Raw genomic sequence first — 56779 nt, forward strand, 5'->3', positions numbered from 1 at the left:
GGGTCGGTCATCGGCCAGGCACGAGGGGAAGGGCGACTCTACGCGAAGCACGGACCCCGCGAAAACAACAGTGGTGCGGCCGGGAAGCCTGGTGGCCCGGCCGCCGGGCAGGTGCGGGCTACTTCTTCTTCACCTTCGCCAGCTCCGTGCGCATGCGCTCCAGCAACAGGTCCCAGCCGCCCTTCTCCATCAGCGGCTTCACCTGCGTGTCCCGGATGTCCTGGAGCATGGACGAGCCCAGCACCGTCACGTCCACGACCTTCCAGGCGGCGGCTTCCTTCACCAGCCGATACTTGAGCTTCATCTCCTGCGTCTTCAGCGGGTGCTTGATGAAGACGGTGGAGGCCACCGTGGCCTCGGGGCCCTGCACCTGCGAGGGCTCGTAGGTGATGCTGTCCAGGTTCTTGAAGTTCTCCCGCACGCGGGGGAAGGCGATGTTCGCGAAGAGGTCCTGGAACAGCGTGACGAACTCCTTGCGCTGCGCATCGGTGCCCTTGTCCCAGTTATCGCCGAGCAGGAACTTTCCCTGCTCCTGGCTGCCGAAGTGCTTGAGGGCCAGGGCGTCGCGCTCGTAGCGCACGGACTGCACCACGGTCTTCACCGGCTTGGCGATGGGGTCTTCCTTCGCGGCGAGCGCGGGGAGGGCGAAGGCGAAGGTGGCCAGGAAGGCGAGGGTACGGAAGCGGGCGTTCATGTCGGGCTGTTCCTCCAGAGCGGATGCGCGGACGTCTGTTAGCCCAAGGGAACGTCCGGCGCCTCGCGAAATTCATGCTGGGGTGGGAGGCGGACATCCGGTCGTAGTTGCCTGGTCGCTGTTCGCTGGCGGATTCCGAAAAGTTGAATGATGCGGCCCTCTTGCGCGTTTGACTCCTCTAGGACGCCACGTCTAGTGTCCGGCCTTCGCGCACTGTCAGCGCAGCCTCTGAGACGACATGCCTACCGACTTCCTGTTCACGTCTGAATCCGTCACTGAAGGCCACCCGGACAAGATCGCCGACCAGATCTCCGACGGTGTGCTGGATGCCATCATCGCCAAGGACCCTCAGGCGCGCGTCGCCGTGGAGACGCTCGTCAAGACGGGCCTCGCCATCGTCGCGGGTGAGGTGACGACGAACTGTTACGTGGACATCCCGAAGCTCGTCCGCAGCACCATCTGCCGCATCGGGTACACCGACAGCTCCATGGGCTACGACGGCAACACCTGCGGCGTCATGGTGGCCATCGAAGGCCAGAGCCAGGACATCGCCCGGGGTGTCGACAACAAGAAGGACCAGGGCGCCGGCGACCAGGGCATGATGTTCGGCTTCGCCTGCGACGAGACGCCGGAGCTGATGCCGGCTCCCATCCACTACGCGCACGCCATCACCCGCCGCCTGGCGGATGTGCGTCGCAAGCAGCACCCGTGGATCCGCCCGGACGGCAAGAGCCAGGTGACGGTGGAGTACCGCGACGGCCGCCCCGCCCGCATCGACGCGGTGGTGGTGTCCACGCAGCACTCCGATGAGGTCTCCAACAAGAAGATCCAGGAGGCCATCCGCGAGGACGTCATCGCGAAGGCGCTGCCCAAGAAGCTCATCGACAACAAGACGAAGTTCTTCATCAACCCCACCGGTCGCTTCGTGGTGGGTGGCCCCATGGGTGACTCCGGCCTGACGGGCCGGAAGATCATCGTGGACACCTACGGCGGCATGGGCCGTCACGGTGGCGGCGCGTTCAGTGGCAAGGACCCGTCCAAGGTGGACCGCTCGGCCGCGTACATGGGCCGTCACATCGCCAAGACGGTGGTGGCCGCGGGCCTGGCCCGGCGCTGCGAGGTGCAGGTGTCCTACGCCATCGGCGTGGCCGAGCCCGTCAGCGTCATGGTGGAGACCTTCGGCACCGCCACGGTTCCGGAAGAGCGCATCGCCCTGGCCGTCCGCAAGACGTTCGGCCTGCGTCCGCGCGAAATCACCGAGTACCTGAACCTGCTGCGGCCCATCTACCAGAAGACCGCCGCCTACGGTCACTTCGGCCGCACGGAGAAGGAGTTCACCTGGGAGCGCGTCGAGGAGAAGAAGGACGCGCTGCGGGATGCCGCCAAGAGCGCCACGCCGTCAGGTGGCCGCCGCCTGAAGGCCGTCTGAGACAGGGCGCTTCGATTCGGCCCCCACGCTGCCTCACCGGCGCGTGAGGGCCCGCAAGCACACGGGCCGCTTCCCAGGAAGGGAGGCGGCCCGTTGTGTTTCTGCCTGGGCGCTTCGCTGGCGCGCGAGCCCGGCGTGCTCGAGGCTTCGTCGCGGCCAAGCCCTCGCCCCGGTGCAGGCGGGCGAGGGCGACAGCGGACCGCTCAGTAGCGGTAGGTGTCCGGCTTGTACGGGCCGGAGGTCTTCACGCCGATGTAGTCCGCCTGCTCCTGGCTCAGCTCGGTGAGCTGGGCGTTGAGCTTCTTGAGCTGGAGGCGAGCGACCTTCTCGTCCAGGTGCTTGGGCAGCACGTACACCTTGCCGACCTCGTAGTTGGCGCTGTGCGAGTACAGCTCAATCTGAGCGATGGTCTGGTTCGCGAACGAGCTGGACATCACGTAGCTGGGGTGGCCGGTGCCGCAGCCCAGGTTCACCAGCCGGCCCTTGGCCAGCAGGATGATGCGCTTGTTGTCCGGGAAGATGATGTGGTCGACCTGCGGCTTGATCTCCTCCCACTTGTACTTCTCCAGGGAGGCGACCTCGATTTCGTTGTCGAAGTGGCCGATGTTGCAGACGATGGCCTGGTCCTTCATCTTGGCCATGTGGTCATGGGTGATGACGCCCTTGTTGCCGGTGGCGGTGACGAAGATGTCCGCCTTGTCCGCGGCGTAGTCCATGGTGACGACGCGGTAGCCCTCCATGGCCGCCTGGAGCGCGCAGATGGGGTCGATCTCCGTCACCCACACCTGGGCGGACAGCGCGCGCAGCGCCTGCGCGGAGCCCTTGCCCACGTCGCCGTAGCCCGCGACGACGGCAATCTTGCCGGCGACCATCACGTCCGTGGCGCGCTTGATGCCGTCCACCAGCGACTCACGGCAACCGTACAGGTTGTCGAACTTGCTCTTCGTCACGCTGTCGTTGACGTTGATGGCGCGGAACAGGAGCGTGCCCTTGGCGGACATTTCCTGGAGGCGGTGCACGCCCGTGGTGGTCTCCTCGGTGACGCCGAGAATCTTCGCGCTCTTGCGTGTGTACCAGGTCGCGTCCTCGGCCAGCTTCGCCTTGATGGCGGCGTACAGCTCGCGCTCTTCCTCGCTCTGGGGGTTGGCGAGGACGCTGGCGTCCTTCTCCGCGCGCTTGCCCAGGTGCATGAGCAGCGTGGCGTCACCACCGTCGTCCAGAATCATGTTCGGACCCTCGTGGTCGCTGCCCGCGGGGCCGAAGTCGAAGATGCGGTGGGTGAAGTCCCAGTACTCCTTGAGGGACTCGCCCTTGTGCGCGAACACCGGCGTGCCGGCCTGCACCAGCGCGGCGGCGGCGTGGTCCTGCGTGGAGAAGATGTTGCACGACGCCCAGCGGACCTCGGCGCCCAGCGCCTGGAGCGTCTCCACCAGCACGGCCGTCTGGATGGTCATGTGCAGCGAGCCCGTCACGCGCGCGCCCTTGAGCGGCTGCGTCTTGGCGTACTCCTCGCGGATGGCCATGAGCGCGGGCATTTCGCTCTCGGCGATGCGGATTTCCTTGCGGCCCCAGTCGGCGAGCGACAGGTCGGCGATGGCGTAATCCTGCTTCAGGGACTTGGTTGCGGCGGTCATGGCAATGGCTCCTGGTCCAGCGGGCGCGGCGTTCCGGGCTCGGGGAAGTTCGGTGTGGATGCTTGCGACGACTCACCCTCGCAAGAGACGCGTACAGGTGAGCGCCGTTGGGTGATTCCGCTTCGAGCCTGGGGCCGGGTCCGGCCTCGCAGCGCTCCTCGAAGTCAGCGGGGAACCTACGAAAAGGACCCCTTCATTTCAACGAGAGACTGCCGCCCCCGGGGGCAGGCGGACAGCCTGCTCCATCCACTTCCAGACGCCCACCTAGCGAGGGAACGTGGCGAGCGTGAGGGACTCGGGAGGGACGGCCAGCTCCTTGGGCGCCAGCGCCACGCCGGACAGGTAGCGCCAGCCGGTGCCGTCGTGCCGGAAGTCGGAGCGCTCCACGAAGGAGCGGTCCTTTCCCTTCTCGAACACCTTGGCGAAGAAGAGCACCTGCGCCAGGCCGTCCGCGTCCGGTTCCCGGCGGTCCATCACCACCAGCTTCGGGTACTGGTGCGCCTGGGCGAAGGCGCGCAGCTCGCGCAGCACCTCGTCCTGGGGCCGCGCGCGGTCCGGGTGGTGGGGGTGCAGCGTCTTCCACAGCCAGGCCACTTCGCGCAGGGCGAAGGCGCTGTAGCGGCTGCGCATGAGGCGCTCGGCGTCGGGCGGCTCGGCCTCGCCTCGGTGGAAGGGCGCGCAGCACTCGCGGTAGCGCAGGCCGGAGGAGCAGGGACAGAGGGGGGCAGGGGGCATGGTGCGGTCCGAGCCTACCCGTCCCGCGCGGGCCGTGGGTGTTCGTGCGTACAGAGGCGGTGGAACACCCTTGCTGGGCGGGGAGAGCGGGCATACATCCGGGGGCCGCACCCTATGAGCCTCCTCGAAGCCATCGTCCTGGGTCTGGTCCAGGGTCTCACGGAGTTCCTTCCCATCAGCTCCACGGCGCACTTGCGCATCGCGCCGGAGCTGTTCGGCTGGAGGGACCCGGGCGCGGCGTACTCGGCGGTCATCCAGTTGGGCACGGTGGCGGCCGTGCTCATCTACTTCCGCAAGGACATCGTGTCGCTGGTGGCGGCCTTCTTCCGGGGGTTGGCGCGGCGCGAGCCCTTCGGCACGCTGGAGGCGCGGCTGGCGTGGTTCGTCCTGGTGGGCACGCTGCCTGTCGGTATCGCCGGGCTGACGTTGAAGAAGTTCATCGAGAACGAGTTCCGCTCGCTCTACGTCATCTCCGGAAGCCTCATCGTGCTGGCCCTCATCCTCCTCGTGGTGGAGAAGCGGGCCTCGCACCAGCGGACGCTGGCGGACATGCGGTGGAAGGATGGCATCCTCATCGGCATGTGGCAGGCGCTGGCGCTGATTCCGGGTGCGTCTCGCTCTGGCACGACGCTGACGGGCGGCCTGTCGCTGGGGCTCAAGCGCGAGGATGCGGCACGCTACTCGTTCCTGCTGTCCATCCCGGCCACCACGCTGGCGGGCGTCTTCGAGCTCAAGCACCTGCTGGAGGCGGAGACGCGGCCTTCCGCGATGGCGCTCTGGGTGGGGACGCTGGTGGCCTTCGCGTCGGGCATGGCGGCCATCGCGTGGCTGTTGCGCTTCCTGCGCACGCGGACGACGTTGGTGTTCGTGGTGTACCGCGTGGCGCTGGGCGTGCTGCTGCTGGTGCTGCTCCAGACGGGGAAGCTGAGCCCGATGTCGGGAGTGGAGAACGTGGAGGTCCCTGGCGAGCCAGGGGCTCCGCCGGTGGAGAAGCAGATTACCGACTAGCGTGAGAGGACGTGGGCCGTGAGTGTGGAGGCGCTGTTCCAGACACTGGAGTCACGGCTGTCCTCTCGGCCGGCGCGTGAGGTGCACCTGCCGGGGTGGACCCTGCGGGAGGCCTCGGTGCTGGTGCCGGTGTTCGAGCGGGACGGCGTGCCCCACGTGCTCTTCACGCGCAGGCCCGCGACGCTGCGGACGCATGCGGATCAGTACAGCTTCCCGGGGGGAGGCCGCGACCCCGAGGACGCGACGCCCCTGCACACGGCGCTGCGCGAGACGGAAGAGGAACTGGGCATCGACCGGCGCGGCGTGCGGGTGCTGGGGATGCTGGATGAGGTGCCCACGATTTCGCAGTACCGGGTGCGGCCCTTCGTGGGCGTGATTCCCGGGGACGGGAAGTACCGGCCGAGCGCGGAGGAGGTGGCCTTCATCCTGGAGGTGCCACTGTCGGGGCTGTTGGACCCGTCCATCCTCCGCGTGGAGCAGAAGGAAATCATGGGGGCGGAGCGGGACCTGTACTTCTACACGTATGGGACGCACGTCATCTGGGGCGCGACGGCGCGCATCCTGCGCGACTTCCTGAACCACGTGACGCAGGTGCCTGGCGGGGCGGGGTAGGGCGCCGTCGCGTCAGACCAGTCGGGTCCGGAACTGGAGCCAGGGGACGAGCTCCGGGTGCTTCTGCTCCACCTGTGTATTGTGCAGGGCGTGGGCCAGGGTGTTGAGCCCGTGCTTGAGTCTTCGCATGGCGCGGAGCTTCTCGATGGGAACTGCGTGAAGGTCTCCCAGGGCTATCCAGTGGGCTGCTTCCTCTAGCGGCATTATTGTGAGGCGCTGGACCCACTCGACGATGGGTTCGGAGTCGAGGACGAAGTCACCTTCGCGTTCGCCAAGCTCTGCAATCATCCATGCGCGCAGGCTCATCTCGGAGAGGCTGAAGGAGTATTCCTCCTCGTCGGAATGGCGTTGTGCGAGCACCCCGTAAACGAGCAGCGCGATGTGGGCCCAACCCAGGCTCCGTTCTTGCCGGGCGCGGAGCGCGAGAGCGTAGGCAAATCCATGCCAATTGAAGTGCGTGCCGTCGACGGGCTCTCCGATGGAAAGACCGTCAAGCCACTCCCTGATTTTGGGGAGCGGCCACTTCAAGACGGTTTGGACCAACGAGGAGTTTGCTTCCATGGCCTCGCATTATGGGGGAAAGGTGATTCCATATTGAGCGAAGGCTTTTCGGCCAAGCTCAACGACTCGCCTGCTCATGGCTTCCGATGCTCCTTTGAGGTAATGGCCACTCTGAGGGGTGATTCGGATACCAAAATAAGTGGTCCCGTGGACGGCCAGTTCTGCTTCACCCGCTGCCACCACAGGTTTTCCTCCGCTGGCGACGGCATGGGAGATTTCTACTTCGCTCCACCTGTGTGGAACGATTCGGAGCTGTCCCTCTTGAGTGAGTACCCACTTCACTCGTTCCCCTCGGGCATAACGCGCGAACTGAGCTGAATCTACGCTGACTGGCTGGACCCCCAGACTGCTAGCTATTTCAAGCTCTTCAGGGAGTAGGTCGGGTAGTTGGTTGGTGAGTATCTGCTCGGATGAAGTGCTGTCCGTCCGGGGCGATTTCTCACTTCCTGGACCGCGAGCCGTCATGGCGACCGCATGGGGCGCGAGGCCCACGGTCATGACTCCCTCTGCCACGGTGATGGAGCGCACTCCTCCTGCCATCGCCGCGGACAGCCGGAATCCCGCCTGCGCCTCCGCGGCCAATGCCGCGCTGGCGAAGCCGGGCAGCGTCGGTCCCTTGGAGGCCATGCTCGCCGCCCCACCACTCAGCGCCGCCGTCAGCGCAAGGATGAGCACGCGCGCTCCGTTTTCTCCCATGACTCGGCCGAAGCGGTGCCCCGCGTACTCCAACTCCCGGAACGACTCCGCGCGGTCAGCGTCCGCCGACAGTCTCTGCCAGCCCTCCACGAGGCCCATGAATGCGTCCACGCCGAGGTAGGCGAGGACGAAGGTCGTCAGTGCGACGGCGACGACCTTGGTTACGGGCTCCGGCGCGACGATGAGGAACATGTACGCGGCCATCGCCGACGTCAGCATTGCCTTGAGCGCGAGCGGGTTGACGACCTCCTTCACGGCGTCCTGTACGCCGTCCCACACGCCATCCCAGGCGAAGGCGAGCGCCATCTGTCGGCGCGCCTTGGCATCCAGGAAGGAGAAGCCACCCTCCAGGAGCGTGAGGCACTCGCCAGGACTGTCCTGTCGGGAGCACCAGTCGCCATAGTCGCTTCCGGCACTCTGGGGCCCCGAGTCCCACGAAGCGAGCCGAACCCGTGGTCGCTCCGCGGCCCCGTCGTGGAGGGAGAAGCGCATGTCCAGCACGAGCCGGGTCATCACCCGCCGGAACGCGTCTTCGTCCACCTCGACCGGCTTTGCGCTCTTCGGCGGGAGGTAGACGATGGGCTCGCCCTGTCCCGTATCCAGGCGCACGACACGCGGTGTCGCGCAGCCCACGAGAAGCACGCTCAAGAGCAGTGCACCTGCTCCACGCAACGTCATGTCGTCCCCCTGGCGTGTGCTCCGAACCCGTGGGAGCACTCGTCAGGAACTAGCACCTGCCTCTGACGCCCTGAGGAGGTCCGGAGGCACCGGACCCCCTCCGTTGCGACTCACGCCTTCTGCTTCTGCTCCAACTCCGCGCGCAGCTTCTCTTCCTGCGCGCGCAACTCCGGGGTGAACTCGGCGCCGAAGTCCTCGGCCTCGAAGACGGGGCGAATCTCCAGCTCCGACTCCTCGCCGGGCATGGGGGGCGGGCAGCGGCGCGCCCACTCCACGGCCTCTTCCATCGACTTCACCTGCCAGATCCAATAGCCGGCGATGAGCTCCTTCGTCTCCGCGAACGGACCGTCGATGACGCTCTTCTTCCCGTCCGCGAACCGGATGCGTTTGCCCTTGGTGCTCGGGTGGAGACCGTCACCGGCCAGGAGCACGCCCGCCTTCATCAGCTCCTCGTTGTACTTGCCCATCTCGGTCATCAGCTGCTCGCCGGGCATCACACCGGCCTCGGAGTTCTTCGTCGCCTTCACAATGACCATGACGCGCATCGGTTCTTCCTTTCGGTTCGGGAGGCGCTGCGTCCTCGTTCAAAATGGCGACGAATAAGCTCGAAGCGGATCGACACGAGGCGAAAAATCGCGAGGCAGGCTGGCTCGCGCCTCAGGGAGGCCCCAAGAGTCCAAGAAATATCAAGGGGTTGCGTGAGTCGTCGGGCCGACTGAGTGGCTGCGAACCTCGCCCATGGCGCAACGCGAGCGATGCGTGAGGCTCAGCCCACCGCGCCGAGGGCTGCGTCCCGTGGGCCCTTGCATCGCCTCTCCGCCATGACGCTCGTGCCGCCCGCTCCATGTCGGCCCAGGGGCTTGCGGCGGCCGGGCCCAGCGAGCCCTCTACGCGCACCTCCCATGCGGCGTTGTAAAGCGTTGATGCCGACCTCACCGTCCCGAGAGGCGCCGCCATTGCGGGGGCGCGCCTGGAGCCGGACATGGTACGGGGCGCACGGAATGAAGGGGGCAGGCTGTTTGGCGCACTCTCGCGCTTGATGGCGATGCCTCTCCATGCACTGGCCGCGGACGCGCTGCCGTCGTGGAACGAAGGGCCCGTGAAGCAGGCCATCATCGACTTCGTCGCCCGCGCCACCACCAAGGGTGGGGCCGGCTTCGTTCCGCCCGAGGCGCGCATCGCCACCTTCGACAACGATGGCACGCTCTGGCCGGAGCAGCCGCTCGTACAGGGCGCTTTCATGCTGAAGCCGCTCCGTTCCCGCGTGAAGGAGGACCCGTCGCTCGCGAAGCGGCAGCCGTTCAAGGCGATCCTGGAGGGGGACCTCTCCGAACTCTCCACCATGGACAAGTCCAAGCTGATGAAGGTGCTGGGAGTGACCCATGCCGGCATGACCGAAGAGGCGTTCATCCGCAAGGTCCGCGCGTTCTTCCAACACGCTCGCCACCCCAGGTGGAGCGTTCCGTACAACCAACTGGCCTACGCCCCCATGCTGGAGTTGCTCCGGTACCTGCGCGCGAACGGTTTCCAGACCTGGCTCGCCTCGGCGGGGGGCATCGACTTCATGCGTGTCATCTCCGAGGACACCTACGGCATCCCGCCCCAGCAGGTCATCGGCAGCCATCTGAAGAAGACCTTCGACGACGCGCACGCTCCCTCGGTCCTGCGCCGAGAGGCGCGCGTCGCCCACGTCAATGACAAGGCGGGCAAACCGGTGGGCATCGACGAGCACATCGGCCGGCGGCCCGTCTTCGCGGCGGGCAACGTGCGCTCCGGCGGCGACATCCAGATGCTCCAGTACACGCGAAAGCGCCCGCGCCCAGGCTTCGCCTTGCTCATCCACCACGACGACGCGGCGCGCGAGTTCGCCTACGAGGAGAAGGACGGCGCGTCATTGAAGGCCGCGCGAGAGGGCGGCTGGGCCGTGGTCAGCATGCGGCGGGATTGGAGGCGCATCTTCGATGAAACGCGAGCACGGACTGGGAACGGGAGGGGATGAAGAGGCGGCGTCCCGCTTCCTGCTGGACCTGGCCAGGGCACTGCACCTGGCCTATCAACCCTCGCTCCTGGTGGAATCGCGCGTGCGCCGGGCGGCGAGGGCCTGGGGGCTGAGCACGGAGGTCTTCACGGTCCAGAGCCTGGCCATGACGCAGGTGGTGGCCCCTCGACGGTCGCCCGCCGACTTCGCGCGGCTGCCCTTCAACCCGCACTGGAACCTGGGCCGTGCGGCGAGGCTCCTCCAACTGACGGATGACATCGCGGCGGGAGGCGTGGGCCTGCCGGAGGCCCGTGCGAGGTTGGACCGCATCGTGGCCGAGCGCTCTCCCTACCCGAAGTGGCTCGTGCTCCTGGCCTATGGCGTGTACGGCGCCGCCGCCGCGGCGCGCGTGGGGGGCGCGTGGTGGGAGATGTTCGCGGCCCTCCTGGTGGGCGCCATCGCGGGCGTCATCCATTTCGGAACGTTGGTCTCGCAGCGGGTGGACCTGCAGAAGAGCTTCCTGGCGGCGTTCCTGGGAACGCTGGTGGCGTTCGGGCTCCGCTTCGTCCTGCCGCCCTTCGATGTGGTCCAAGCGTTGTTTGGCGGGGCGGTGCTGCTGGTGCCCGCGATGGTGGTCACGCTCGGCTCATTGGAGTTGGCCTCGGAGTCCGTGGAGGCAGGCATGACGCGTCTGGTCTATGGACTGCTGCGCTTCCTGATGATTGGCGTGGGCATCGTGGCGGCCACGACCTTGTGGGGCTTTCTCTTGCCGGTACCGGAGTACAGCGACGTGCACGTGCTGTCGCCTTGGGTCACCTTCTTGCTGCTGGCGGTCGGTGGCGTGGCACTGGCTGTCTGCATGGCGGGGCGGCGGCGCGACCTGGTGGGCATCGTCGGCGGGGTGCTGATCGCCTACGGGACGCAGGCTGGGATGAAGGCGGTGCTGGGAGAGCAGGGGAGCCCGATGGTGGCCGCGTTCGTGCTGGGCGTGGCCGGGTTGCTCTACGGCCGGGGCGGACTGCGGATGCCAATGACGGTCATCATGCCGGGCTTGTTGCAGCTCGCGCCGGGCTTCATGGGGACGCAGGCCATCATCGCGTTGCTCGGCATGGGGCGCCCGGGCGCGGAGGATGCCCGGCCGTTCGACGTGCTGATGGTGGCGCTCCAGTTGGTGTTGGGGTTGGTATTCGCGACCTTGGTGGTGCCGCCGCGCATCCCCGTGGACGGCGACGACACCGCGCCATCGGGTTCCGGGAGCGCGTAGCGCCTCGGGGGCGAACGATGCAGCGCCAATCCGGACGGGCCCCGGAGGTCCGCCCGGCGGACACGGGCGGCGGCGCTGTTCCGCCGCCCGGAGCCGCGCGTGGCTACGCGTGCGACTGCTGGGCGCGGCGGACGAACCGCTCCACCTGTTCGGCCAGCGCCATGACCTGGTCGCCAATGGCCGTCTCCTCCTTGCGCTCGCGCGCCTCCAACAACTTCCGCTTCACGCGCTCCTTGATGGGCCCGATGCTCAAACTGCCCGGGGCCTGGCTGGGCGGGTAGTCGAGCAGGCTCTGGGCGAACTTCTGGACCAGCGCCTGCGCGGGCACGAACGTGAACATCCGCTCCCCGTACCACTTCAAGTACAGGCCGGCCTTGGGGCCGTACTCGAACGGGTCCGAGCGCAGGTTGATGAGGTACGGCCACGCCGGGTCGAAGCGCTTGCCGCTGAACCACATGTCCGGGCCTTCGCCTTCCTGGTAGCTGAAGATGAGCTTCCAGTCGTCGTACCGGACGGCCGCGAGGTTTCCGCTGTCGAGCACGTAGATGAACTCGTGCCGGGGTCCCTTCTCCTTGCCCGCGAGCAGCCCGGTCTGGTCATACCCATCCAGGTAGACCCGGAAGGTCTTGTCACCCGCCTTGTAGCCGCGCTGGCACTGTGCCACGAGGTCCTTGGGGCCGCCCGCCGCGGAGACCAGCGTGGGCATCCAGTCCTCGTGCGCGAAGATGTCGTTGATGACGCGCCCGGGCTCCACCACGCCCGGCCAGCGCACCATGCAGGGGACGCGCACGCCGCCCTCCCAGGTGGAGCCCTTCTCGCCCCGGAACGGGCTGTTGCCCCCGTCTGGCCAGCCCATCTTCTCCACGCCGTTGTCGGTGGAGAAGACCACCAGCGTGTTGTCGGCGATGCCCAACTCGTCCAGCTTGGCCAGCAGCACGCCGACGATGTCGTCCAGCTCCCGCATGGCATCCGCGTAGAGGCCGTAGCCGGTGGCGTTCCGGTACTTCTCCTGGAGATAGGTCCAGACGTGGGTGCGCGTGGTGTTGTGCCAGAGGAAGAACGGCTTGCCGTCCTTCACTGCGCGCTCCATGAAGTCCAGGGTCCCCTGGAGGAACTCCCCGTCCACGGTCTCCATGCGCTTGCGGGTGAGCGCGCCGGTGTCCTCGATGCGCTGCTTGCCCACCACGCCCCAGCGCTTGTCCTCGGTGGGGTCATCGCGGTCCGTGGCCCAGCTCCGGAGGACGCCCCGCGGACCGAAGCGCTCCTTGAAGGTCGGGTCCTTGGGGTAGTCCGGGCACTCCGGTTCGCCCTCCGCGTTGAGGTGGTAGAGGTTGCCGAAGAACTCGTCGAAGCCGTGCACGGTGGGCAGGTAGGGGTTGGAGTCACCCACGTGGTTCTTGCCGAAGTGGCCGCAGGTGTAGCCCAGCGGCTTCAGCATCTCCGCGATGGTGGGGTCGGAGTCCTGGAGTCCATACTTCGCTCCGGGCATGCCAATGGTGGTGAGCCCCGTGCGAAGCGGGTTCATGCCGGTGATGAAGGCCGCGCGGCCCGCGGTGCAGCTCTGCTGGCCATAGCAGTCGGTCATCATCGCGCCTTCCTTCGCGATGCGGTCGATGTTGGGCGTGAAGTACCCCATCATCCCCTGGTTGTAGGCGCTGATGTTCCAGATGCCGATGTCATCGCCCCAGATGACCAGGATGTTGGGCTTACGCGACTGCTTGCCGTTGCCGTTTCCATTGCCCGTGGGTTTCGCCTTGCTTGCCATGTGCTGCCTCCTGGGCAGGAGGTGTGCACGCGCCGCCGCTGGGGCATGGTTCAGGAGGAGGGGGCGGGAGGGGAGGCAACGGGCCGGACTGCGGACCGGGTGAGGACGGGCGCAAGCCTGTTCCCCCTCGATGGCGCTCGAGCCCCCGCTCAATGCACGGGAGGGAGCGCCGGAGGCTCACCGTCGCGGGCGTGCCTCGCGTCGGCGTCCTTCAGGAAGTGGTGCACCGCCGCCTCCACGGTGGCATGCACATTCTCCGGGCCCAGCCGCTCCAGCAGGCCGGTACGCCGCAGCAGCGCGCGCAGCGGCGCCCGAGCCTCGGCGACGCCCAGCACCACGCCCTCTTCCTCGAACTCACGGCGCAGCTTCTCCAGGCCATCGGCAGCGGTGACGTCCATGTCGAACACGGCGGACGCATCAAGCACGAACCACCGCACGGGCGCATCCGCGCTGGAGACCAAGGCCCGGGCCTGCTCCCGCAGATGGCGCGCGTTGGCGAAGAACAGCGGCGCATCGAAGCGGTAGATGACGAGCCCGGGCACCGTCTCGGCGTTCTCGAACCGCTCGATGTCGTGGTAGCCGGGCACGCCCTCGCGCTCGCCAAGCACCGCGTCGTGGGGCCTGGCGGCCCGGCGGATGAGGTCCGCAAGGGCCAGCGCCACCGCGACGAGGATGCCTTGGAGGATGCCCAACACCAGCACCCCCGCCATCGTCACGCACGCGAGCACCGCCTCCACGCGCCGCACGCGCCACAGGTCGATGATGGCTCGGAACTCCAGCAGGTACACCGCGGCCACGAAGACGATGGCGCCCAGCGTCACCATGGGCAAGTCGTGGAGCAGGGGCGTGAGGAACAAGGCGAACACCAGCACCACCCCTGCGGCGAGCACCCCCACGAGCTGGGTCCGCCCCCCCATGGAGACGTTGACGGCCGTGCGCGAGTCGCTCCCCGTCACGGGGAACCCCTGGCTGAACGCAGTGGCGAGGTTGGCTGCGGCCTGCCCGAGGAACTCCTGGTTGCTGTCCAGCCGGTAGCGGAACCTGTCGGCGTAGAATCGGCCCGTCAGCACGGAGCTGGCGTAGTTGACGAGCGCCAGGCTGAAGGCGGCGGGGAGCAGCGACCGCACGTCCTCGAAGCGCAGGGACGGCAGGCCTGGAGCGGGGGGCTCGGCGGCGAGGGGGCCCACGACCTTGATGCCCCCATGCTCCAACTGGAACAGCCCTCCCGCCACCGTGGTGAGGACCACCAGGATGAGCGGACCGGGCACCTTGGGCAGGAGTTGCCGCAGCAGCACGAGCGCGGTGATGACGCCCAGCCCCAGCAGGAGCGTCGGGACGTGGGTCCGTTCGAGGTGGGTGGCCACCTCGAACACCTGACCCGAGAACGTGTCGGACTGGCGCTCCTGCCCGAAGAGCCGCGCGAGCTGGCTGCCGATGATGATGAGCGCCGCGCCATTGATGTAGCCGATGAGGATGGGCTTGGACAGGAAGTCCGCGAGCGCGCCCACCTTGAGCAGCCCTCCGAGCAGGCTCAGCACGCCGACCAGCAGCGCCAGCAGTGCCGCCAGCGATGCGTAGCGCGCGGGGGCCGCCCCCGCCGCCACCGGCGCGAGCGCCGCGGCGGTGAGGATGGCGGCACCCGCTTCGGGTCCGATGATGAGGTGCCGCGAGGGCCCGAACAGCGCATAGGCCAGCATTCCCACCACGCCCGCGTAGAGGCCCGCTGCTGGACGCACGCCCACGAGCTGCGCGTAGGCCAGGCCCTGGGGGATGAGCATCGCACCAATGGTGAGCGCCGAGAGCAGGTCCGCCCGGAACCAGCGGCGCTGATAGCCGCGTGCCTGCCGCAGGCCCGGCAGGCCTCGCCGCGCCGCCCACCATGTCCGCGCCACCAGGTCGCTCACCGCCCATCCCCTCGCGCTGGTGCCTCCGTGACACGCTGCGAACGCTGGGGCTGCTTCGCAACGCAAGGTCCGCGCCCGGGCGGCTCCTGGCATGGCCGCATGCCCCTGGGCGAATTGCGCGTCCGGAACACCGTCCCCATCCCTAGCTCGGAGACACCATCGACGGTGGGGCCGCGTGTGCCGGCCGGTCGCGCAAGCGCCAGCAACGGGCGCACGCGCTCTCCGGGGCGGGGCCCGTCCTGGGAGGAGCATCCTGATGCCAACGTCCGCCACCAGGTCCGCGGCCTCCTGGCTCTCGCGTGCCGTCCCCTTTCTCGAGTCGGTCCGTGGCTACCGCGCCACGTGGCTGAAGCGGGACACGGTGGGGGCGCTCACCGTGACAGCCCTCCTCATCCCAGAAGGGATGGCCTACGCGGAGCTGGCGGGCCTGCCCCCAACGGCCGCCTTCTACGCGGCCCCGGCGGGGCTGGTGCTCTACGCGCTCTTCGGCAGCTCGCGCCAGCTCATCGTGGCCGTGTCCGCGGCGGTGGCGGTGCTGTCCGCCGCGACCGTGGGCGCGCTGGCACAGGCGGGCTCGCCCCGCTTCGTCGTCCTCACGGCGGCCCTGGCTTTGATGGCGGGGCTCATCTCGCTGCTGGCGGGCGTGCTGCGGCTGGGGCGAATCGCTCAGTTCTTCTCCGCCTCCGTCCTCACCGGCTTCGTCTTCGGCCTCGCGCTCATCATCGCCATCAAGCAGGTCCCCAAGCTCTTTGGCGTCAAGGGAGGCGACGGCAACTTCTTCGAGCGGCTGTGGTTCCTCGTCACGCACCTGGGCAGCACGCACCTGGTCACGCTGCTCGTGGGGGCTGGCAGCCTCATCATGTTGCTGGCGTTGGACCGCGTGTCGAAGCGGCTGCCCGCGGCGCTGGTGGTGCTGGCGCTGTCCATCGTGGTGACGGCGCTGCTCGGCCTGGACGCGCGTGGGGTGAGCGTGGTGGGCAAGGTGCAGGCGGGGCTCGTCCCACCCCAGGTGCCGGACGTGGGGCTCGGGGATTTGCTGCGCCTCCTGCCCGGCGCGAGCGGAATCGCATTGGTGGCCTTCGCGGAGGCCATTGGCCCCGCGCGCATGCTCGCCGCGCGTCACGGCTACGAGGTGGATGCCAACCGTGAGCTGGTCGGTCTGGGCGCCGCCAACATGGGCGCCGGACTCTTCCAGGGATTCTCCATTGGTTGCAGCCTGTCCAAGTCCGCGGCCAATGACGCCGCCGGGGCCCGCACCGAGGTCTCAGCGATGCTGGCCGCGGGCTTCACGCTGCTGGTCGCCCTGTTCCTCACGCCTCTCTTCCGCCTGCTGCCCGAGGCCACCCTGGGCGCCATCGTGGTGGTCGCCGTTTCGGGGATGATGGACGTGCGGGAGATGCGGCGTCTGCACCGGATGCGGCGGGCCGACTTCCTCGGGGCGCTCGTGGCGCTCGTCGGCGTGCTCGCCCTGGACGTCCTGCCGGGCCTGCTGGTGGCGGTGGGCGTGTCGCTCTTCCTCACGGTGTACCGCGCCAGCGTGCCGCGACTGAGCGAGCTGGGCCGTGTCCCGGGAACGCTTGCCTTCGGCGACGTGCGGCACGCGCCGCGCCCGTTGACCGTTCCGGGCATGCTCATCCTCCGCCCCAACGAGGGCATCTTCTTCGCCAACGCCACGGCGCTGCGGGACGAAGTCATGACGCGGGTGCGGCATGCCGGGCCCTCCCTGCACGCGGTGTTGTTGGATATGGAGGTGACGGCGGACCTGGACGTCCCTGGCGCGGACATGCTCGCGGCGCTCCACGATGACCTGGCCCGTCGACGGGTGACGTTGATGCTGACGCGGGTGATGGCTCCCACGGGCCGGATGCTGGAGCGCACCGGGGTGACGGCGAAGGTGGGCGCGGAGCATCTCTACGCGCAGGTCCTGGACGCCGTGGTGGAGCATCTGGCCCGCGCCTCGGCGGCGACACCCGAGGCACAGGGGTTGGTGCGCGACGGCTTGCGACGGCTGCGCATGCTGGTGGAGGAGGCCAGCACCACGCTCGATGCGGACGAGGGCGCGGACCGCGAGCGGCTCCAGACGTTGGGCCGGCGCCTGGGCCGGGCCGAGTCCGCGCTGGGAGAAGAGAGGCCTGGGCCGCACTGAGGCGTGTACCCGAGCGCGCGGCGCGTCGCCGGGTGGCCCCTCAGAACCCAATCGCGGGCAGCGGAGGAAGGGGTTTCCCCTCCAGCGCCTGCTCCAGCGACTCCGCGTAACGGCGGATACCCGCGAGCCACGAGGCGTCCTTCTGACCCTGCTCCGTGGCCGCGAGGACGCGGTGCAGGGTCTCCCGAGCCGTCCGGCGCGTCTCTGCCTGTCGCGCGTGCTGGCCCACGGCTCCCGCCAGCCGCAGCAGCCGGAGCACGACAGCGGGTTCGGTGGCGCCGTAGCGAAGCGTCTGGTCCGTGACCAGGTCCAGGTAGTCGCGCAGCGACGGAGCGCGAAGGAAGACGCGAGGGCGCCCGGAGCTGTCTGGCACCACGCGGGGGCCCAGCCGCATCTGGCTCAGCTCGCACATCAAGAAGGTGAGCTGGTCCAACGCCTCCACCACGGTGTAGGGGTCGTTGATGCCCGGCGACAGCGCCTTGACGGCCACGTCCACCAACTGGCGCACGCCCAACGCGACGTCCGCGTCCTCGTCCCGCCAGCGGTCCGTGTGGATGGCTCGGAGCAGGAGGGCCTCGGCCACCTCGCACGAAGCAGGGGAGAGGCGGTCATCCGACGCGAACCAGCCCACCTCGCCGCCTTGAATCACCGGCTCTCCGATGGCCCGCTCCAGGTGGACGACGAGCCGCCGCGCCGTCGCCACCTCCAGCAGGCGCCGCGCATCCACGGAGACGACGAAGCCGTTCTGCTCGGCCCGAAGCGGCCACCGCCCGCCCGTGGGCGCCGGCACCTCGGCCGGCGCCTCCAGGTCCCCTGAGCGCAATCGCTCCAGCCTGCGCGCGACGCGCAGCGTGTCCACGCGCACCCGTTGGACGATGTTCTCCACGCGCATGGACTGGAGCGTATGGAGCACATGGAAGACGAGCGCGCCTTCACAGACGACGAGCAGCAACATGGCCAGACTGAGCGCCGGGCGCGGCGCGCGCTCGGCGCCCGCCACGAGCCCGAACTCGTGGGTGGCCACGAGGCAGAAGACGCTCGTGGCGACGAACACCGGGATGACCACGCGGATACCCGCGCCGTGCACGAAGTGGCGCAGCAGTCGCGGCGAGAACTGCCCAGCGGCGTTCTGCACCACGAGCATGGAGAGGGACAGGACGATGCTCAAGGACGTCAGCGCGATCCCCAGCACGGTGGAGAGCATGTCCCGCGCCTCCGAGGAGGTGGCCTGCCAGGCGACGCCGCGCAGAACCCTTGCCGCGAACACAGGTGGATCCACGAACACCACGCCCAGGCATGCCCCAACCACCGCGCCCACCACGGGCGTGAGCCACAACCGATGCCGCAGCCACCAACGGAGCGGCGGTGCATCTCGCGGAGGACCGGAACTGGGGACTCCACGTCCCAGGGCTGTGCGGGGGAGTGCCTGGATGCCCGCCATGCGCAGTACCTCCGCCACCGCACTGGCCCTGAGCCAGTGCGCTCAGACCGACCGAGCACGGCGGCCGGGCCTGCTTCCCGGCTCCGGCGACGGGGCTGCCCCTCAGAGACTGGGAACGCTCATGCCCGACGGCAAGGCGCACGCGAAGGCCCGGGGAACTGGGGCCCGACAGCCCCTACGCCCACCTAGAACTGCAGGTACACGTACGGCCGCGCCTCCACGGCGGACAGGTGGCGGATGCCCAGGCCGAGCACCACCAGCACCGCGGCGCGCACCGGCACGGGCATGCGGACGAAGAGGTCCGACGACACCGTGTAGAGCTTCATCGGCACGGCATGGAAGAAGACGGCCGCGGCCAGCATGCCCCACACCAGTGGGCTCACGTTGGCGATGCCGGGCACGCCCGCCATCATCCTTTCGTAGAACTCGCCCGCGTGCGCCATGTCCGCTGCCCGGAACACCACGCGCGTCAGCACGACGATGGTGAACGTCGTCAACATGCCCAGCGCCACGCGGGGGATGCCCGGGGACTCGGGCTTGCCCACCGACCACTCCCAGCAGCGCGACACACACAGCGCCACGCCGTGCACCGCGCCCCAGACCGCGAAGCGCCAGTCCGCCCCGTGCCACAGGCCGCCCAGCACCATCACCGTCATCAGGTTGAACAGCACGCGCGGTTTCGACACGCGGTTGCCGCCCAGCGGGCGGTACAGGTAGTCGCGCAGCCACGTGGACAGGCTCAGGTGCCACCGGTTCCAGAACTCGCCGATGTTCTTCGCCAGGTAGGGCCGGTTGAAGTTCTCCGGGAACTTGAAGCCGAACAGCGCCGCCACGCCAATCGCGATGTCCGAGTACCCCGAGAAGTCGTAGTAGAGCTCGAAGGTGTAGGCCACCGCCGCGACGATGCACTCCGCGGAGGCGTACTTCTCCGGCGCGGCGAAGACAGGGTCCACCAGCCCCGCGCCCAGCACGTCCGCGATGACCAGCTTCTTCACCAGGCCCACCGCGATGCGGAAGAGGGCGTGGCCACCGGCCTCGGGCGTGAGGCTCGGCGTCTGGCGGAAGTGCACCATCAGCTCCGACGCCCGGACGATGGGGCCACTCACGACGCGCGGGAAGAAGAGCAGGTACAGCAGGTGCTCGATGAACGAGTGCTCCGCGCTCGCCTTCTGCCGGTACACGTCCACCGTGTAGCTGATGGCCTGGAAGACGAAGAAGGACAGGCCCACCGGCATCAGCAGGTTGAAGGGCTCGGCGCGGACCTCGATGCCCCACGGCGCCAGAAGCGACAGCAGCGACTGCCGCAGCATCTCCAGGTACTTGAAGCCCGCGAGCAGGCTCAGGTTGGAGACGACCGACACCGTGACGAGCGCCTTGCGGACCCCCTGTGACTGCGCGCGGGCCATGCCCTTCACGCACAGGTGGTCCACCGTGACGCCCACCAGGAAGATGAGGATGGGGAAGGGCGTGAAGGCCGCGTAGAAGAAGAGGCTGGCCACCAGCAGCACGCCGATGCGCGGCCAGTAGTGCCGGTGCACCGCCCAATACAGGGCGAACACCGCGATGACGAAGACGAGGTACTGGACGCTGTGCGACAGCACGTCAGTTGTCCTCCACGCGCGAGGTGGGGCCCGCCTTCTTGTGGGCCTCGTACGCCGTGAGCAGCTCCCGGGAGAAGGCCCCCGCCAGCCGCGCGTAGCCTTCCGGTGTCAGGTGGACGCCGTCCGCGTGGCCCAGCGCGGGCTGCGTGCGCTGCCAGCGCAGCATGGAGCGCTCTCCACCCATGGCCGCGCGAGTCGACCAGTACGCGCACCCCGCGTCTTTCGCCACCTGCGGCAGCGTGTTCAGCACCGACGCCAGCGAGGGCGCCTCGCTCCACCGGCCGTTGGCGTCCTGCGTGAGCCGGTCCGTGGGGCCCATCACCAGGCACTCCGCGTTGGTGGCCTTGCGCAGGCGCGTCAGCATCTCCGTGTAGTCCCGGCGCAGCGCCGAGGCGTCCAGGTCTGTCCGACCCGCCTCGTTGGTGCCGTACCAGAACACGAGCAGGTCCGGCCGCCGCGACGCCAACTGCGCGTCCACCGACGCCGCGTCCATGGCCCCCAATGTCGAGGCCGTGGCACCGGGAAGGCCCAGCGCGTCGTACACGACGCCCGGCGTGTCGTATTCCAGGGACGCCCCCAGCACCGTGACGTTGCCGTCCTTCGGCGCCGTCACCTCCACGGTGTGCGAGGACCCCGTGACGGGGAACGAGCGGATGCGCACGGTGGGCTCGGTCAACGGCTCCGGCGGAGGCGCGTCCGGCGGCAGCAGCTCGCCGTCAATCGCGATGTCCGGCGCGCGCACGTCCGGCGCGTCCAGCGCGTACAAATCCAACCGGCCCGAGGACTCCTTCGCCTCCGGGCAGTCCTTGCAGAACTGGATGCGCAGCTTCGCGCCCGGACCGCCCACGGCGCGGATGCCCGTCAGCCCCCACAGGCCCCCGGGGGGGGCGTCCTTGGCGGCGTCCTCGATGGTCCAGTCCCCCTCCAGCGCGCGCGTCACGCCCGCGGGCTCCAGGCGGGGGGAGGCCTTGCCGGCGGCGATGAAGCCCCGGCCCGCGGCGCCGAAGCGCTTCGTCAGCACCTCGCGCACCGCGTCCGTGAAGTAGTGCGACGCGGTGTGCGAACCACCCAACTGCGCGACGCCCACGCGAAGGGCCTCGCCCGCCTCGCGGCGCTTCAGCTTGTCGAACGTGCGCGCCAGCGCGGTGTCCGCGTTCTGCAGGCCGGCCGGGTCCACCACGGCCACCAGCGGCGCCCGGCTCTTCGCGAACGCACGCTGGAGGGACAGGTCGAAGAGGTGGCCCAGCAAATCCGAGCCCCGGGCGCGCGGGTGGACAAGGTCGTCCAGCATCAGCCCTTCCTCGAGCCAGCGCAGCGCGGAGCCCTCGCCGCCCATGGCGGCATAGGCGTCCCAGAACGCGCAGCCGGCCGCGCGGGCCTCCTCGCGGTAGATGGCGCCAATCTCCTGGGTGCCCCGGCGTGACACCACCTCGCCGCTCATGGTGCGCACGCCCGCGTCGATGGGGGCCATCAGCAGGCACGCGGCGTTCGGCACGTTGGTGCGCACGCGAGACATCAACTCCTTTATCTGCGCGCGCACCTCGTCCAACGTGGTGCGGTCTCGCGAGTAGAAGAAGGCCTCGTTGCCGCCCACCATCATCACCACCAGGGACGGCTTGCGCTGGCGCAACTGCGCGCGGAAGGCGGCGGGCTGGGCGCGCAGGTACACCTCCGCCATTCCGCCCAGCAGGCCCACCGTGTCGTAGACGACGCCCGGCGCGCCCGACTCCAGCGTCATGCCGTGCAGCTCCACCTTGCCGGACGTGGTGAGCGTCAGCGACTTCGCGCCCTGCGGCAGGGTCACGCGGGCGAAGGCCGCCTCCGACTTGTTCTTGGAGAAGCCTCGCGTGTGGATGCGCTGGAGCGGCTTGCCGTCCACGGAGAACTGCACGGAGCCACTGGCGGGCTGCGCCAGGAAGAAGAGCTCCGCCACGCGCGAGCCCTCCACGTCATAACGCGTGCTCTGGGAGCCCTTCTCCGAGCTGAAGGCCACGCCGGTCCAGCCCACCCGGTCGCGAGGCCACTTGGAGTCCACCAGCCGCTCGATTTCCCAGCCGTCCGAGCCTCGGCCCGAGCGCGTCCAGCGGCCCGCGCTGGCGGGGCGGGTGATGAAGAGGAAGCCCTTGCCGCCCGCGCCGAAGCGCTCCTGGAGCCGGTCGCGCACCAAATCAGTGATGTGGTCGGAGGCGACCAGCGAGTCGCCCAGGTGCACCACACGCACCGGCGTGCGCCGGGCGTCCTCGCGCAGCTCGGCCAGGGCCCGGGTGTAGGGCGCCAGTCCGTCCTCCAGGCAGCTCCCGTCTGGCCCCGCCTTGCGGCAGTTCAGCTCGATGTCCACGTGCTGGGAGCCCATGCGCTCGCGCAGGGCCTCCAGGTCCTTCGCGCGGGCCAGGGTGGGGGCGCTCAGCTCCTCCAGGCCGATGCCCGGCGTGGTGGGAACGGCGGGCAAAGGCTCCGCCACCAGGGCACCGGCGTCGGCGGGCTCCGCCTCTTCCGTCTCTGCCGGCGGGCGTTTGGCGGCGCCCGCAGCCGCCGTCATCACTTCTCCGGGCGGACGCGTGGCGCGACCGCCCGACAGCGAGGTCGGCAGGACGAGCGCCACCAGCTTCTCGGGCAGGGGACCCCGCTGGAGACTCGGGAGGGGCCGGAGGGCGTCTGGGACCGGGGCAAGCGACAGCCCCAACGCCAGTGCGACGGTGAGGATGAGCGTCAGCCCGGTGGATCTGGCCTTGAGTAAGTCCAACAGCGCGGCATGAGACTGGCTTTTTGGTGGCGGGTCAAAACTCTCACCTCCCTTCGTGGCTTTGCCGTCTGGAGGGCGGGCAGGCGAGTCCCTCTTTCCCGGCGAGGCTGAAACGGTATGGTGCGCCGCCATGGCCGCCGGCTGGGTCCGGGGCCTTCAGGAGTGCAACACCCGCAATGGCCCTCTACCCCGTCATCATGGCCGGAGGTTCCGGCACCCGTTTCTGGCCGCTGTCCCGTCAGGCGCGGCCCAAGCAGTTCCTGCCGCTGGCTTCCAAGCTGCCGCTCATCACCGACACGTCCGCGCGCCTCAAGGGGCTCGCCTCGGTGAAGGACACCTTCATCGTCTGTGGCCCCCTGCACGCGAAGGCCGCGGCGAAGCTGGTGAAGGGGCTGCCCAAGGCGAACCTCCTGGTGGAGCCGGTGGCGCGCAACACCGCGCCCGCCATCGCCCTGGCGGCGGTGCAGGTGGCCGCGCGCGACCCCAAGGGCGTCATGGTGGTGCTGCCTTCCGACCACCACGTGGCGGACGTGCCCGGCTTCAAGCGCACGCTCGCGGACGCGGCGGACCTGGCGGAGGCGGGGCACATCGTCACGCTGGGCATCAAGCCTTCGCGCCCGGAGACGGGCTACGGCTACATCCAGGTCGGCGAGGCGCTGGAGGGCGGTGGCCGCAAGGTGCAGGCCTTCAAGGAGAAGCCCGACCTGGAGACGGCGCGCGGTTACATGTCCTCCGGTGACTACCTGTGGAACGGCGGCATCTTCGTCTTCCGCGTGGACGTCATCCTGGAGGCGTTCGCGAAGCACATGCCGGAGATGAAGAAGGGCCTGGACGCCCTGCGCAAGGCCGCGGGCAAGCGGACCTTCGGCGCGGTGCTGAAGAAGGTGTTCCCGAAGCTGCCCTCCACCTCCATCGACTACGGCGTCATGGAGAAGGCCTCCAACATCGCGGTGCTGCCGGGGGACTTCGGCTGGTCGGATGTCGGCTCGTTCGCGGCGATTCCAGAGGTGCGCCCCGCCGACGCCAACGGCAACGTGGTGTCCGGCAACCTCGCGGTGGTGGTGGACTGCCACAGCTGCGTGGTGCTGGCCGACAAGCGCCCGCTGTCCGTGGTGGGCCTCACCGACATGGTGGTGGTGGACTCCGGCGACGCGGTGCTCGTGGTGCCGAAGGACAAGAGCCAGGACGTGCGCAAGGTGGTGGAGGCGCTCAAGGCTCGCAAGCTGACGAAGTACCTGTAGGCGTCCAGGTGGGGCCGGGTGCGCTGGAGAAACGCCCGGTTCCTACCCTGGAAGAATTACCGGCCGCGAACCCCTGATTCACCGGTGACCTCGGTCAGTTGGGGGCTTGCTCTGTTGATGAGTGGACAAGGGGCCTCTGCACGCCGGTTGCAAGGCCACCACCGCTTGCCCCGCTCCGGGGCGACAGAGGGTGGTGGGGTATGGCCTGCATGCGGTGTGACGTGGACCATCCGGCCGGGGCGTCTTGCCCGGAGGTGCATGACGGCGTCGCCGTGTCAGCGAGCTGCCTGGAGGGACAGCGGCACGGGCCGCTCGTCTTCCGGCGCTGGTTGGGGGCGGGGGCGCTGGGCACGGTGTACCTGGCGGAGTATCTCCCCACGGGGCACCGCTTCGCGGTGAAGGTTTTGCACCCGCACCTGGCGGCGCAGCCGGCCATGCAGCGCCGCTTCTACGCGGAGGCGCATGCTTTGCGCGAGCTGGTCCACCCGCACGTGGCCCGCGTGCTGGACGCGCGCCCGGGGCCCGGCGGTCTGCCGTGCCTGCTGATGGAGTACGCCGACGGTGAGTCCTTCTCCCGTCTTCCCATGCCGCTGGCGCCCGTGGAGGCGGTGGAGCTGCTGGGGCAGACGCTGGAGGCCGTGGAGTCCGCGCACGCGCGCGGGCTCATGCACTGGGATTTGTCCGCGGACAACCTCGTCCTCACGCGGGATGCGCGGGGGGAGCGCCGGGTGAAGGTGCTCGACTTCGGCGCCAGCGCCATCCTCAGCTCCAGCCTGTCTCCCGAGGAGCGGGCGCGCGGCATGGTGGTGGGCTCGCCGGCCTTCATCGCACCCGAGCAGTGGTCCGGTGAGGTCGTGGACGGCCGCGCGGACGTGTATGCGCTAGGCGTGGTGGGCTACCTGCTGCTCACCGGGAGGCTGCCCTTCGGCATCGGCCGCGCGGGGGAGCTGGCGCCTCCGGAGCCGCATGTCCTCAATCCCAGCGTGCCGCCCGCGCTGTCCGCGGTGCTGCTGCGGGCCCTGGCGCCGCGGCCCGCCGAGCGCTTCCCGGATGCCCGCGCGTTCCGCGAGGAACTGGCGCGCTGCATGGACCCGCGTGCCCGCGCGGCGGAGCGCGAGGCGGCGCTGGTCGACGACGTGGAGTTGCTGGTGGACATCGACATCACGTTCGATGAGGACGCAGCGCCCGTGTCCCAGGCGCCCATCCTGCTGCTGCCGGAGATGCGCGCGCCAGAAGGCAACGTCACCATCTTTGGCCAGGCGATTCCGGAGGACGGTGCCACGCCGCTGCACCTGGCGCTGCGGGCGGCGGCCCATGCGGAGCCGGTGCTGGAGGCGCCGGCCCCGCGCGTCGCCGCGCCCGAGGGGTTGGACGTTCGCGTGAGTCTCGCGGAGGGCTGGACGCGGGTGGTGGCCAACGACGTGTCGGTGGATGGCTTCTTCGCCGCGTGGGAGGGCGCGCTGCCGCCGCTGGCCGCGCGCCTGGGCGTGGAGCTGTCCTTCGCGGGGCGCACCGTGACGTGCGAGGGCGACGTCGTCCGCCATGTCACGGGAGACGAGGCCCGGACCTGGGGCGTGGCCGCGGGCGCGTTCATCCACTTCGCTGAGCCCGCACCGGCGCTGTGCCAGTGGGTGGCGTGGATGCTGGAGGAGGGGCGCCGGCCGGAGCCGCGTCCCGATGGGGAGCTGGCGCGGCTGCTCGCCCGGGCCGCGGAGGCCGCGAAGGACCCTTATGTCCTGCTGGGCGCGCGGCCCGACGCCGACTTCGAGGAGATTCGCCGCCGGGCCAGCGCCGCCCTGCGCCGGCTGGAGGGCTTCCGCGTCCGTCCGCTGCCGTCCGGGCAGCGCCGCGCGCTGGAGGCGCTGCGGGGGCGGGTGGAGTCCGCCCGCCGCACCCTGGGCGAGCCGCTCAGCCGCGCCGGCTTCGACGCCGTTCGGGGCAACCTGCCGGGGCTGGCCCGCTGCGTGGAAGCAGGGCTGCCGGACGAGGAGGTGGAGCCCCTGCGCCACGCCTTCCTGTCGGCCCGGCCGGGCTCGGAGGCCCAGGCCCGGGCGCTCTTCACCCAGGGACACGCGCTGGAGGTGCAGCGGGCCCTGCGCGCCGCCCTCTCTCGCTATGCGAGCGCGCTGGCGTTGGATCCACTCAACGTGTCGTGGCTGCGGCACTACCAGGAGCTGCGCCAGCGGGCACAGGGGCTGACGCCTTCCATGCCCCTCGTGCTTCACGAGGGGACCATGGCCCCTGCGGCCCTGCTTCCGTAGCGCGGGGGCTTTTTCCGGCCCCTTGGCCCTCCAACGGGCCAGGGACGCACTCGGGTCGGGTGCCCCCCTGGCCCGCGCTCGTGTAGAGTCCGCCGCCCTCTGCCATGCCCTCCGTCGTCACGGGGGCGGGGACACCTTCATGAACGCGCACATCTTCCGCGAATACGATATCCGAGGCTTGGTCGATAAGGACCTCACCACCGAGGTGGTGGAGCTGCTGGGCAAGGGCCTGGGCACCATCATCCGTCGCCAGGGCGGGCGCTCCATCGCGGTGGGCCGCGACTGCCGCGAGTCCTCCACCCGCTTCCGGGACGCGCTCTGCGCGGGCCTCACCTCCACGGGCCTCAATGTGTTCGACGTGGGCGTGGTCCCCACGCCGCTGACGTACTTCGCCGCCAACACCCTGCCGGTGGACGGCCTGGCGATGATTACCGGCAGCCACAACCCGCCCGAGTACAACGGCTTCAAGATTGGCGCGGGGAAGACGACCTTCCACAGCCACGAGATTCAAGCCCTGCGCAAGCTCATCGAAGCGCGGGACTTCGAGGTGTCTCCCAAGCCGGGCACCGTGACGCCGTACGACATCATCACGCCCTACAACCACTTCGTCCGCCAGACGGTGAAGGTGGGCCGCAAGGGGATGCGCATCGTCATCGACGCCGGCAACGGCACGGGCGGCGCCATCGCGGTGCCGCTGTTCGAGAGCATGGGCTTCGACGTGGTGCCCCTGTTCTGTGAGATGGACGCGACGTTCCCCAACCACCACCCGGACCCGACGGTGGTGGAGAACCTGGAGGACCTCATCGCGGCGGTGAAGCGCGAGAAGGCCGAGGTGGGCATCGCCTACGACGGCGACAGCGACCGCATCGGCGTCATCGACGACCAGGGCAACATCCTCTGGGGCGACCAGTTGATGGTGCTCTTCAGCCGCTACGTGCTGAAGGAGAGCCCGGGCGCGGCCATCGTCGGCGAGGTGAAGTGCAGCTACACGCTGTACGACGACATCGCGAAGCGCGGCGGCAAGCCCATCATGTGGAAGGCCGGGCACTCGCTCATCAAGTCGAAGATGAAGGAGACGCAGGCGGAGCTGGCAGGAGAGATGAGCGGCCACATCTTCTTCAAGAACCGCTACTTCGGCTTCGACGATGCCATCTACTCCACCGCGCGCCTGCTGGAGATTCTCACGCACGAGAAGGCGACCATGTCGGAGCTCCTGTCCGACGTGCCGAAGACGTACGCCAGCCCGGAGCTGCGCTTCGACACGAAGGAAGAGAAGAAGTTCGAGATGGTGAAGCGCGCCACGGAGACGCTGCGCGACGCGGGCCACGACATCATCGACGTGGACGGCGTGCGCGTGACGTTCCCCGACGGCTGGGGCCTCATCCGTGCCTCCAACACGCAGCCCATCCTGGTGCTGCGCTTCGAGGCCAACACGCCCGAGCGCCTCAAGGAAATCCAGGCCCTCATCGAGGGCACCGTGGAGAAGGTCAAGGTCGAGGTCGGGGGCTGATATGACGACGCCGCGCATCCTCGCCATCAGTGGCAGCCTCCGGACGGGGAGCTTCAACCGTCAGCTCCTGGCCATTGCCGTTGCCCACGCCCGCTCGCTGGGCGCGGAGGTGGACGTGGTGGACCTCAAGACGCTGGAGCTCCCCCTCTACGACGGCGACGTGGAGGCCAAGGCCCTGCCCGCTCCCGTGGAGGAGCTGCGCGAGCGGCTGGGCAAGGCCCAGGGCCTGCTCATCGCCAGCCCGGAGTACAACTCTTCCATTCCGGGCGGCCTGAAGAACGCCATCGACTGGGTGTCCCGCCCGCCCGGCAGGCTCTTCCAGGAGAAGTGGGTGGCGATGATGGGCGCCACGCCCGGCGTCTTCGGCACCGCGCGCATGCAGCCGCACCTGCGGCAGGTGATGGCCTCCGTGGGGGCGCACGTGCTGCCCACGCAGGTGCACATGGCCCGCGTGTCGGATGCCTTCACTCCGGACGGGAAACTCAAGGACGAGGCGCGCCAGAAGGAAGTGGAAGGGCTGGCGGCCGCGTTGGTTTCCAAGCTGAAGCCCTGAGAGGACGCGCTCATGCCAACGCTCGGAATCGACCTGGGGGGGACCTTCGCCCGCGCCGCCGTGGTGGACGAGGTTGGCAAACTGATCGCCTCCTCGAAGGTGGCTTTGGTGGAGCGCAGTCCCTCGGGGGTCGTGGAGACCATTGCCCAGGCGGCCTCGGACGCGGTGATGGCCGCCGGTGTGCCGCTGGGCGCGTGCGGTGTGGCGGCCGCCGGGCAGATTCACAAGGACTCGGGCGTGCTGTCGGTGGCTCCCAATCTGGGCTGGCGCAACGTGCCGCTGGGCGCGCTGCTCACGGACCGGCTGGGCCAGCCGGTGCGCGTGGTGAATGACCTGGCCGCGGCGGCCTGGGGCGAACTCCACGCCGGCGCGGGTCGGGGCTCCCAGGACATGCTGGTGGTGTTCGTGGGCTCGGGTGTGGGGAGCGCCATCATCGCGGGCGGACGGCTCGTAGATGGCGGTGGCGGTGTGGCGGGCGAGTTGGGCCACATCAAGGTGGTTCCCGGCGGGCGCCGCTGCGGCTGTGGTGAGCTGGGGTGTCTGGAGGCCTACGCCGGTGGCCACAACCTCATCGCGCAGACGCGGGAGTTGCTCGCCAGCGGTGGTGCGCCGGAGGTGGCGCGGCTGACGGGCGGAGACCCGGCGCGCATCACCCCGGTGACGTTGGAGCAGGCGGCGGAGGCGGGCGACGTGGCGGCCGGTGAAGTCTACGCGCGGGCGGCGCAGTTCCTGGCCCTGGCCGTGGCCAACCAGGTGACGATGCTCAACCCGGCGCGGCTGGTGCTGGGTGGCGGCGTGCTGAGACACTGCCCGGGCCTGCGGCGCCGTGTGGAGGAGGGCGTGCGCGCCTGGTCCTCCACCACGTCGCGCGAGGGCCTGCTCATCGCGGACGCGGAGTTGGGAGACGACAGCGGTCTGATTGGCGCGGCGTTGCTGGTGAAGTAGTCCGCGCCCCTTTCCGGAGGAGGAGGCATTCCATGGCCGAGCACAAGGGCATCGTCACGTTCAAGGGGCAGCCGGTGACGCTGGTGGGGGACGAGGTGAAGGTGGGCGACGCCGCTCCGGACTTCACCGTCTTCAAGGGGCTCAACGACGCCGTGCGGCTGTCGGACGTGAAGGGCAGCGTGGTGGTGGTGAGCGTGGCGCCCAGCGTGGACACGCGGGTGTGCGCGGCGCAGCTTCGCGCGTTCAACAAGGAAGCCACGGCGCTGGGGCCGGACGTGAAGGTGTGGTTCGTCACGCTGGACCTGCCCTTCGCGCTGGGGCGCTTCATCGGCGCCGAGGGCATCCAGAACGTCACCACGCTGTCGGACTACAAGGACCGCGAGTTCGGTGAGAAGTACGGCGTGTACATGAAGGAGCTGGGGCTGCTCGCGCGCAGCACCTTCGTGGTGGACCGTGAGGGCAAGGTCGTGTTCCGGGAGATCGTCCCGGAGATGACGCACGAGCCGGACTACGACGGCGCGATGAAGGCGGTCCGCGCGGCGCTGTGATGGAGGTTCAGTCGCGCTCCGGCGGTTTCCATCGCCGCAGCGCGGTCTGCTTCTCGTAGGGCTGGGGCGACGGGTAGGTGATGAACTCGATGATGGTGCCCCAGGGGGCCCGGGCGTAGCAGAAGGCATTGCCCGGGCCTTTCTCCAGGGCTGGCAGTTCGTGGGGGCTCGAGAAGACCTCGCCCCCCGCCGCCTGGAAGCGCGCGAGCGCTGTGTCCATGTCGTCCACGTAGACCGCCAGGTGCTGGATGCCCAGGTCGTTGGGGCGGGCCGGTGGGCGCTGCTCGGGGGCCGCGTATTCGAACAACTCGAGGCTGGGGCCGTTGCCGAGCCGGAGTAGCCGCATCGCGCGGATGCTGGAGCCGGGGAGGAAGCGCAGGCGCCGTTGCAGGTCCTCGCCTTCCTGGGGCGGCTGGCCTTTCGCCAGGCTGTCGTAGAGGACTTCGGCGCCAAGGGCTTCGATGAAGAAGGCCGTTGCCGCTTCGAGGTCCGGCACCGTCACGCCGACATGGTCGATGCCGCGTACTCCTGCTCCTGGAGAGGTCGAAGGCATGGCGCGCACGCTCCTGAATGGGATGGAACGCGAGACTGCTGGGCTGCTCCACGGTGCGGCCATGTGAAGTGCCGAGTCAATGTGCGGTGTCCCTTGGGGCGGGCCGGTGTTCATTCATGGGCGGGCCATGCCTCGGCACGAGAAACCCCGTCCAGGTGCATTGCGGCACCGGGACGGGGCGGGGTGTGGGTGAAGCAGGCTGCGGAGCGACTACAGCGTGGGCGTGCCGACGCGGTTGCTGCAGTACGCGCTGGAGCCGCAGGTGGTGCCGACGGTGGTGTACCAGGCCGTCTTGCGCGTGCCGTACTGGCGGTTGTCCGCGTGGACGTGCGCGCCCGTGGAGTTACCCGTGGAGCCCACGAGCCCCAGCGCGCAGCGGTCGCACGTCTTGGAGCCCGACGACACGTTGGAGTTCAGGTGGAGCTGGCGGAAGTCCCAGCCGCTGCCGCCCGTGACGACGTAGTAGTTACCCGCGCCGCCGTTGCAGCTCGTGCCGCCGCTGCAGTTGTTCGCACAGCCGCCGTAGTAGGCGTAGTAGCGGCTGACGTTGATCATCCCGCGGTGGTTCCACACGCTGCAGGTGCCGTTGCTCATGTCGAGCGCGTTGTGGCTGCTGCCCGAGCACGAGTAGTACGTCGTGGAACCCACGCGCGCGGCGGTGTCACAGATGGGACCCACGGCCGTCGCGGCCGTGACAGAGGTGGCCCAGCCCGCGGCGGCGAGCACCAGGCCCGCCATGGTCAGCTTCATCGTCTTCATCAAGAGACTCCCTCGTTGGTGTAGCGCTGCGTACTGCGGTGAAGCAGGGGTCACCTCCGGCGGCGCTGCTTCTCGCGCAGCACCAGCTCCCACTCCTGGAGGTTGAGCTTCAGGACGGACACCCAGGCGTCGATTTCCGCGTCCATGGCGCGGTCCACGCCGCGCAAGGACTCCAGCACGGGCACCGCGTGGGCCTGCCCCAGCCGGGCAATCCCCTGGAGCGCCGCCTTGCGCACCGCCGGGTCCTTGTCTTCGCGGAACAGGTCCACCAGCGAGCCCCGCGCGCCCGCGGACGCACCGCCGGGCACGCCGCCCAGCGCCGTGGCCGCCGCCGCGCGCAGCTCCGGGTTCTCCGCGCGGAGCTGGCGCGTCACCTGCTCCACCGCCTCGTGGCCCACGGCCTCCATGGAGACCTCGCGCAGCAGCTTCGCCGCCACCGCCGGGTCCTCCGACGCCGTCGCCACCGACACCGCCGCCTCCGACACCCGGCGGTCATGGCCGCTGTAGACGTCCGCGCTCTCGGAGACGATGTTGTCCGCCACCGCCGCGCGCACCTCGGGGGACGCGTCGCGCACCAACTGCTCGTACGTCACCACGCCGCCGTTCTTCTCCATGAACTCGACGGAGGGCACGCCGCGCAGGCCCCGCACCGCCGCCGCGCGCAGCGCCGGGTCCGCATCCCCGGTGGCCCGGGCGAGCAGCGGCTGGATGAGGCCGGGGTTCTCCGCGTTGCTCGCCTTGGTGGCCAGCGCCGCGCCCAGGGCCTCCAGCACCTCCGGGTCTCTTTCTCCGTGCAATGCCGCCAGCAGTGACTCCGCGGGCATGGCGAGCGCGGCTTCCTTCAACCGCATCTTCACGTAGCGCTTCAGCGCGGGGGAGCCGTTCTTCATCGCCACGCGCACGTCGTCCAGCATGCCCTGCACCGTGCATTGCGCGGGGCGGAGCGTCGCCTCGGCGCGCGCCGTCACGGGAGTCAGGGACGAAAGGGCCACCAGGAGCGCCGCGCGCCCCATTCGCTTCATCGACAGGGGGGACATCAGTGCGGCGCTCCTTCTTCGACCAGGCAGTTGTGGTGCTCGCGCTTGCCCAGCCAGATGCGGGCGAAGTCCACGGTGCCCGACGCGTAGAGGGCTTGGAACTCCAGGTAGTCCTGCGTGAAGCGCGGGTCCTTCGCGGCGAACTGCTCCAGCATCGGCAGCGCCTTGTCGCCACCCGCGCGCACGGCGAAGCGGAAGATGGCCCAGCGCACGCAGAGGTCATGTTCGGCCAGGAAGGCGGCGCGGAGGATCTCCATCGCCTTCTCCGGCTCGCTGGTGACGCCCAGCCGGAAGGCCGCCATCTCCCGCACGTCCCGCTCGCGGTCGCTGGAGAGGATGCGCTTGAGCGAGTCGAAGGACTCCGCGCCGATGACGGGGTTCGAATACGACGGCATCTCCAGCGCGAGCAGCCGCACGGCCATGTCGTCGGACGTGCCGCCGATGTCCAGGAGCTCCTTCCAGTAGGGCTCGAAGGTGCCGGTGCGCTCGTAGTCCTCCTTCATCACCCGGCCCAGCGTGCGCGTGGCCACCCATGCGGTGGAGTCCAGCGTCTCGTCCAGCGCCAGCTTCTTGAGTCGCTGGATGTCTCCCGGCGCCAGCTTCCGTTGCGTCTCCAGCGCGTCCAGCGCGGCGGAGCGCGTCTGCAAAGGCGCACCTGGGTCCTCGCCCAGCTTCATCAGGCTCTGCGCCACCTGCGGCGCATGCACCGCGGGCGCGGCCTTCAGTGCGTCCATGTAGATGCCCAGTTCCGGTCCGCTGGCGCCCTTGGCCCACTCCAACACCTGGAGCGCGCGGGCCGCGTCGTTGCCCACCAGCTCCGTCAGCCGCTCCTGGAGGTATGCCGCCAGGTACCGGTCTCCGTTTCCGATGGCCGTCGTCAGCGCCTTCCGGAACGAGTCCATGGACACCGTTGCGTCGAAGGCATGCAGGCCGTCCCAGCACCCAGGCATGGGGATCTGCTCCACCGCGGGCTCGGGCTCCGAGGGCGTGGCGCCTGGGGTGCCGACACCGGGCGTGCCGCGAGGGCCGGAGGCCGCCGAGGCGGTGGGCTCGGTCAATACGGGCTCACCGGGAAGAGAGGGGCCAGTCCGTGGCCACAGCAACGCCACGGCCGCCGCGACCAGCAAGACGCCTGCGGCCACGGTCCAACGAAGGTTTCTGGAAGTCATCAGGGGAGGGGGCGAATCAGTGAATCCTGCGAATTCTTGGATACTTTGAATTTGAGGGCCTTGGCAATGGGGCCCCCCAGAACTCAGCCTGCGCGTCGCGTCATCGCTTCAAGGGAGACAGAAATGTCCACTGCACGCACGGTTCGAATGGGTGTCATTGGCGCGGGCTTCGCGCGCACCACGCAAATCCCCGCGCTGCGCGCATTGCCGGGCGTGGAGGTGGTGAGCCTGGCCAGTGCGCGGCGCGAGAAGGTGGAGGAGGCGGGCCGGCAGTTGGGCGTGTCACATGTGACGACGGATTGGCGTGAGGTGGTGTCACGGCCGGATGTGACGTGCGTGTGCATCTCCACGCCGCCCGCGCTGCACCGGGACATCACCCTGGCCGCGCTGGAGGCGGGCAAGGCGGTGCTGTGTGAGAAGCCCACCGCGTTGGATGCGAGGGAAGCGGAGGCCATGTGGCACGCGGCCCGTGAGCGGCGTGTCCTGGCGCTGCTGGACCATGAGCTGCGCTTCCTCCCTGCGCGGCAGCGGATGCGAGCGCTGCTGCGTTCCGGTGAGCTGGGCGCGGTGCGCGGCGCGCGTGTCTTCTATCGCAACGACAACCGCGCCTCGCCGGAGCGGCCGTGGGACTGGTGGTCGGACGCGTCGCAAGGAGGCGGCCTCCTGGGCGCCATCGGCTCGCACGCGGTGGACACGCTGCGCTTCATGCTGGGCGCCGAGCCCGACGAGGTGCTGGGCGAGCTGGCCACGCACACGCCCGAGCGGCCCGATGCGCTCACGGGACAGTCGCGCCCGGTGACGAGCGACGACGAGGCGCGGCTGCTGCTCCGCTTCGGTGCGACGACAGCCGCAATCGAGATGTCGATGGTGTCCTCCGGCAAGCCCGTGCACGGCGTCGAGGTGTCCTGCGCGCGCGGGGGCCTGCGCGTGGAGGGCCGCGAGCTGTGGCGCTCCACGGTGGGGGCACGTGCCTGGGAGCGGGTAGCGCTTCCCGAGGAACCGCCGCTTCCACCCGGCCTGCCAGACAACGAGTGGGCGCGCGGCTTCCTGCTGTTGGCCGGTGCGCTGACGCAGGCCCTGCGCGAAGGCCGCGCCTCGGTGGAGGACGCGGCCACGCTGGAGGACGGCTGGCGCAACCAACGGGTGTTGGATGCGGCTCGGCGCTCACATGCGGAGCGCCAGTGGATTCGCCTGTCCTCCGGGCCGTAAGTGCTTCCCTCCCATCCCGGAGGACACGGCGGGCTTCAGGGCGACCGTCTCAGGAGGAGAGTGAAGCCTCCTTTGTTTCACAATCACTTGCGCCTCCCGGACCCATTGCTCGTTGCAGAGTGATTGCAGTGGCAGTGCCAATGAAAGGCGTCCTCGAGGTGCGGAAGTTCGTGGGGGGATTCAACCTGGGCCCGACTTCACGGGCGCCTTTCTTTCCCTCTCGGTCCGGAGCAATGGCCCTGGAGGGCCGTGTGATGTCCACCCGCCCACTGCCCAGGTGGAGATGCGCGCGACCGTTGCCAGATTGCATCGGAAGGAGCCACCGGATGAAAGACCAGCCCGCCGCACCCGAACGACCGGATGCACCAGCGCCCGCCGGGCCGCCTGCTGGCACGAAGCCCCCGTGGCACGCGCTGCCACCGGACCAGGTGCTGACGTCGCTCGGGAGTACGGCCGAAGGGCTGACGGACGAGGAAGCGCGCGAGCGGCTGTCGCGTCATGGGCCCAACGTGCTGGAGCGCGCCCAGGGGGATGGCCCGCTGAAGCTGCTGTGGCGGCAGGTGAACAGCCCCTTCATCTGGGTGCTCATCGCCTCCGCGGTGCTGGCTGTCATCATGGGGAAGGTGACGGACGGGCTGGTGGTGGCCGCGGTGGTGGTGCTCAACACCCTCATCGGCTTCGTGCAGGAGTACCGCGCGGGGAAGGCCATTGAGTCGCTCAGCCGCATGGTGCCGGAGAACGCCACGGTGATTCGCGCGGGCCGCAAGCTGCGGGTCCCCGCGGCGCAGGGCGTGCCGGGCGACGTCATGGAGCTGGCGCCGGGTGACAAGGTGCCCGCGGACATGCGGCTGCTCTCCGCGCGCAACCTCACGGTGGAGGAGGCCGCGCTCACGGGCGAGTCCGTGCCCGCGCAAAAGGCCGTGGCGCCCGTGCCGGAGGAGGCGGAGTTGGGGGACCGGGCCAGCCTGCTCTTCGGTGGCACCCTGGTGACGTCCGGCTCTGCCACCGCGGTGGTGGTGGCCACCGGGCAGGCCACCGAGCTGGGCCGCATCTCCACGCTGCTCCGCGAGGCCACCGACCTCCAGACACCGCTCACCAAGGCGCTGGCCGTCATCGGCAAGTACATCACCCTGGGCATCCTGGTGATCTCCGCCGCGCTGCTGGGGGTGGGGTTGGTTCGTGGCTACGCGGTGAGCGAGGCCGTCGTGGTGGCGATTACGCTGGCTGTCGCCGCCATTCCAGAAGGACTGCCCGCCATCGTCACCATCGCCCTGGCCATTGGAGTGCAACGCATGGCCGCCCGGCGCGCCGTCATCCGCAAGCTGCCCGCGGTGGAGACGTTGGGCAGCACCACCGTCATCTGTACGGACAAGACGGGCACGCTCACCCGCAATGAGATGACGGTGCAGGCCTTGTGGACGACCCACGGGCGCTACGCGCTCAGCGGCGTGGGCTACTCCCCCAAGGGGGCGCTGACGCGGGGAGGCCCGCCGTTGGAGGCGCCGCCGCCAGACGTGTGTGAGCTGCTGCTGGCGGGCGCGCTGTGCAACGACGCCGCGCTCCAGCCCCGCGATGGACAGTGGGACATGACGGGCGACCCCACCGAGGCCGCGCTGTTGGTGGCGGCGGAGAAGGTGGGCATGCACGTGGACGACGCCCGGCAGGCGCACCCTCGCGTGGACGCCATCCCCTTCGAGTCGGAGAACCAGTTCATGGCCACCCTGCACGATGACGGGAAGGGCGGCCGCCGCATCCTGCTCAAGGGGGCGCCGGAAGTCGTCCTGCGCCGCTGCGCCCTGGAGGACGGCTGCTCGTCCAGCTCGGTGCTGGCGGAGGTGGACGGCCTGGCGCGGCAGGGCATGCGCGTGCTCGCGGTGGCATACCGGGAGGTGACGGTGTCACACGTCGCGTTGCGCATGGAGGACGTCGAGGGCGGCCTGCGGCTGCTCGGCCTGGAGGGGATGATTGACCCGCCTCGCGAGGAGGCCATGGCCGCGGTGCGCGCCTGCCACGAGGCGGGAATCACGGTGAAGATGATTACCGGTGACCACCCCTCCACGGCGGCGGCCATCGGCGCGCAGTTGGGCCTGCTGAAGCCGGGGGAGGAGGGCGTCACAGGCGCGCGGCTGGCCACCACGGATGATGCGGCGCTGGAGGAGGTGGCCCTGCGCTCCAACGTCTTCGCGCGGGTGGCGCCCGAGCACAAGCTGCGGCTGGTGCGCGCGCTCCAGCGCCGGCAGCACGTGGTGGCCATGACGGGGGACGGCGTCAACGACGCGCCCGCGCTCAAGCAGGCCAACATCGGCGTGGCCATGGGCATCACCGGCACGGCGGTGGCGAAGGACGCGGCGGACATCGTGCTGACGGATGACAACTTCGCCTCCATCGTCGCGGCGGTGGAGGAGGGGCGGCGCGTCTACGACAACCTCATCAAGTCGCTGGCCTTCGTCCTGCCCACCAACCTGGGGCTGGCGCTCATCCTGCTGTTCGGCGTGTCCCTCTTCCCCATCCAGGAGGTGGGCGGACGGCTGGTGCCGCTGATGGCCATGCTGCCCACTCAGTTGCTCTGGATAAACCTGGTGGCCACGGTGTCACTGGCGCTGCCGTTGGCCTTCGAGGCCCGGGAGCCGGACGTCATGCGCAGGGCACCCAGGGACCCCGAAGCGCCGGTGCTCAACCGCTTCGTGGTGATGCGCACCGGACTGGTGGCGTTGCTGATGACCGCGGGCGCCATCGGCCTCTTCCTGTGGGAGTACCGCCGGGACATTCCTCGCACGGGAAACGCGCACGCGCTGGCCGAGGCCCAGACGATGGCGGTGAACACCGTCATCAGCTTCCAGATGTTCTACCTGTTCATGTGCCGCAGCCTCATGGGCTCGGTGCGCAAGGTGGGCCTCTTCAGCAACCGCTCGGTGTTCGTGGGCATGGGCCTGCTGGTGCTGCTCCAGGTGGCCTTCATGTACCTGCCCTTCATGCAGCGCGTGTTCGGCACCGCGCCCCTGGGCTTGGAGGACGTGGGCCTGTCCATCCTGGTGGGCGCGGTCGTGCTGCCGGTGGTGGGGCTGGAGAAGTGGCTGCGGCAGCGCAAGGACGACACGGACGCTTCATCAGGACGCGGCGCCGCGCGGCTGCGCGAGCGTGTGCCCACGTGAGGCGGCTCAGGGACGCGCGGCGGCGTCCGGCAGCGTCCAGTCCCGCTCCATGAAGGCGATGCGGCACTGGTCCAGCCGGGGGCCGCAGGCGCGGTCCAGGTCACTGCGGGTGTCGCAGCCCGGGCGCTCCTCGCAGGTGTCCGGCAGGAAGGCCCAGACGAACTGGAGCACGTTGCCGCCGCGGCCCTCGGGCAGCGCGGCGAGGAAGTCCTCGCGGTACTCCTCGAAGAGCGACGTCAGGTAGACGGTGTCCCGCTCCAGCCGCACGTTGCGCCGGTCGCCCACGAAGCGGCGTCCGGCCTCGTTGAGCTGCGAGTCCAGGAACTCCGGCTGGAAGTGCGAGCCGTCCAGCCGGGGGCCCCCGCGCGCGGCCTGGAAGAGCGCCAGGTGGATGCGCGGGTCGGCGAACTCGCGGCGCAGCACGCGGTTGTGCAGTGCCCACAGCGTCAGCCGCTCTCCGCCCAACGCCCAGGAGCGGCCCCAGAAGAAGCGTCCCAGCAGGGGCTGCTGCACGGTTTCGAGGTACGGGTAGCCGTCCACCACCTGCTGGAGCACGAGCGCGTTGTAGGCGTTGAGCCAGTAGGCCAGCGCGTCCTCCGGCGTGGGAAAGACGTCCGGGCGGTTGTGGGGGGAGAACGACGCCAGCGAGTCGACGAAGCCGTCCAGCGTCTTGCGCTCGCGCCCCACCGAGGCGAAGTCCACGTCACCGTCCGGGCGCACGTGCCGCAGCACCTTCTCGTAGTCGTGGTAGCTGAACGGGGTGGCGGGGGAGGGCACGCGCGCGGGCAAGAGGCCCTGGACATGAAGCGCGCCTCCCGCGCCCAGCAACGCGGCCACGGCGAGCAGCACGGCGAAGACGTGGGGACGACGGCGAGGAGCGGAAGAGGTGGCCACGGGGGCGGGAGCATAACCCAGGGGGACGGGGGCTGCCCGGCCCTCCAGTTCACCCCGCGTAACTCGGAGTCCATTCCAAGCAGGGATAGTCGTCGACTTATACTGGGCCCTCATGGAGCCTACCCCCAAGGTCATCCGTCACTTCCACCCGGTGCTCTCCGCCCGCGCGCTGGGCACCCGGCCGGTCCGCGTGGAGGTGGCGGGCCGCGCCTACGCGCTCTTCCGGGACGGCACAGGGCAGCCCGCGGCGCTCGCGGATGCCTGCCCCCATCGCTTCGCGCCGCTGTCCAAGGGGACGGTGCGCGCGGACGGCCGGCTCCAGTGTCCGTACCACGGCTGGCGCTTCGACGCGGAGGGGCGCGGCAGCAACCCCAGCCAGCCGGAGCTGCGCCACTGTGACGCGCGCAGCTTCCAGGTGGTGGAGCGCTACGGCTACCTGTGGCTGGCCGAGCGGGACACGCCGCTTTCGGCCATGCCCGACATGGGCGATGAGGGCTACGTCTTCGGCGGCGCGTTCTCCACGCACTTCGCGGCGCCGCTGCACGTGTCGCTCGACAACTTCAGCGAGGACGAGCACACGCCCTACGTCCACACCCGGCTGGGCTGGGACGACCCGAACGCGGGCCGGGTGGAGTTCGAGGCGCGCAACCTGGAGGACCGCACGGAGGTGCACTACCGTGCCCCGCAGCGGCCCGCGCCCATCATGACGGTGCTGGGCGTGCGCGACGGTGACTTCTTCCAGAACGACTGGGTGACGCGCTTCGACCCGGTGCGCAGCCAGTACACCATCCGCTGGGTGGCGCCGGACGGCTCGCCGCGTCCCTTCATCACCCGGGCGAACATCTTCTTCGTGCCGGAGACGGCGCGCACCACGCGCCTGCACGTCTTCTCATTCCTGCGCACCGAACAGCGGCTGCTGCGTCCGCTGCTCCCCGTGGCGGCGCGGGCGGCCATGGCGCTCACCTGGTGGGAGGTGCGCGACGACGCGCGCTTCATCACCACCGTGGCGGACACGCCCTACAGTCACAAGGGCATGCGGCTGGACCGTTTCGACGCGCCGCTGGTGCACCAGCGGCGGCTCATGGAGCGCATCTACTACGGCGCCGGTCCGAAGATGACGGGGGCCGTGGTGCCGCTCTCCCGCGAGGCCCCGGGCGGCTGAAGGCCCCCAGGGCGCGCTCGCGCTCAGTGCAATGAGGGAGAGGGCTCTTCGTGCGCCGGAGTGGCCACGCCGGTGCGCGCCTCGTAGGCGTTGCAGCCGCTTTCTCCGGACACTTCCAATTCGAACTCGGCCAGCTCCGGCTGCATGCAGCGGTGCGTCTCGCCGGCGCTCTGGGGGGTCTGGTTGGCGAAGTATCGGCAGCCCTTGCAGTTGCCCCACTGTCCTTCCGCCATGACGTCCTCCTCGGGAAAGGGTGTGATGCCTCTCTTCACGAGGGTGGGGTTGGCGAAGGCCGCTCACAACCGGCGCTCGCCGCCCACCTTCCACGGCGGGCAACCCGGCGCCTGGGAATGGCGGGCGCCGGGAAGCCGCGCGGAATTACGGCTGCCGGGGGGCGTCCGCCGGCCCTTCCTGGGTGGGCTGCGTCGGCTGCGTCTGCTCCGGCAGCGGCTGGAGGAACGGCGCCTCCGAGGTCTCCACCTTCAGGTCCGTCGTCAGGGGACGGGCGCCGAACGCGCCCACCGCGCGCAGCAGGCGCAGGCCGGCGAGCGAGGCCTGCAGCCGCTCACCCACCAGACCAATCTCCGCCTGCGTCAGCGCGGTGTTCGCGTCCGCGACCTCCAGGTACGTGGCCACGCCTTCCTTGAAGGAGACCTCGGTGAGGCGATGGGACTCGCGCGCCAGCTCCACGGCCTGTGAGGCCTTGAGGCGGTTGGCCAGGGCGCTCTCCAGGTCGAGCTGCGCGGTATTCACTTCCTGGCGCGCGGTGAGCTCCGCCTTGCGCTGCAGCGCCCGGTTCTCCGCGATGACGGCCGAGGCCTCCTGCAGGTTGGCCTCACGCAGGCCGCCGTCCCACAACGTCCAGCTGGCGCCCAGGGTGATGAGCCAGATGCGGTTGGAGCCCACGAGGCCCGCCGCGTTGCTGATGTTGTAGGTGCCGGAGACCTGCACGTTGGGCAGGTAGCTGAGCCACACGCCGCGCTTGTTGATTTGCGCCAGCTCCACGGACTCACGCGCCGCGGCGACGTCCGCGCGCTGCTCGAGCGAGCGCTCGACGAGCACGCCGGTGTCCGTCTTCTCGGGCACCTGGGGCTCCGGTGGCGGCGCCACGTCGAAGTTCGGGTTGTCCAGCGCCAGCAGGGTGGCCAGCACCAGCTTGGCGGACGCCTCCGCGTTGCGCGCGCGGATCAGGTCCTGCTCCGCACGGGCCAGGTCCTGCTCGGCGCGCAGCAGCGCCACGCGCGTCACCGTACCCGCCTCGAAGCGGACCTGCGTGTCCTTGGCGCGCGCGCTGTTGAGCTCCACCAGCCGCTCCTGCACCGCCACGGCCTGTGCCTGCGCCACGGTGCCGTAGTACGCCTGCGCCACGCCGAAGAAGATTTCGCGCCGCGCCTGCTCCACGTTGAGCTCCGCCACGCGCTCCGCCTTGTAGGCGGCCTGGATGCCGGCCCACAGCTGCGGGGCGATGAGGGCCTGCCGCACCTGGCCCTGGGCCTGCATCTGCACCCGCGGCTGGATGACGATTTCCACGGGCGCGAGCGGACCCGCGGGAATCACCGCTTCGATGGAGTTGCGGGTGATGGCGCCGTTGACGGTGACGTTGGGGAGGTAGCCGGCCCAAGCCTTGCGCGACGCGGTATCCGCCTGAGCGAGGCGGGCCTGTGCGGCCTTGAGGTCCAGGTTCTCCTTGCGGGCGCGGTTGAGCGCGTCCTCCAGGGTCAGCGTAGGCGGCGGTGCCGCGGCCAGGGTGGCCGCCAGGGACAGCGCCAGGAATGAACTCATGACCGCCTCTACCTCCTCAAGGGCCCGCGCCGGCGCGGGCCACTGCGTCCAGGATGGACTTGCTACGGGTTCGAGCCTCGGGTCGGCAGCCATAGTCCATGACGTCCGAATTTGGAAGCTCCGGAATGTAGTAGCCCTCAATAGTTGATGAGGTCAATTGTTTAGGTGGCTCAGGTGACATAACATGAGAGGCATGAACGGGAGCGGCGAGCAGCTGGAGCGGAAGACGAAGCCGGGGAGTGGGCCCGGACAGGCCGGACCCGCGGGTGACTTGCCACGCCAGGCGTGGACACTCCTCTTCGAGCTGATGCACACACACATGCGCAACTTCCCCGCACTGGCGGCGGAGTTCGACCTGTCGCCGGTGCAGGCGCACGTGTTGCGGCAGTTGGGGGAAGGGCCGCTGGCCATGAGCACGCTGGCCGCCTACCTGTCGTGCGACGCGTCCAACGTCACGGGCCTGGTGGACCGGATGGAGGCGCGCGGACTGGTGGTGCGCCGCAGCTCCGAGCAGGACCGGCGGGTGAAGATGCTGGTCCTGACGGAGGACGGCGCTGCGCTGCGCGAGCGGCTGCTGGAGCGCATCTTCGAGCCGCCGGACGCCATCTGCGGCCTGCCGGAAGAGGACCTGTGCGCGCTGCGCGACATCATGCGCCGCGCGCTGGGCGCGCAGTAGGCGCCTCGCGTCAGTCCAGCAGGAAGGTGTACGAGTACTTCATCTCCGTGGAGACGGGCTCGCCGCCCTTGATGGCGGGCTTGAAGCGGAAGCGGCGGATGGCATCCCTCGCCGCCTCGTTGAGGCCGTAGCCGGGCCCCTTGAGAATCTTCACCGCCACCACCTTGCCCTCGTGGTCGATGGTGATGGAGAGCGTGACGGTGCCCTCCACGCCCGCGCGGCGCGCTTCCTCCGGGTAGGGAATCTTCACCTCGGAGGCCACCGTGGGCTCGGAGTCCACCTGGTAGATGGGCGCGTACTTCGGCGCGCTGTACGCCTTCACCTCCTGGGGCGCCTTCGCCGTGGGGCCCGTCCTGCCATACGCGGTGTTGCCCACGGGCGCGGCGAACGAGCCCGCGCTGGTGGTGGAGGACATCGTCATGCCCACCACGAGCGGCGGCGGCTTGGCCTGCGGCTCCGGCGGCGGCGGGGTGTCGTTGGGCGGCGGCGGCGCGTCCACGGGCGGCGGCGGCAGCGGCTTGGGGGCCTCGGCCACCTTCACCGGCGGCGGCTTCACCACTTCCACCATCACCATCTCCACGGGGCGCCTGGCCGCGGGGAGGGTGCGCGAGGCGCCTTCCCCGAGCGCCCAGAAGCCGCCGACGTGAATCCCCAGCGACACGAGCAGGAAGACGCCCACCACGGCCAGGGAGCGGTCGCGTCGGGGCGTCGGAGCGTTGTCGAGGACCGCCTGACTCATGAAGTGACGCCTTGCCTCAGGGGGCTGCGGGCGCGGCCGCGGGGGCTACGTCCTTCTCGATGTTGAGCGCGAACTTGGCGATGCCCTGGCCCTTCACCACGTCGATGAGTCGCATGACGCGGCCATAGGGCAGCGACTGGTCGGCGCTGATGATGGCGCGCGTCTCCTTGTCCTTGGCCACCGCTTCCTGAACGCGCTTCTCCAGGTCCTTCTCGGTCATCTCGGTGCCGTCAAAGAAGAGCTTGCCCTCCTTGTCCAGCACCACGTTGACCAGGCCCTGCACCGTCTCACCGCCGTTGGCGGCGCGGGGCAGGTCCACCTCCACCGTTTCGCGGACGATGAAGTTGGCCGTCACCATGAAGATGATGAGCAGCACCAGCACCACGTCCACCAGCGGGGTGACGTTGATGCCTGTGATTTCGTCGTCGTTGTCCTGCGCGCCGCCCGCCATGGCCTAGCGGGCCTCCGCGGCGCGACCCGCAGTGGCCGTGTTGGACGCGGGGCGCTCGGCGCGCATGCTGCCCACCAGGGCGTAGCCCAGGGCATTGGCGCGGCTGGTGAGCGTCTTGAGTTGGCGGTTGAAGACGTTGAAGGCCACCACCGCCGGAATCGCCACCGCCAGGCCCACCGCCGTGGCGACCAGCGCTTCAGAGATGCCGGCCATGACGGTCTGCTGCATGGCCCCGCCGCCGCCCTGGGCGTTCATCTTCCCCAGGTCATTGAAGGCCTTGATGATGCCCAGCACCGTGCCGAACAGACCGATGAACGGCGCGTTGTTGCCCAGCGTGCCCAGGTACGACAGGAAACGCTCGTACTGGGGACGCTCACGCGACAGGGTGGAGGCAATCACCTGCTCCACCGTGTCCGCGCCCTGGTCGGCGGAGGCCAGGGCCTCGCGGATGATGGCGGCCTCCATGCCCGTCTTGCCTTCAATGGCCTTGCGGGCCACGTCGTACTCGCCGCGGGCCAGCCGCACCGCCAGGGCCTCCGAGTCCGGCAGCCGGTGGCGGGCGAAGTACACCGTGCGCTCCAGCATGATGGCGATGGAGAGCACCGAGAGGATGACGAGCACCCAGAGCACCCATTCGGCGGAGGTGAGCGTCACGCCGAGCAGCTTGCTGCTGAGCCAGCCCAGCTCGGTGTGATTCGTCTGGGCCAGGGAGAGGAAGGGCGTCATGGAGGGAAGCCTGGGTAAAGGTGGGTCACGGGGCACTCGCAACCCGGTTGCCAACCTGCGGGCCCATGTCTTATTCCCTTGGCGCGGAAAGTCAAATGGAACGGATGGGTTGGGTGCCGCCCTCCCGGAAGCGGACGCTCAGGCGCCCGCCCGGGTGGGGCGGGCTCAGGGGCGCTGGGCGGGGACGTCGGTCAGGGCTGGATTTCGCTCGATGGCGGGGCCCAGCACCGCGTCAATCCGGCGCAGCAGCTCCGGCTCCAGCTTCACGCCCGCGGCCTTCACGTTGTCGTGCACCTGCTCCGGCCGGGAGGCGCCGACGATGGCGGAGGAGACGCTGGGATTCTGGAGCACCCAGGCCACGGCGAGCTGGGCCATGGAGAGTCCGACATCCTTCGCCAATGGGACGAGCTGCTGCACGCGGGTGAGCACGTCATCCGTCATGAAGCGGGTGATGCCGTAGCGCACGGCGTTGGCCTCCGTGGCGCGGCTGCCCGCCGGGGGGGCCTGGCCGGGCAGGTACTTGCCGGTGAGGACGCCCTGGGCGATGGGGGACCAGACAATCTGCCCCAGGCCTGCTTCGTCGGAGGCCGGGATGACCTGCGGCTCGATGACGCGGTAGAGCATGGAGTACTGCGGCTGGTTGGAGATGAAGGGCACGCGCAGCTCGCGGGCCAGCGCGGCGCCCTGGCGAATCTGGTCGGCCGTCCATTCGGAGACGCCGATGTACAGCGCCTTGCCCTGGCGGACGATGTCGGCGAACGCGAGCATCGTCTCCTCCAGCGGCGTCTCCACGTCGAAGCGGTGGGCCTGATACAGGTCCACGTAGTCCGTCTGCAGCCGGCGCAGCGAGCCGTCGATGCTCTCCAGGATGTGCTTGCGCGACAGGCCGCGGTCATTCTTTCCGGGGCCGGTGGGCCAGTACACCTTGGTGAAGAGCTCATAGCCGGCGCGCCGCTCGCCCTTCAGGGCACGGCCGAGCACTTCCTCGGCGCGGGTTGCCGCGTACACGTCCGCGGTGTCGAAGGTGGTGATGCCCACGTCCAGCGCCGCGCGCACGCAGGCGAGCGCGGCCTCCTCCTCCACCTGGGAGCCGTGGGTGATCCAGTTGCCGTAGGAAATCTCACTGACGACGAGGCCGCTGCGGCCGAGCTTGCGGAAGTGCATGGTGCGCGCGAGCCTAACCGTGGGCAGCCAGTCGCGCACGGCCGCGGACGGGCCACCAGCCGCCAGCCCACGCCACCCAGGCGACGTAGACGAGCTGGAAGGGGATGCGCAGCCAGAAGTACCAGTCCGGGAAGGGCAGCACATGGGTGGCGGTGTTGGCCTGGGCCTCGTGGATGTTGGCGGGGAGGATGGCCAGCAGCAGCGCGATGAGCCCCAGGGCCGCGAGTCGGCGCGTGCGTGGCAGCAGCAGCCCCAGCCCGCCCGCGACCTCCGCGGCCCCGGAGAGGTAGACCCAGAAGGCGGGTGCCGGGAGTCGCGGCGGAATCATGGCCGCGTAGCGCGCGGGCATGAGGAAGTGCATGAGGCCCGCGCCCACGAAGAAGAGCCCCGCGGCGACCGCGGCGCGCGCCGTGGGGGTGGACAGCGCGGGGATGCGCCGCAGCGGCGGCAGGTGCAGCAGCAGGAAGAAGGACAGCAGGAGGATGGCGAAGGACATGGGGTGTGCTCCTGAAGAGATGCACGGGAGGGAGTGGCCTGCCGTGCCGTTGACTTCAGGATGGGGCCCCGGTGCTGGCGTTCGCTTGAACGAACTGGCTGCGACCCGAGAGGCGGCGCGCGTCGCGCCGCCCCCGGCCTTGCCGCTACCGCTTGTCGCGCTGGTTGACGGCTTCCACCACCTTGACGGTGGCCCGGACCACGGCCTTGACGATGGGCCACCACACCTTGTTCCGGGCCGAGACGCCATCCAACTCCGCGGCCTTGTCGGCGGCGGTGAGCACCTTCCGCAGGAACTCCTTCAGGTCCTTGGGGTAGTTCGCGGCGATGAACTCGTCGACGCTGGTGCTGGCCGGGCTGCCCTCGGACTGGAGGGGGATTCGGGCGTACTCGAGCAGCAGCGCGTGCGCAAGCTGCTGCGCCACAGGTGCGCGGTGCTCAGCGGGTCGCACCGTTGCGGCCCTGCGCCTGGACGCGCGGTCCACGGCGCTGAAGCGAGGACGGCGTGGTGCCGAACATCCGCCGGAAGGTGCGCGTCAGGTGCGCCGCATCCGAGAAGCCGGCCGCGTGGGCGGCTTCACTCAAGGTGTGGCCCGCGGCGATGGCGCCCGCGGCCCGCTGGAGCCGGAGCCACAGGAGGTAGGGCCGCAGTGGCACACCGACGGATTCGGTGAACGTGTGCATCAGCCTTCCGGGCGAGAGGCCCGCAACCTGGGCCAGGGCTTCGAGCGATGTGTCTTCCGGCGCGGCCTCCGCGCGCAGGTGGCACAGCAGCTTGCGCACGCGCGGGTGGAGGTGACGGGGGGCTTCGGGCGTCCCGGAGAGGGTGGCCAGCGTGGACTCCATCCATCCGCCGACCGCTTCGTGTGTCAGTGCTCCCGCAGTGGGCAGCCCGCCGAGGAGGGCATCGCGCTGCGTCGTCTCGAACAGGCGTATCGGACCGTCGAGCGCGGCCTGGAGTCGCGCGCCGTCGTCGCTCTCGGGTTCGACGAAGAGGATGATGACCTCGCTGTCTCGTGCGTCGAGCGCGTGGAGAATGTCCGGGCCCACGAGCACGCCGGCTGCCTGCTCGGCGGTCTTCATGCCTTGCGCGCGGACGGACAGGGTGCCCTGCCGGCACAGCACCAGGTGCATGGCGTGGTGGGCGTGCTTCGTCGTCGCGTCGCCGGGGCCCCACATCGCCAGAGCGGTGGGCCACACCACCAGGGGCATGTCCGGCCACGGCGCCTGGGGCGCCAGTTCTGGAGGGCGGGCGAGGAGCATCTGGAAGAGGGGTTGTAGCAGCAGTCCGGTGGGCTTGATGGCACTGGGGGACGGTGCGTGGGCCGTCTTTGCCGCGCGGGGCGGCACCTGGGGCAGTCTCGCGTGAAGGCGGGGCCATGGGCACTTCCTCCGCGGGGATGCTGCGTCGGTGTCCGCGAGGCTCGGGCGGTCCGTGCCAGGCGGCGGAAGGGGGCGTCAATGCACGACGGGATGCGACCGCTCACACCCGGACCGCGACGGCCGGGCGTCGCGTCGCTTGTGGGGAGTGGGCCGAGTAGTCGACACTCGCCGCTTCATGGCTGCCAGTGAAGAACGCCGCTTCCAGGCCCTGGTGCTCGCGCCCATCCGGCGTGTGCAGCGGCGCCTCAACGCGGTGGCATGGGCGGAGGCCGGCATCGTTCCGATGTGGGCCACCGCCACGGCCTGCGTGCTGGCCCGGTTCCTCCTGCGCGGCGCCTTCGTGTGGGCCCTGCCACCGCTTCTGGCGCTGGGGCTGGGCGCGTGGTTCTTGCGTGCGCGTTCCCGGCGGGTGTCGTTGGAGCAGGCGGCGGTGCTCGCGGACCGGTCGGCGAACGCGGGCGGGCTGCTCCTCACCCGGCTGGAGCGCCCGGTGGGGGAGTGGGAGCTGGCCGTCAATCAGTTCGCGGGTGGGGTGAAGCCTCCTGACGTGAAGTGGCGGCGCCCGGCCGCGGCGCTCGCGGGCGCGGTGCTCTTCGCGGTGGCGGGCTTCCTGTTGCCCCTGTCCGCGCCACAAGGCCGCGCCGTGAATGCCGCCGCCGCGGCGAAGGTGGCCGCGGTCCAGGCGCAGGCGGAGGCGCTCGCCAAGGAAGAGGTGCTGGAGGAGGCCGTCGAGGAGGAGCTGCGGCGGCTGGCCGAGGAAGTCTCCGAGGGCCGCTTCGACGCCGGAGATTGGGAGGCCGCCGACGCGCTGGAGAAGCGGTTGGCCGAGCAGGCCGCGGAGGCCGCCGCGCAATTGGCCCAGGCCGCGGAGGCCGCGCGGGCGTTGGAGGATGCGCTAGGCGCCGCGGGAGGCGCCGAGGCCGCCACGCGTGAGCGCGAGGCCTTGGAGCAGGCGCTGATGGCGCTGGGAGGCGGCAAAGAAGGTGGCTCGTCCGACAGCGCGGACGGAACGGGGGAGGACGGGGTGCCGCACGATTCCGAGAACGGCGAAGCGGCACAGGCGGATGCCACGCGCGCGTCCGGACAAGGAACGCAGGGCGCCGAGGGACAGCAGGGCACGGAAGGCTCGCGGAGTGAGCGCTCCGGTGAGGCGCAGAGCGCTGCCCGCGCGCGGGCCTCCGGTTCACCGGACCAGATTGCCAGCCTGCGCGAGGCGCTGGAGCGCAGGCGTCAGTCGCTGGAGAACCGCTTCGATTCGAACAGCCGCAACGGTTCCAATTCGCAGGCCCGTCGCCAGGGTTCTGGCGGCCAGAACTCGGGGCAGGGGCGCCAAGGGCAGGGGCAGTCGGGGCGCGGCGGCGAGGGTGAGGTGCAATCCGGCGCGGGCGAGGGGCAATCCAACTCGGGCCAGCAGGGGCATGCGAGCCGGGGCGTGCGGAAGGGCGCGGGTGTGTCACGTGGTGGCGGAAGCCAACCGCTCGTCTTTGGTGACGAGGCGGAGATGAACCCGGAGCGGCTTGCTTTCGAGCCGTTGCCTCCCGGGCAGGGGGGCGACGAGGGCGAGGAACTCTGGGGCCTCCGGGCCGCGGACCCTCGGCGGCGCGCGGGACCGGCCGGGCCTGGCGGCGCGCAGGGCACCCAGGCGCGGGGGGAGGCGACGGCGGGGCCCGGTGCGGCGCCGCTGCTTCCCCGCAACCGGGACATGGTGAGGCGGTACTTTGGTGGCGAGTCGTCTGGAAGGGGGCAATGACGTGGCAGCGGAGCTTCTCAGTCCCGCCGAGGCACAGGGAGCGGCGGAGGTGGCGGCCCGGCTCAAGGACGGGCTGAACACCGTCATGCTGGACCAGGAATCCGTCGTCGAGCAGGTGGTGGTGGCGGTGCTCGCACGCGGGCACGTCCTGCTGGAGGGCCTGCCTGGCCTGGGCAAGACGGAGCTGTGCAAGGCGCTGGCGCGGCTGCTGTCGCTGCCCTTCCGCCGCATCCAATTCACTCCCGACCTGCTACCCGGCGACATCACGGGTACCTACGTGCTGGAAGGCGATGGCCGCCGCGACTTCGTCTTCCGCGAGGGCCCGCTCTTCGCCAGCCTGGTGCTGGCGGACGAAATCAACCGCTCCAGTCCGAAGACGCAGTCCGCGCTGCTGGAGGCCATGCAGGAGCGCAGCGTCACCGTGCTGGGGCAGACGCGGCCGTTGCCGGACCCCTTCTTCGTGCTCGCCACGCAGAACCCCATCGAGCTGGAGGGCACCTATCCGCTGCCCGAGGCGCAGCTCGACCGGTTCCTCTTCCGCATCCAGGTGCCCCCGGTGGGCGCGAAGACGCTGCGCGCGCTGCTCACCACGCGCGTGCGTGGCGCGCCGCCGGAGCTGTCGCCGGTGCTGGACGCGGAGGGCCTGGGCCGCCTCTTCGCCGCCGCGGACCGCGTGCACCTGCCGGGCCCCGTGGCGGACTTCATCGGCCGGTTGGTGGAGGCCTCAGACCCACGCCAACCGTCGGCGCCCGATGCCGTGCGCCGCTTCGTCCGTTATGGCGCCAGTCCTCGTGCGGCGCTCGCGCTCGCCGCCGCCGGGCGCGCGCTGGCGTTGCTGCAAGGCAGGCCCAACGTGGGCTTCGATGACGTGGTGGCCGCCGCGCCTTCCGCCCTCAATCACCGGTTGGTGCTCGCCTACGAGGCCTCGCTGGAGAAGGTCAGCGCGGCGGACGTGGTGCGCGCGCTGCTCCAGGCCGTCCCCGAGGTGCCGCGTGCGTAGCGCGGTACTGACCGCGAGTGTCCTGCTCTGCGCCCTGGGAGGCTCACGGGCCTTCGCCACATCGCTCGCGGACGAGGCCGCGCCGACGGGCTACGGGTATCGCGATGCTTCTGGAACCATTGAGACGCGGATCCACGGCGACCTGCGCGTCTCCATCCGGACCAGCGCGCTGAAGCCGGAGCGCGGCTACACCCCCATCGATGTCGTGCTCCAGAACACGGGGCTCGTGCCCCTCCAGGTCCGTCTGACCTTCCAGGGACATTCGAACTCGGCGCCGCGAACCTCCGAGCGCTCCGTGGAGGTGCCGCCGCAACGGCGGCTCGTCACCTGGCTGCCGGTGCCAGCGACCGTTCAGGCGGGGAGCATCCAGGTGGAGTCGCCCGGCCTGACTTCGCTGCCGCTTCCTGCCCACACCCCCGTCTATGTGGAGCGTTCCTCGGGCGGGACGGTGCTGGTGCTGGGGACGCTCAAGGACTTCGACGACACGTCGGGGGTGCCTCGGGTGGAGGCGACCGGCAGCCCGCTGTTCGCCGTGCGCACCGTTGACCCGCGCGATGCGCCCCGGGAGCTGTCCTCCTACGTGGGCTACTCCGTGGTGATGGTGCCGGGAGACCTGGCTTCCGTGCCCGCGGATGTCTGGGCCGTGCTGGAGTCCTACGTCCTCTCGGGAGGACGGCTCGTCCTGCCGCAGGTGTCGAGCAGCCTGACGGAGCATCTGCCGCTGTTCACCGCGGAAGGCTCCAGGGATGCCGTGCCGTATGGCTTTGGGCGGGTGCGGCTGTGTGGCGCCGCGCTCGAATGCGGACAGGCCTTGAACGCGATGCTGGGGGAGTCCATCCCAGGGCCCGTGAATCCCGCGGGGGCCGCGCCTCGGTGGGAGCGAAGCAACCTGCTCGCCGGGGGCATCACGCCGCTGCTGGACCATGCCAACACGCCCGTGGGGCGGTTCCTGCTGCTCATCTTCGCCTTCGTGCTGGCGGTGGGGCCGGGCGGGCTGATGCTGGCGCGGCGCCGAGGGCCGGTGGCGGTGCTCGTGGCGGTGCCCCTGGTGTCGGTCCTCACCTGTGTGGCGCTCGTGACCTGGTCGGTGCTCGTGGATGGTTTCGCCGTGCACTCCGCGCGCTACAGCCTCACGTGGCTGGACGCGGAGCGCTCGCGCGCGGTGACGCTCGGCGTCTCCGCCTGGTACGCCAACGTGTCTTCGGGGCCGGTGCGCTTCCCGGCGACGAGCGCGCTGCTGGCACCGGACAACGCCGACGAGATGCTGGCGGACCTGGACTGGACGAATGGCCTGACGGTGACGCATGGCTTCCTGCCGCCACGGACCTACCGTGAGTGGGGCGAGGTGGCCGTGCTGCCTTCTCGCGCGCGGCTCGTCGTCCGGCGGGAGGGCGGCACCGTGCGCGTCCAGAACGCGCTGGGGGCGCGGCTGGTGCAGGGCTACGTCCGGGTGGGGAGCCAGAGCTACGCGTTGCCCGCGCTGGAGGATGGCGCGGAAGGGACGCTGGGCGAACCGCTGCCCGCGGGCGCGACGCCGGTGAGCCAGTTGGTGTCCAGCGTGGGGGGGCCGTCGCTCGCCGAGGGACGTCTGTCAGGGGGCGAGGTGAACTTCCGCGCTCCGCTTCCGGAGGGTGGCTTCATCGCGCGCCTGGAGGGCTTGGGGCCGGCGCCCTCGTCCGCCGTTGACGTGGAGCTGGAGGCCGGCATGCACCTGGTGCGAGGCCAGTCGGAAGGGGGGCGGCCATGAGCCTGCTGGAGGTGAAGGGACTGCGGCGCGACTACGGGGCGCTGCGCGCGGTGGATGACGTGTCGTTCTCCTTGGAGGCCGGCAGCATCCTGGGCTTCATCGGGCCCAACGGCGCGGGCAAGAGCACTACGCTGCGCATCCTGGCCACGCTGGATGTGCCCACGTCGGGCGAGGTGCTACTGGACGGACACTCGTTGGTGGATTCGCCGGACCGGGCGCGTCCGCTCATCGGCTACATGCCGGACCGGTACGGCACCTATGACGACGTCACCGTCTTCGAGTTCCTGGACTTCTTCGCGCGCGCCTATGGACTGAAGGGCGCGGCGCGCCGGCAGCGGGTGGAGTCGGTGATGGCGTTCACCGGACTCACGCCCCTGGCGGACCGGCTCACCACCGCGTTGTCCAAGGGCATGCGGCAGCGCGTGGCGCTGGGGCGCACGTTGCTGCACGACCCGTCGCTGCTGCTGCTGGACGAGCCCGCGGACGGGTTGGACCCGCGCGCCCGTATCGAGCTGCGCGAGCTGTTGCGCGCCCTGGCGGACCAGGGCAAGGCGGTCATCATCTCCAGCCACATCCTCACGGAGCTGGCGGAGATCTGCGACACCTGCGCCATCATCGAGCAGGGGCGTCTACTGGCCACCGGCAAGGTGGCGGACCTGCTCCAGCAGCAGGAGGTGGGCGCGGCGGTGACGCCCGAGCTGACGGTGCGGCTGGCCGTGGGCGACGCGGGCAACGCCGTCTGGGAGCGCGCGGAGCGGGTGCTCCTCGAGCAGCCGCGCGTGAAGCGGGTGGCGCGGGAGGGCGAGGCGCTGCGCGTGCGCCTGGAGCTGGATGCGGGCGCGGGCCCTGCGCAGGTGGACGCGGCGGCGGCGGTGCTGCTGGCGGCGCTGGTGGCCGCGGGGCTTCCCGTGTGCGCCTTCAGCGCGCGGGAGCGGAACCTCGAGGATGCCTTCATGACGGTGACGAAGGGGAGGGTGGCGTGAGCGCGCCCATGGATACGGCGATGAGCCCTCCGGCCCCGGAGCCGATGGCTTCGGGCGGCGGCCAGGTCGCGGGCGCGGAGCCCTGGTCGCAGCGGTGGGGGGACCGGCTCAACCCGCTGGTGGTGAAGGAGCTCCGCCAGGGACTGCGCACGCGCGTCTTCTGGGTGTGCTTCGGGTTGATGCTGCTGGCGTGCCTGGCGGTGGCGCTGGTGGCCTACGTGGACACGCGCGAGGGCGCCTACGCGCGGCGCGGCCAGGGTTACTTCTTCTCCTTCTTCGTCTGCCTGGGCGTCGCGCACTTCTTCGTCATCCCGTACAGCGCCTACCGCTCGCTGGCGCGTGAGCGCGAGGACGAGACGTGGGTGTTGCTGGTGCTCACTGGCCTGGGGCCGCGCCGCATCCTCCGGGGCAAGGTGGCGTCGTTCCTCGTGCAGGCGGCCCTGTATGCCTCCGCGGCGGGGCCCTTCCTCCTCTTCAGCTACTTCCTCAATGGCATCACGCTGCCCACGATTCTGGTGGTGCTGGCGCTGGGCGGCGCGTGGCTCGTCTTCCTCACGGTGGCCAGCGTGTGCGCGGCGACGCTGGCCGACGGCCGCATGGGGCGTGCCTTCGTCCACTTCGGACTGCTGGGCGCACTGGGCCTGGCGCTGGTGCAGGGACTGGGCGCGGCCTATGCGATATCGGAGATGGGAGACCGGTTCCTGAATGATGTGGAGTTCCTCTATCTGGTGGGCACCGCGCTGATGCTGATGCTCATGGACGGCTGGCTGCTCTTCGAGGCTGCCGCGTCCCGGCTGTCCCTGCCCACGGAGGACTACACGCGGGGACCGCGTCGCGCGGTGGGAGTGCAGGTGCTGGTGGGCATGCTCGCCGGCTGTGCCATCTGGTGGCTGACGGGGCGTAAGCACAGTGTTCCGGAGATGTTCTCGCTCCTGGGCGGCGTCCACCTGCTGGGCGTGGGCATGTTCGTGGTCGCGGACGTGGATGGTCAGGCGCGCCCGCTGCGCGCGACCACCCGGCCCTGGTCCGTGTTGCGGCCCGGCGCGCTGCGGGGCTTCCGCTGGATGGTGTTCCTGCTGGGGGCCTGGAGCGCGCTGTTCTGGGGCTTGCAGGTGGGGTCCTCGGACCTGCCGCTGAAGGGCCTCTCCCTGCGGATGGCCACCCTGGCATTGCCGGCGTATGGCGTGCTCTTCCTGTCGCTGGCGGTGTGGTTGGGGCGGAAGGTGCGCCCGGACCGGCTGGCCACGCCCGTGGCGGTGCGCTTGATGTTCGTGGCTTCCGTGGCGCTGGCCTCGGCGCTGCCTCCGTTGGTGGCGGTGTTGATGGGATTCGATGGGGATGACCCCATCCTCAACCTCTTCAACCCCGTGGTGGGCATCGCGAACTTCGCCACGTATGACTACGGGGCGTCCGGGCCGAAGATGTCCTGGGACTTGCTGGGCGCGGTCGTGGGCCTGGCGCTGGTGGCCGCCTACGGGACGGACCGGATGCTCGTGGCGCGTGAGCGGCGGGCCCACACGTCGTGAGCGAGCGGATGGACGCAGCCGCCGTCGCGCGGCTTGTTCCGGGGCTGGCCCTGGCGCTGCCCCGGGGGCCCCACCGGGGGCTCGTGGGGGAGGTCCGTGCCACGTCCGCGGGCAGCGCGCTGGAGCTGCATGACTTCCGTGCGTACCAGCCCGGGGATGACCTGCGGCAGGTGGACTGGAACGCGGTGGCACGCACGGGGGAGCTCGTGCTGCGTATCCGCCAGGACGAGGTGTCGCCGCGCGTGGAGGTCGTGCTGGATGGCTCGCGCTCCATGGCGCTGTCCTCGCGCAAGGCCGCTTGCGCGCGGGAAGTGGCGCTGCTGACGGCGGAGGTGGCGGCGCGGCAGGGACTGACACCGACGTTGCTGGTGGCCGGTGCCCGGCCGGAGCGTGCTCAGGGACAGGCGTGCCGGGCGGCCTTGGAAGCGGCGGACTTCGACGCGCGGGACGGGCTGCCGGAGTCGCTGGGGCGCCTGCCGCCGCTGCGGCCGTGTGGGCTGCGCGTGGTGGTGAGTGACTTCCTCTTCGAAGCGGACCTGCCGGCGATGTGCGCGCGGCTGGCGCGTGGCGCGTCGGGCCTCTTCCTGGCGCAGGTGCTGGACGCCGAGGACCTGGACCCCGCGGGTGGAGATGGCGCCCGGCTGGTGGATTCAGAGAGCGGCGCGGCGCTGGAGGAATTGCTGACGGATGAGGTGCTGGCCGTGTACACGCGCCGCTTCGCGGAGCATCAGCGCGGCTTGAGGGGCGCGGCCTTGCGTGCTCGCGGGGCGCTGCTCACCGCTCGGGCTCAGGACGGGCTGGGCGCGTTGGTGGCGGGGCCGCTGCGGCCTCTGTTCCTCGCGGCGGGTGCGTCGTGAGGGGGCGCTGGGTAGCGGGCAGGGAGCGCATCGCGGGAGGTGACGCGTGAGCTTCGGCTTCCCGTGGGGGCTGCTGGCGCTGGGCGCGCTCGTGCCGCTGGTGGCGGCGTATTTCCTGCGGCGCCGGCAGAAGCCGGTGGTGGTGAGCGCGCTCTTCCTGTGGCGCAGGCCCAGTCCCCGCGCCGAGGCGGGGCCTCGCTGGGAGCGCTTCACGCGGGAGGCGTCGCTGCTGCTGGAGGTGCTGGCGGTGGTGGCCGCCGCGCTCTTCCTGGCGGACGTCCGGTGGGGGGATGCGGCGCGGGTTCGGCACCTGGTGCTGGTGGTGGATGGGAGCCTGTCCATGTCCGCGCGTGGGCCGGACGGTGTGACGGTGTTGGAGCAGGTGCGGCGCGAGGCGGCGGCGCGGGTGGAGTCGGAGGAGGCGACGCAGGTGACGCTGCTGGCCAGTGGCGGCACGCCGCGCATGCTCGCGGGGCCAGAGGCGGAGCCTTCTCGGGCGTTGGCCGCGCTGGAGTCCTTCCAGGCGCAGGGCGCGGACCATGACCCGATGCCCACGCTCATCTGGGCGCAGGAATTGGCGGGGGCGGGACGGCGCGTGGCCTTCTTCACGGATGTTCCTCCAGTGAACGCGGCCCTGGTGCCCGCGTCCGTGCGGTGGACGGCGCTGGGGGCCGCGCGAGGCAACGTGGCGCTGGTCTCCGCACAGCGGCGCGATGAGGGGCCCACGGCCACGGTGACGCTGAGGGTGGCGCGTTTCGGGGAGGCGCCGGAGGAGGTGGATGTTCGGGTCCGCGCGTTGCCAGGGGCCGGTGCGAAGGCCGGCACGGAGCGGGTGGAACGCGTGCAGCTGCCGGAGGAGGGCACCGCGACGGTCCGGCTGACGTTCCAGGAAGCGGGCGATGTGGAGGTGTCGCTTCCTGACGACGCGTTGCCCGAGGACGGCCAGGTGCGGCTGCCGCCCGCGCCCATGCGGCCCATCGCGGTGGCGTTGGCGCAGGGACTGGGCGCTCCCGAGCAGACCGCGCTGGAGCGGTTCCTCGCGGTATCGCCGGAGGTGGCGCGCGGAGTGGAGGGCTCGGCGATGGACGTGGTGTTGGTGCTGGGCCCGCCGGGGACGGATGCGCGGGTGACGGTGGGGGCGGGCGGCTCGCCGCGCACGTTCGTGGGGCCGTTCTTCTCCGAGAAGGGGCACCCGCTGCTGGATGACGTGCAGTTGGCGGGCGTGCGGTGGACGGCGGGGGACAATCCGCCTGGAAAGCCACTGGTGAGCGCCGGGGACGCGGTGCTGGTGTCCGAGGAGGCGGACGGCCGGGTTCACGTCAACGTGGACCTGTCGCGTTCGAACGTGCAGCGCGTGTCCGCGTGGCCGGTGCTGCTGAGCAATCTGGTGCGCGAGGCCCGCCGCACGCGGGAGGGTTTTCCTCGGCGGCAGTTGATGCTGGGCGAGCCGCTGCCAGTGGTGACTCTCGCGGGTGCGCGTTACGCGCTCGTGGGGCCGGGTGGCAGCCGGCCGGTGTTTGGCGCGGGCGAGGTGACGCTGTCACCTCCCACCGGGCCTGGGGCCTATTCGCTGGAGCGTGACGGCGACGTGGTGGACACGGCGCAGGTGCTGGCACTG

The 56779-nt window shown here is 70.1% G+C and carries 48 protein-coding genes and 1 riboswitch (1 of these 49 cut by a window edge); of the genes, 23 read left to right on the plus strand and 25 right to left on the minus strand.

Annotation, left to right across the window (positions count from 1 at the left end; all coding sequences use genetic code 11):
- Nucleotides 1-118 precede the first annotated feature (118 nt).
- The gene (locus FMQ63_RS00005; RefSeq protein WP_011556449.1) at nt 119-694 is read right to left on the minus strand and encodes an ABC transporter substrate-binding protein; all 576 of its coding nucleotides are present in this window, start codon (nt 692-694) and stop codon (nt 119-121) included.
- A gap of 238 nt (nt 695-932) precedes the next feature.
- Between FMQ63_RS00005 and metK the strand changes: the two genes are divergently transcribed.
- Nucleotides 933-2123, plus strand: a complete 1191-nt coding sequence (gene metK / locus FMQ63_RS00010) for a methionine adenosyltransferase (protein WP_011556448.1) — start codon at nt 933-935, stop codon at nt 2121-2123.
- Between the two features lie 203 nt (nt 2124-2326).
- Here metK and ahcY read toward each other — a convergent pair whose 3' ends face one another.
- Together ahcY and FMQ63_RS00020 are read right to left on the minus strand one after the other, a co-directional pair.
- Nucleotides 2327-3757, minus strand: coding sequence for an adenosylhomocysteinase (gene ahcY, locus FMQ63_RS00015; protein ID WP_011556447.1), 1431 nt, complete (start codon nt 3755-3757; stop codon nt 2327-2329).
- A gap of 92 nt (nt 3758-3849) precedes the next feature.
- Nucleotides 3850-3923: riboswitch (S-adenosyl-L-homocysteine riboswitch) on the minus strand.
- A 98-nt stretch (nt 3924-4021) separates the two neighbouring features.
- A complete protein-coding gene (locus FMQ63_RS00020; RefSeq protein ID WP_011556446.1) occupies nt 4022-4492 on the minus strand; it encodes a YchJ family protein in 471 nt (156 codons plus the stop codon).
- A gap of 114 nt (nt 4493-4606) precedes the next feature.
- Between FMQ63_RS00020 and FMQ63_RS00025 the strand changes: the two genes are divergently transcribed.
- Together FMQ63_RS00025 and FMQ63_RS00030 are read left to right on the plus strand one after the other, a co-directional pair.
- Entirely contained in the window at nt 4607-5500 is an 894-nt protein-coding gene (locus FMQ63_RS00025; RefSeq protein ID WP_011556445.1) for an undecaprenyl-diphosphate phosphatase, read from the plus strand.
- Between the two features lie 18 nt (nt 5501-5518).
- Nucleotides 5519-6112 carry a CoA pyrophosphatase gene (locus FMQ63_RS00030; RefSeq protein ID WP_011556444.1) on the plus strand — a complete coding sequence of 198 codons (594 nt, stop codon included), beginning with the start codon at nt 5519-5521 and terminating at the stop codon, nt 6110-6112.
- A 12-nt stretch (nt 6113-6124) separates the two neighbouring features.
- Here the strand turns inward: FMQ63_RS00030 and FMQ63_RS00035 are convergent, their stop codons facing one another.
- The 3 genes from FMQ63_RS00035 to FMQ63_RS00045 form a co-directional block, all read right to left on the minus strand.
- Nucleotides 6125-6673, minus strand: a complete 549-nt coding sequence (locus FMQ63_RS00035; protein WP_011556443.1) for a hypothetical protein — start codon at nt 6671-6673, stop codon at nt 6125-6127.
- A gap of 9 nt (nt 6674-6682) precedes the next feature.
- A complete protein-coding gene (locus FMQ63_RS00040) occupies nt 6683-7909 on the minus strand; it encodes a hypothetical protein (RefSeq protein WP_228556342.1) in 1227 nt (408 codons plus the stop codon).
- A gap of 248 nt (nt 7910-8157) precedes the next feature.
- A complete protein-coding gene (locus FMQ63_RS00045; protein ID WP_011556441.1) occupies nt 8158-8592 on the minus strand; it encodes a YciI family protein in 435 nt (144 codons plus the stop codon).
- 494 nt (nt 8593-9086) lie between these two features.
- Between FMQ63_RS00045 and FMQ63_RS00050 the strand changes: the two genes are divergently transcribed.
- Nucleotides 9087-10046, plus strand: coding sequence for an HAD family phosphatase (locus FMQ63_RS00050; RefSeq protein WP_225909558.1), 960 nt, complete (start codon nt 9087-9089; stop codon nt 10044-10046).
- A complete protein-coding gene (locus FMQ63_RS00055) occupies nt 10009-11289 on the plus strand; it encodes a threonine/serine exporter ThrE family protein (protein ID WP_011556439.1) in 1281 nt (426 codons plus the stop codon). Before FMQ63_RS00050 ends, FMQ63_RS00055 begins: the two co-directional genes overlap by 38 nt.
- 103 nt (nt 11290-11392) lie before the next feature.
- Here the strand turns inward: FMQ63_RS00055 and FMQ63_RS00060 are convergent, their stop codons facing one another.
- Entirely contained in the window at nt 11393-13054 is a 1662-nt protein-coding gene (locus FMQ63_RS00060; RefSeq protein ID WP_011556438.1) for an arylsulfatase, read from the minus strand.
- A 149-nt stretch (nt 13055-13203) separates the two neighbouring features.
- Nucleotides 13204-14958: a SulP family inorganic anion transporter gene (locus FMQ63_RS00065; RefSeq protein ID WP_020477997.1), complete on the minus strand. Its 1755-nt coding sequence runs from the start codon at nt 14956-14958 to the stop codon at nt 13204-13206.
- A 256-nt stretch (nt 14959-15214) separates the two neighbouring features.
- Between FMQ63_RS00065 and FMQ63_RS00070 the strand changes: the two genes are divergently transcribed.
- Nucleotides 15215-17104 carry a SulP family inorganic anion transporter gene (locus FMQ63_RS00070; RefSeq protein ID WP_011556436.1) on the plus strand — a complete coding sequence of 630 codons (1890 nt, stop codon included), beginning with the start codon at nt 15215-15217 and terminating at the stop codon, nt 17102-17104.
- Nucleotides 17105-17144: 40 nt separating this feature from the next.
- On the opposite strand, the gene FMQ63_RS00075 is transcribed toward FMQ63_RS00070, so the two are convergent.
- The 3 genes from FMQ63_RS00075 to FMQ63_RS00085 form a co-directional block, all read right to left on the minus strand.
- Nucleotides 17145-18545 carry a DUF2254 domain-containing protein gene (locus FMQ63_RS00075; RefSeq protein ID WP_216609308.1) on the minus strand — a complete coding sequence of 467 codons (1401 nt, stop codon included), beginning with the start codon at nt 18543-18545 and terminating at the stop codon, nt 17145-17147.
- A 185-nt stretch (nt 18546-18730) separates the two neighbouring features.
- Entirely contained in the window at nt 18731-20146 is a 1416-nt protein-coding gene (locus tag FMQ63_RS00080) for an MBOAT family protein (RefSeq protein WP_011556434.1), read from the minus strand.
- Nucleotide 20147: 1 nt separating this feature from the next.
- Nucleotides 20148-23021, minus strand: a complete 2874-nt coding sequence (locus FMQ63_RS00085; protein ID WP_011556433.1) for a GDSL-type esterase/lipase family protein — start codon at nt 23019-23021, stop codon at nt 20148-20150.
- Between the two features lie 44 nt (nt 23022-23065).
- On the opposite strand from FMQ63_RS00085, the gene FMQ63_RS00090 reads away from it, so the two are divergent.
- The 6 genes from FMQ63_RS00090 (at nt 23066) to tpx (ending at nt 29947) form a co-directional block, all read left to right on the plus strand.
- On the plus strand, nt 23066-24130 hold the full coding sequence (locus tag FMQ63_RS00090) for a mannose-1-phosphate guanylyltransferase (protein WP_011556432.1): 1065 nt from the start codon (nt 23066-23068) through the stop codon (nt 24128-24130).
- 200 nt (nt 24131-24330) lie between these two features.
- On the plus strand, nt 24331-26391 hold the full coding sequence (locus FMQ63_RS00095; RefSeq protein ID WP_011556431.1) for a serine/threonine-protein kinase: 2061 nt from the start codon (nt 24331-24333) through the stop codon (nt 26389-26391).
- A 139-nt stretch (nt 26392-26530) separates the two neighbouring features.
- Complete coding sequence (locus tag FMQ63_RS00100) at nt 26531-27901, plus strand: phosphomannomutase/phosphoglucomutase (RefSeq protein WP_011556430.1); 1371 nt, start codon at nt 26531-26533, stop codon at nt 27899-27901.
- Between the two features lies 1 nt (nt 27902).
- A complete protein-coding gene (locus FMQ63_RS00105) occupies nt 27903-28454 on the plus strand; it encodes an NADPH-dependent FMN reductase (protein ID WP_011556429.1) in 552 nt (183 codons plus the stop codon).
- Nucleotides 28455-28466: 12 nt separating this feature from the next.
- On the plus strand, nt 28467-29399 hold the full coding sequence (locus FMQ63_RS00110; RefSeq protein WP_011556428.1) for an ROK family protein: 933 nt from the start codon (nt 28467-28469) through the stop codon (nt 29397-29399).
- A gap of 32 nt (nt 29400-29431) precedes the next feature.
- Nucleotides 29432-29947: a thiol peroxidase gene (gene tpx, locus FMQ63_RS00115; RefSeq protein ID WP_011556427.1), complete on the plus strand. Its 516-nt coding sequence runs from the start codon at nt 29432-29434 to the stop codon at nt 29945-29947.
- 7 nt (nt 29948-29954) lie between these two features.
- Here tpx and FMQ63_RS00120 read toward each other — a convergent pair whose 3' ends face one another.
- The 4 genes from FMQ63_RS00120 to FMQ63_RS00135 form a co-directional block, all read right to left on the minus strand.
- Complete coding sequence (locus tag FMQ63_RS00120; RefSeq protein ID WP_026113854.1) at nt 29955-30500, minus strand: VOC family protein; 546 nt, start codon at nt 30498-30500, stop codon at nt 29955-29957.
- Nucleotides 30501-30710: 210 nt separating this feature from the next.
- A complete protein-coding gene (locus tag FMQ63_RS00125) occupies nt 30711-31259 on the minus strand; it encodes a peptidase M23 (RefSeq protein ID WP_026113853.1) in 549 nt (182 codons plus the stop codon).
- A 50-nt stretch (nt 31260-31309) separates the two neighbouring features.
- Complete coding sequence (locus FMQ63_RS00130; RefSeq protein WP_011556424.1) at nt 31310-32296, minus strand: HEAT repeat domain-containing protein; 987 nt, start codon at nt 32294-32296, stop codon at nt 31310-31312.
- Entirely contained in the window at nt 32296-33465 is a 1170-nt protein-coding gene (locus FMQ63_RS00135; protein ID WP_011556423.1) for a HEAT repeat domain-containing protein, read from the minus strand. The genes FMQ63_RS00130 and FMQ63_RS00135 overlap by 1 nt, the downstream gene beginning before the upstream one ends.
- 123 nt (nt 33466-33588) lie before the next feature.
- Between FMQ63_RS00135 and FMQ63_RS00140 the strand changes: the two genes are divergently transcribed.
- Both FMQ63_RS00140 and FMQ63_RS00145 read left to right on the plus strand, forming a co-directional pair.
- A complete protein-coding gene (locus FMQ63_RS00140; RefSeq protein ID WP_011556422.1) occupies nt 33589-34674 on the plus strand; it encodes a Gfo/Idh/MocA family protein in 1086 nt (361 codons plus the stop codon).
- Between the two features lie 326 nt (nt 34675-35000).
- On the plus strand, nt 35001-37826 hold the full coding sequence (locus FMQ63_RS00145) for an HAD-IC family P-type ATPase (RefSeq protein WP_011556421.1): 2826 nt from the start codon (nt 35001-35003) through the stop codon (nt 37824-37826).
- Nucleotides 37827-37832: 6 nt separating this feature from the next.
- On the opposite strand, the gene FMQ63_RS00150 is transcribed toward FMQ63_RS00145, so the two are convergent.
- Complete coding sequence (locus FMQ63_RS00150) at nt 37833-38855, minus strand: DUF547 domain-containing protein (RefSeq protein WP_011556420.1); 1023 nt, start codon at nt 38853-38855, stop codon at nt 37833-37835.
- Here FMQ63_RS00150 and FMQ63_RS00155 point away from each other — a divergent pair.
- The gene (locus tag FMQ63_RS00155) at nt 38833-39882 is read left to right on the plus strand and encodes a Rieske 2Fe-2S domain-containing protein (protein ID WP_011556419.1); all 1050 of its coding nucleotides are present in this window, start codon (nt 38833-38835) and stop codon (nt 39880-39882) included. The two genes, FMQ63_RS00150 and FMQ63_RS00155, sit on opposite strands and share 23 nt — an antisense overlap.
- A 23-nt stretch (nt 39883-39905) precedes the next feature.
- On the opposite strand, the gene FMQ63_RS00160 is transcribed toward FMQ63_RS00155, so the two are convergent.
- Both FMQ63_RS00160 and FMQ63_RS00165 read right to left on the minus strand, forming a co-directional pair.
- Nucleotides 39906-40115 (minus strand): hypothetical protein, encoded by a 210-nt coding sequence (locus FMQ63_RS00160; protein WP_216609309.1) that lies wholly within the window; start codon nt 40113-40115, stop codon nt 39906-39908.
- A 145-nt stretch (nt 40116-40260) separates the two neighbouring features.
- The gene (locus tag FMQ63_RS00165; protein WP_011556417.1) at nt 40261-41664 is read right to left on the minus strand and encodes a TolC family protein; all 1404 of its coding nucleotides are present in this window, start codon (nt 41662-41664) and stop codon (nt 40261-40263) included.
- Nucleotides 41665-41848: 184 nt separating this feature from the next.
- On the opposite strand from FMQ63_RS00165, the gene FMQ63_RS00170 reads away from it, so the two are divergent.
- Nucleotides 41849-42340 (plus strand): MarR family winged helix-turn-helix transcriptional regulator, encoded by a 492-nt coding sequence (locus FMQ63_RS00170; RefSeq protein WP_011556416.1) that lies wholly within the window; start codon nt 41849-41851, stop codon nt 42338-42340.
- A gap of 10 nt (nt 42341-42350) precedes the next feature.
- Here FMQ63_RS00170 and FMQ63_RS00175 read toward each other — a convergent pair whose 3' ends face one another.
- From FMQ63_RS00175 to FMQ63_RS00205, 7 genes are all read right to left on the minus strand, one after another.
- Nucleotides 42351-43079 carry an energy transducer TonB gene (locus tag FMQ63_RS00175; RefSeq protein ID WP_141276527.1) on the minus strand — a complete coding sequence of 243 codons (729 nt, stop codon included), beginning with the start codon at nt 43077-43079 and terminating at the stop codon, nt 42351-42353.
- 16 nt (nt 43080-43095) lie between these two features.
- Complete coding sequence (locus FMQ63_RS00180) at nt 43096-43530, minus strand: biopolymer transporter ExbD (protein WP_011556414.1); 435 nt, start codon at nt 43528-43530, stop codon at nt 43096-43098.
- A 3-nt stretch (nt 43531-43533) separates the two neighbouring features.
- Nucleotides 43534-44256 (minus strand): MotA/TolQ/ExbB proton channel family protein, encoded by a 723-nt coding sequence (locus tag FMQ63_RS00185; RefSeq protein ID WP_011556413.1) that lies wholly within the window; start codon nt 44254-44256, stop codon nt 43534-43536.
- A 165-nt stretch (nt 44257-44421) separates the two neighbouring features.
- Nucleotides 44422-45420, minus strand: coding sequence for an aldo/keto reductase family protein (locus FMQ63_RS00190; protein WP_011556412.1), 999 nt, complete (start codon nt 45418-45420; stop codon nt 44422-44424).
- A 13-nt stretch (nt 45421-45433) separates the two neighbouring features.
- Nucleotides 45434-45916, minus strand: coding sequence for a DoxX family membrane protein (locus tag FMQ63_RS00195; protein ID WP_011556411.1), 483 nt, complete (start codon nt 45914-45916; stop codon nt 45434-45436).
- A gap of 145 nt (nt 45917-46061) precedes the next feature.
- Nucleotides 46062-46340 (minus strand): hypothetical protein, encoded by a 279-nt coding sequence (locus tag FMQ63_RS00200; protein ID WP_020477999.1) that lies wholly within the window; start codon nt 46338-46340, stop codon nt 46062-46064.
- A gap of 13 nt (nt 46341-46353) precedes the next feature.
- The gene (locus tag FMQ63_RS00205; protein WP_216608566.1) at nt 46354-47178 is read right to left on the minus strand and encodes an AraC family transcriptional regulator; all 825 of its coding nucleotides are present in this window, start codon (nt 47176-47178) and stop codon (nt 46354-46356) included.
- A gap of 295 nt (nt 47179-47473) precedes the next feature.
- Here FMQ63_RS00205 and FMQ63_RS00210 point away from each other — a divergent pair, with 295 nt between their 5' ends.
- The 7 genes in view from FMQ63_RS00210 to FMQ63_RS00240 are tightly spaced (at most 46 nt apart) and all read left to right on the plus strand, a layout consistent with a single transcriptional unit that may run on beyond the window.
- Nucleotides 47474-49048, plus strand: coding sequence for a hypothetical protein (locus FMQ63_RS00210; RefSeq protein ID WP_216608559.1), 1575 nt, complete (start codon nt 47474-47476; stop codon nt 49046-49048).
- A gap of 1 nt (nt 49049) precedes the next feature.
- Nucleotides 49050-50048 (plus strand): MoxR family ATPase, encoded by a 999-nt coding sequence (locus FMQ63_RS00215; RefSeq protein WP_020478000.1) that lies wholly within the window; start codon nt 49050-49052, stop codon nt 50046-50048.
- Nucleotides 50041-51795, plus strand: coding sequence for a hypothetical protein (locus tag FMQ63_RS00220; RefSeq protein ID WP_011556406.1), 1755 nt, complete (start codon nt 50041-50043; stop codon nt 51793-51795). Before FMQ63_RS00215 ends, FMQ63_RS00220 begins: the two co-directional genes overlap by 8 nt.
- Complete coding sequence (locus tag FMQ63_RS00225; protein ID WP_011556405.1) at nt 51792-52778, plus strand: ABC transporter ATP-binding protein; 987 nt, start codon at nt 51792-51794, stop codon at nt 52776-52778. Before FMQ63_RS00220 ends, FMQ63_RS00225 begins: the two co-directional genes overlap by 4 nt.
- A complete protein-coding gene (locus FMQ63_RS00230; protein ID WP_020478001.1) occupies nt 52775-54304 on the plus strand; it encodes an ABC transporter permease in 1530 nt (509 codons plus the stop codon). The genes FMQ63_RS00225 and FMQ63_RS00230 overlap by 4 nt, the downstream gene beginning before the upstream one ends.
- A gap of 8 nt (nt 54305-54312) precedes the next feature.
- Nucleotides 54313-55161 (plus strand): DUF58 domain-containing protein, encoded by an 849-nt coding sequence (locus FMQ63_RS00235; RefSeq protein ID WP_171452210.1) that lies wholly within the window; start codon nt 54313-54315, stop codon nt 55159-55161.
- A gap of 46 nt (nt 55162-55207) precedes the next feature.
- Nucleotides 55208-56779, plus strand: partial view of a BatA and WFA domain-containing protein gene (locus FMQ63_RS00240; protein ID WP_011556402.1) — the 5' portion only. The gene runs 213 nt beyond the window's last position; only the first 1572 of its 1785 coding nucleotides appear in the window; it begins with the start codon at nt 55208-55210; its stop codon lies beyond the right edge, outside the window.

Source organism: Myxococcus sp. CA005 (assembly GCF_006518205.1).
Lineage (GTDB): Bacteria > Myxococcota > Myxococcia > Myxococcales > Myxococcaceae > Myxococcus > Myxococcus xanthus.

Excerpts from the sequence above, each read along its gene's own strand:
- FMQ63_RS00005 (WP_011556449.1), bottom strand. The coding sequence starts at position 694 with ATGAACGCCCGCTTCCGTACCCTCGCCTTCCTGGCCACCTTCGCCTTC.
- metK (WP_011556448.1), top strand. The coding sequence starts at position 933 with ATGCCTACCGACTTCCTGTTCACGTCTGAATCCGTCACTGAAGGCCAC.
- ahcY (WP_011556447.1), bottom strand. The coding sequence starts at position 3,757 with ATGACCGCCGCAACCAAGTCCCTGAAGCAGGATTACGCCATCGCCGAC.
- FMQ63_RS00020 (WP_011556446.1), bottom strand. The coding sequence starts at position 4,492 with ATGCCCCCTGCCCCCCTCTGTCCCTGCTCCTCCGGCCTGCGCTACCGC.
- FMQ63_RS00025 (WP_011556445.1), top strand. The coding sequence starts at position 4,607 with ATGAGCCTCCTCGAAGCCATCGTCCTGGGTCTGGTCCAGGGTCTCACG.
- FMQ63_RS00035 (WP_011556443.1), bottom strand. The coding sequence starts at position 6,673 with ATGGAAGCAAACTCCTCGTTGGTCCAAACCGTCTTGAAGTGGCCGCTC.
- FMQ63_RS00045 (WP_011556441.1), bottom strand. The coding sequence starts at position 8,592 with ATGCGCGTCATGGTCATTGTGAAGGCGACGAAGAACTCCGAGGCCGGT.
- FMQ63_RS00050 (WP_225909558.1), top strand. The coding sequence starts at position 9,087 with ATGGCGATGCCTCTCCATGCACTGGCCGCGGACGCGCTGCCGTCGTGG.
- FMQ63_RS00055 (WP_011556439.1), top strand. The coding sequence starts at position 10,009 with ATGAAACGCGAGCACGGACTGGGAACGGGAGGGGATGAAGAGGCGGCG.
- FMQ63_RS00060 (WP_011556438.1), bottom strand. The coding sequence starts at position 13,054 with ATGGCAAGCAAGGCGAAACCCACGGGCAATGGAAACGGCAACGGCAAG.
- FMQ63_RS00070 (WP_011556436.1), top strand. The coding sequence starts at position 15,215 with ATGCCAACGTCCGCCACCAGGTCCGCGGCCTCCTGGCTCTCGCGTGCC.
- FMQ63_RS00075 (WP_216609308.1), bottom strand. The coding sequence starts at position 18,545 with ATGGCGGGCATCCAGGCACTCCCCCGCACAGCCCTGGGACGTGGAGTC.
- FMQ63_RS00085 (WP_011556433.1), bottom strand. The coding sequence starts at position 23,021 with ATGGCGGCGCACCATACCGTTTCAGCCTCGCCGGGAAAGAGGGACTCG.
- FMQ63_RS00090 (WP_011556432.1), top strand. The coding sequence starts at position 23,066 with ATGGCCCTCTACCCCGTCATCATGGCCGGAGGTTCCGGCACCCGTTTC.
- FMQ63_RS00095 (WP_011556431.1), top strand. The coding sequence starts at position 24,331 with ATGGCCTGCATGCGGTGTGACGTGGACCATCCGGCCGGGGCGTCTTGC.
- FMQ63_RS00100 (WP_011556430.1), top strand. The coding sequence starts at position 26,531 with ATGAACGCGCACATCTTCCGCGAATACGATATCCGAGGCTTGGTCGAT.
- FMQ63_RS00105 (WP_011556429.1), top strand. The coding sequence starts at position 27,903 with ATGACGACGCCGCGCATCCTCGCCATCAGTGGCAGCCTCCGGACGGGG.
- FMQ63_RS00110 (WP_011556428.1), top strand. The coding sequence starts at position 28,467 with ATGCCAACGCTCGGAATCGACCTGGGGGGGACCTTCGCCCGCGCCGCC.
- tpx (WP_011556427.1), top strand. The coding sequence starts at position 29,432 with ATGGCCGAGCACAAGGGCATCGTCACGTTCAAGGGGCAGCCGGTGACG.
- FMQ63_RS00120 (WP_026113854.1), bottom strand. The coding sequence starts at position 30,500 with ATGCCTTCGACCTCTCCAGGAGCAGGAGTACGCGGCATCGACCATGTC.
- FMQ63_RS00125 (WP_026113853.1), bottom strand. The coding sequence starts at position 31,259 with ATGAAGACGATGAAGCTGACCATGGCGGGCCTGGTGCTCGCCGCCGCG.
- FMQ63_RS00130 (WP_011556424.1), bottom strand. The coding sequence starts at position 32,296 with ATGTCCCCCCTGTCGATGAAGCGAATGGGGCGCGCGGCGCTCCTGGTG.
- FMQ63_RS00135 (WP_011556423.1), bottom strand. The coding sequence starts at position 33,465 with ATGACTTCCAGAAACCTTCGTTGGACCGTGGCCGCAGGCGTCTTGCTG.
- FMQ63_RS00140 (WP_011556422.1), top strand. The coding sequence starts at position 33,589 with ATGTCCACTGCACGCACGGTTCGAATGGGTGTCATTGGCGCGGGCTTC.
- FMQ63_RS00145 (WP_011556421.1), top strand. The coding sequence starts at position 35,001 with ATGAAAGACCAGCCCGCCGCACCCGAACGACCGGATGCACCAGCGCCC.
- FMQ63_RS00155 (WP_011556419.1), top strand. The coding sequence starts at position 38,833 with ATGGAGCCTACCCCCAAGGTCATCCGTCACTTCCACCCGGTGCTCTCC.
- FMQ63_RS00150 (WP_011556420.1), bottom strand. The coding sequence starts at position 38,855 with ATGACCTTGGGGGTAGGCTCCATGAGGGCCCAGTATAAGTCGACGACT.
- FMQ63_RS00160 (WP_216609309.1), bottom strand. The coding sequence starts at position 40,115 with ATGGCGGAAGGACAGTGGGGCAACTGCAAGGGCTGCCGATACTTCGCC.
- FMQ63_RS00165 (WP_011556417.1), bottom strand. The coding sequence starts at position 41,664 with ATGAGTTCATTCCTGGCGCTGTCCCTGGCGGCCACCCTGGCCGCGGCA.
- FMQ63_RS00170 (WP_011556416.1), top strand. The coding sequence starts at position 41,849 with ATGAGAGGCATGAACGGGAGCGGCGAGCAGCTGGAGCGGAAGACGAAG.
- FMQ63_RS00175 (WP_141276527.1), bottom strand. The coding sequence starts at position 43,079 with ATGAGTCAGGCGGTCCTCGACAACGCTCCGACGCCCCGACGCGACCGC.
- FMQ63_RS00180 (WP_011556414.1), bottom strand. The coding sequence starts at position 43,530 with ATGGCGGGCGGCGCGCAGGACAACGACGACGAAATCACAGGCATCAAC.
- FMQ63_RS00185 (WP_011556413.1), bottom strand. The coding sequence starts at position 44,256 with ATGACGCCCTTCCTCTCCCTGGCCCAGACGAATCACACCGAGCTGGGC.
- FMQ63_RS00190 (WP_011556412.1), bottom strand. The coding sequence starts at position 45,420 with ATGCACTTCCGCAAGCTCGGCCGCAGCGGCCTCGTCGTCAGTGAGATT.
- FMQ63_RS00195 (WP_011556411.1), bottom strand. The coding sequence starts at position 45,916 with ATGTCCTTCGCCATCCTCCTGCTGTCCTTCTTCCTGCTGCTGCACCTG.
- FMQ63_RS00205 (WP_216608566.1), bottom strand. The coding sequence starts at position 47,178 with ATGCTCCTCGCCCGCCCTCCAGAACTGGCGCCCCAGGCGCCGTGGCCG.
- FMQ63_RS00210 (WP_216608559.1), top strand. The coding sequence starts at position 47,474 with ATGGCTGCCAGTGAAGAACGCCGCTTCCAGGCCCTGGTGCTCGCGCCC.
- FMQ63_RS00225 (WP_011556405.1), top strand. The coding sequence starts at position 51,792 with ATGAGCCTGCTGGAGGTGAAGGGACTGCGGCGCGACTACGGGGCGCTG.
- FMQ63_RS00235 (WP_171452210.1), top strand. The coding sequence starts at position 54,313 with ATGGACGCAGCCGCCGTCGCGCGGCTTGTTCCGGGGCTGGCCCTGGCG.